Source organism: Pseudomonas sp. R25(2017) (genome assembly GCF_002112565.1).
GTDB lineage: Bacteria > Pseudomonadota > Gammaproteobacteria > Pseudomonadales > Pseudomonadaceae > Aquipseudomonas > Aquipseudomonas ekonensis.
Genome location: NZ_NEHZ01000002.1, coordinates 283,402 through 339,535 on the forward strand (window position 1 = coordinate 283,402; position 56,134 = coordinate 339,535).

Consider the following 56,134-nt stretch of genomic DNA (forward strand, 5'->3'; position numbering starts at 1 on the left):
CCAGCGGGTTCTTGAAGAAACTGCCGGCATTGCCGAGCACCGCCGGATCCGGCAGTTTCTCGCTGCGGATGCTGCAGATGGCGCGGCTCACGTCGCTGGGGGTCGGCTGCTCGATGCCCTGTTCGGTCAGGCGCTGACGCACCGGCCCGTATTCCAGATGCAGATGGGCCGCCCGGTTCAGGTTGAAGCGCACCCGCAGGATCAGCCAGCGACCAGGGTGCTGCTTGAACACGCTGTCGCGGTAGGCGAACCCGCACTCCGCCAGCGTGAAATCGCGCAACGCTCCGGTCTGGCGATCCAGCGCCGTCAGGCCGGCGAACACGTCCTTGATCTCGACGCCATAGGCGCCGATGTTCTGCATCGGCGCCGCCCCGACGGTGCCGGGGATCAGGCTGAGGTTCTCAAGGCCCGACAGGCCCAGCGCCAGCGTGTGCTGCACGAACGGATGCCACGGCTCCCCGGCCTCGGCTTCCAGCACCACACGGTCGCCGTCGTCGCCGACCACCCGGATCCCGCGGCTGACCATGCGCAGCACCAGCGCCGGCACATCCGCCGTCAGCAACAGGTTGCTGCCGCCGCCGATCACCAGCAGCGGCACGTCCTGCTGCGCCGCATAAGCCAGCGCGTCACGCACATCGGCATCGTTGCGGGCTTCGGCGAACAGCTGCGCCCGCACGTCCACGCCAAAGGTATTGAACGGCTTCAGGGAAACCTGCGGTTGCACCGACAGACTCATAGCCGCCCCTTCACTTCGATCAGCAGTTGGTCGCAGGCGCGCTCGATCAGGTCAAGCACCTGCTCGAAACCCTGATCGCCGTCGTAGTACGGATCCGGCACTTCATCGACCTCACCTTCGTAGCGGCGCAGGAACAGATCCAGTTCGGCCTTACCGGTAGACGGCTGCATCGCCTTGAGGTTGCGCAGGTTGCTGTTGTCCATGGCCAGGATCAGGTCGTAGCTGGCGAAGTCGGCCCGACTGACCTGCTGCGCCCGTTGGGCCGACAGGTCATAGCCGCGCAGCTTCGCCGCCGCCTGGCTGCGCTTGTCCGGCGGATTGCCGACGTGCCAGTCGCCGGTGCCGGCGGAGGCCACTTCGACCTGCCCCGCCAGCCCCGCTTCGCGCAGCTTGTGGCGCAGCACGCCTTCGGCGGTGGGCGAGCGGCAGATGTTGCCCAGACACACGAACAGAACGCGCATCAGGCCTCCAGCAGGCGACGGACGCGCTCGAGGTCTTCGGCGGTGTCGACCCCCGTCGGCGGTGCGATCAGCGCGTCGGCCACGTGGATGCGCACGCCGTGCCACAGGGCACGCAGCTGCTCCAGGGACTCGGTGTTCTCCAGCCAGCACGGGCCCCAGTTCACGAAGTCCTGGAGGAACCCGGCGCGGTAGGCATAGATGCCGATGTGGCGGCGGTACGGCACGCCCTCCGGCAATTGCTCGCGGCTCTTGGCGAACGCATCGCGGGCCCACGGCAAGGTCGAGCGGCTGAAGGTCAGCGCCAGGCCGTTGAGGTCGCTGACGACCTTGACCACGTTGGGGTTGAACAGCGTGTCCACGTCCTCGATCGGCTCGGCCAGGGTGGCCATGCGCGCCTCGGTGTGGGCCGCGAGGTTGGCGGCCACCTGGTCGATCACGCTCGGCGGGATCAACGGCTCGTCGCCCTGCACGTTGACCACGATGGCGTCCGGCGCCAGGCCCAGTTTCGCGGCCACTTCGGCCAGGCGGTCGGTGCCGGAATTGTGGTCTTCGCGGGTCAGCACCACTTCGGCGCCGAACCCCTTGCAGGCCTCGACGATGCGCGCATCATCGGTGGCCACCACCACGCGGTCGGCACCGCTCTTGCTCGCCTGTTCCCAGACGTGCTGGATCATCGGCTTGCCGGCGATCGGCAGCAGCGGCTTGCCCGGCAGGCGCGTGGAGGCGAAGCGCGACGGGATGACGACGGTGAACGCTGTGCTCATTTGTCCAGGCGCTCGTCGCTGGTCAGGGTGCGGGCTTCGCTTTCGAGCATCACCGGGATGCCGTCGCGGATCGGGTAGGCCAGGCCTGCGCCCTTGCTGATCAGTTCGGTCTTGTCGGCGCTGAGCTTGAGCGGGCCTTTGCAGACGGGGCACGCGAGGATGTCGAGCAGTTTGGTGTCCATGAACATTCCCTGGATGAAAACGGTTTAAGGCAAAAGCCGATCCGGCAGCAGGCGCATCAGTTGGGTGTCGAACCAGGCCACGAAGGCCGGCGACGGCACGGCATCGACCGCCAGGTACCACCAGTCGGCGGCGGCGAAAGCGCGGCACTTCACCGCGTCCTTCTCGGTCATCACCAACGGCAATGACGGCGTGAAATTCAAGGCCTGCACGCTGTACTCGGCGTGGTCGGCAAACGCATGCGGAACCGGTCGCCAGTCTAGCGCTTCGAGGGTATTGAAGAAACGTTGCGGATTGCCGATCCCGGCCACCGCGTGCAGGGCCTGGCCGGCAGGGAAATGATCCAGCGGCCGGCGTTCGCCGCTGCGCAGGTTGACCAACGCCGTGGGTTGCAGGCGGAAGGCGAAACCGTCGTCGCGGTCGGCGGCGGCGCCGTTGTACAGCACGCCGTCGACGCTCTGCAGGCGCTCGACCGGTTCGCGCAGCGGCCCTGCGGGCAGGCAGCGCCGGTTGCCCAGGCCGCGGGCGGCGTCGATCAGCACCAGCTCCAGGTCCCGGGCCAGCCGGTAATGCTGCATGCCGTCGTCGGACAGGATCAGATCCAGCGGCTCGCGCTCGAGCAAGGCTTTGACGGCAGCGCTGCGGTCGGGGTCGATCATCAGCGGCACGCCGGTGCGCCGCACGATCAGCAACGGCTCGTCGCCGGCGACGTCGGCGCCCTGATCGGCCTCGACCCGCCAAGGAAATTGCGGCGGCCGGGCGCCGTAACCGCGGCTGACCACGCCGACCCGCAGGCCGCTGCGCCGGCAGTGCTCGATCAGCCAGAGGATCATCGGCGTCTTGCCGGTGCCGCCGACCGTGATGTTGCCGACCACGACCACCGGCACCGGCGCCTGATAGATCGCGCCTTCGCCGTCCAGGAAGCGCCGGCGCTTGCCGTCGACGACGCGGCGGTACAGCCACTCCAGCGGCCGCAGCAGGCTCAGGGCCGGATGCCCCGCGTACCAGGCAGCGAGCAATCGATCGGACATGGCCATCAGGATTTGGGCGCCGCCTCGACCGTGGTCATGCGCAGATGGCTGAAACCGAGCTTGCCGGCCGCGTCCATGGCGGTGATCACCGATTGGTGCTGGGTCTTGCCGTCGGCGCTGATCGACAACGGCATGTTGGTGTCGCCGTTGGATTCCTTCTGCATGGCTTCCATCAGGGTCGCCAGATCGCTCTTCGGCAGGATCCGGTTGTTCACCGAGAACACGCCCTCGGCGTTGATGGCGACGTCCAACTGCTTGACCTGCTGGTCTTCGGCGGGCGAACCGCTGACCGCTTCCGGCAGGTCGACGCGCAGCTGGGTCTCACGGGTGAACGTGGTGGTCACGACGAAAAACAGCAGCAGGATGAACACCACGTCGATCAGCGACGCAAGGTTGATGTCGATGGTTTCCCGGGGCTTGCGACGGAACTTCACGCTTTGGCTCCGGCCAGGTCGACGTCACGGTCGCCCTGCACCACCTCGACCAGCTTGATCGCTTCCTGCTCCATGCCCACCACCAGCTCATCGATGCGCCGCTGCAGGAAACGGTGGAAGAACACCGACGGAATGCCGACCATCAGGCCCGCCGCCGTGGTGATCAACGCCTTCGAGATGCCGCCGGCCAGTACGGACGCGTTGGTGGTCATGCCGGAGCCGGTGAACGCACTGAAAATGTCGATCATGCCCAGCACCGTGCCCAAAAGGCCCAGCAGCGGAGCCATGGCGGCGATGGTGCCCAGGGCGTTGACGTAGCGCTCCAGCTCATGGATGACCCGGGCGGCCGCCTCCTCGATGCACTCCTTCATGATCTCGCGACCGTGCTTGGAGTTGGCCAGGCCCGCCGCGAGGATCTCGCCCAGCGGCGAATTGGCGCGCAGTTCCTTGAGTTTTTCCTTGTTGAGCTGCTTGTCCTTGATCCACACCCAGACCTGACCGAGCAGGTGCTCCGGGGTCACGCGGCTGGCCCGCAGGGTCCACAGGCGCTCGGCGACGATCGCCATGGCGGCGACGGAACTCAGAATGATCGGCAACATCATCCAGCCGCCGGATTTGACCAATTCCCACACAGTGACAGCCCCCTCGAAAAAGTGCGCCACTTTACCATACCGGTTCGCGATGACGACCCGTCGCTCCGACGACCGTGCCCTGCGGCGGCTCAACGGTGCGTCTCGGCCGGCGGCGGCGCGTCGCGCCAGAACCGTCGCTGCTGGCGCAGCGTACGGGGCGGCTGGAACCGGCCGAGCCGAAGGTGGATGGCGCCGTGCCGGGCGCTGTCGTAGACGTGGATGCCCTGATGGCGGTAACGCGCGGTCACGGTGGGGTGCGGATGGCCGAACGAATTGCCTTGCCCCCGGGAAATCAGCACGGACTCGGGACGCAAGCCCCTGAGCAACGCCATCGACGATGACGTGCGGCTGCCGTGGTGCGGCGCCTGCAGCCAGCGCACCGGCTGCGCCAACGGGCTGTCGAGCAGGGCGCGCTCGGCGGCGGCATCGATGTCGCCGGTCAGCAGCAGGCGCTCACCGGCGGCGTCGACCTGCAAGACACAAGAGCGTTGATTGCTGTCATGGGCCGCGTCCCATTGCCACAGCCGGAAACCGACGCCGTCCCACTGCCATTGCCGACCGCTGGCGCACGCCTCCGCCGTCAATCCGGCGGGAAGCCCTCCCGGATCGCCGCTCATCACCCGGCCGACCGGCAGCCCGCGCATCAGCGCCTGCGCTCCGCCGGCATGGTCGGCGTCGGCATGGCTGAGCAACAGCAGGTCCAGCCGCCCGACATCCAGTTTGCGCAGGGCCGGCAACACCACCCGCTCACCGGCATCGAAATCGCCCATGCGCGGACCGGCGTCAAACAGCAACGCGTGATGGCGAGTACGCACCAGCACCGCCAGGCCCTGCCCGACATCGAGCTGCCAGACGTCGGCCACGCCCTCGTCCAGCCGTTCCCGGGGCGGCGCCGCCAGCAGCAACAGCAACGGCCAGCCCAAGGGGCGCATCGGCACACCCCTGGGCAACAGCAGCAGAAAGGCCCCCAGCCCTCCCGCCGCCAAGACCCAGCCCGAGACCATGGCAGGCGTCCATGCCGGCCATTGCCCGGCGATCACGGCCAGACCGCGGAACAGCCCCTCGATCAGTCCGCCGGCCAGCCACAGCAGGGCTTCTCCCACCGGCGCAACCGGCAGCAGCAAGGTGCCGAGCAAGGCCGGCGGCAGCACCGCCAGACTGACCCAGGGCACCGCCAACAGGTTGACCAGCGGCCCGCTGAGGCTGACCGGCAAGCCCAGCGCCAACAGCACCGGGCACAGCCCGAGCGCAATCAGCCATTGCGCCCGCGTCCAGGTCTGCCACCATCGCCATGGCCCCAAACGTCCGCCGAAGGTGAAGATCAGCACCGCCACCGCCGCAAACGACAGCCAGAACCCCGGGCGCAGGCTGGCCAGCGGATCCATCAGCAAAACGGCGTCGAACGCCAGCAGCAGCGGCCACCAGAGGCCCAGATGGCGAAAGCGCAGGCGCCACAGCAGCACCAGCGCGACCATCACGCAGGCGCGCCGCACCGGCACGTCGAACCCGGCCAGCAGCCCGTATCCCAGGGCCGTCGCGAACGCCAGGCCGCAGGCCCACGGCAACCAAGGCCAACGCACCGGCCACAGGCCCCACCTCGCCAGGCCGGCGACCAGCCCATAGACGACCGCCGCCAAAAGGCCGATGTGCTGGCCCGAGATCACCAATAGGTGCACGGTGCCGGTGTCCTGAAGGATCTGCCAGTCTTCGCGCGCCAGCCCCGAGCCGTCGCCCAGCACCAGCGCCGCCAGCGCGGCATTGCGGCCCTGCGCGTCCACGGCGAGCAGGCGCTGGCGGACGCCGTCGCGCCAGGCCCCCTGCGCCGCCGACAACCGTTGGCCGTCCTTGACCGTGCCGGTCGCGCCGATGCGCTGCGCCAGCGACCAGGCCTCGGGGTCGAAGGCGTCGGGATTGAGCAGGCCGCCCGGGCGCTTGAGCTTCACCGCCAGCCGCCAGCGCTCGCCGCTGTTGACCGGCGGCCCGTCGTACCACGCCAGGCGCATCTTCGCCGGCAGCCGTTCATGGCGCGAACGGGCGTCGGCCAGCTCGAACCGCACCACGCCTGCGCCGTTCTGCGGCAGGCCGGTCACCCGCCCCTCGACCCAACGGGTCTCGCCCTCCAGCGCCGCCGGCAAGCGGTCGTCCAACGCCCAATGGGCGCCGAGGCCCGTCCACATGAAACCGAACAGCAGAAAAGCCAATGGGTAGCTGCGAAACGGCAGCAGCATCAGCACCGCCACCGGCATCGCCCACAAAAGCCCGACCGGCGGCAAGGCCGGCAAAAAAACCGGGGCCAGCAGACCGGCTGCCAGCGCCATCATCCCTGTGCGCATACGCCCGTCCTTGAGAGTCCCGCCTTCAGGCATAGCGGATCCGGGATCCTGGCGTCGTCAACAATTGTCACAAAGTCTGAATGGGCCGCTTCTAGAATCCAGACATACTTGCCGCCTTGACCGACCGAGAAGCCTTATGCCCCGGCGCCTATTCAAACGTTACATGCCCGATCCGACGAGCATCAAGGAACACAAGTCCTTACGCTTTCTCGGCACGTTGCTGCATGACCCCAACCTCTGGCACCTCAACCGCCACTCGGTGGCCCGCGCCATGGCGGTCGGCCTGTTCGCGGCGTTCCTGCCGATCCCGGCGCAGATGCTGGTGGCGGCCGTGCTGGCGATCATGGTGCGCGGCAACATGCCGATCGCCGTCAGCCTGGTCTGGCTGACCAACCCGATCACCATGCCGGCAGTGTTCTTCTGCACCTATCAGGCCGGCGCGTGGCTGATGGACGTTCCGGCCAGGACCCTGCCCGACGAACTGACCTGGGAATGGATCAGCGGCGAACTCTCCACCCTGTGGAAGCCGTTCCTGCTGGGGTCGGTGGTGACAGGGCTGGCGCTGGGCGCCCTCGCCTATTTCACGGTGATGATGTACTGGCGCTGGTGGGTGGCCCGGCAATGGGCGCGCCGCAAGAAGAACCGAATGCCATGAACGCAAACGGCCTCCATCACTGGAGGCCGTTTTCTTTGGGGTGCCTGGTGTGCAGCCATCGCCAGCGGGCTGGTTCCCACAGAGTCAGGTGCGCATCCCGCGCCCGCTCACCAGCAACCGTGCGCAACCGATGTACAGCACCACCGTGGCCACCAGCATGAACGTGATGGCGGTGCCGATGCTGATGTCCGACACGCCGAGGATCCCGTAGCGGAACGCGTTGACCATGTGCAGCACCGGGTTGGCCAGCGACACGGTCTGCCAGAACGGCGGCAGCAGGCTGATCGAATAGAACACGCCGCCCAGGTAGGTCAGCGGGGTCAGCACGAAGGTCGGGATGATCGAGATGTCGTCGAAGTTGCGCGCAAACACCGCGTTGATGAAGCCCAGCAGCGAGAAGATCGTCGCGGTCAGCATCACCACCAGCACGGTCACGCCCAGGTGATGCACCTGCAGGCGGGTGAAGAACAGCGACAGCAGGGTCACGATGATGCCCACCATCAGGCCGCGCAGCACGCCGCCCAGGGTGTAGCCGACCAGGATCGTGTGCGGCGACACCGGGGAGACCATCAGTTCTTCGATGGAACGCTGGAACTTGCTGCCGAAAAAGCTCGACACCACGTTGCCGTAGGAGTTGGTGATCACCGACATCATGATCAGCCCCGGCACGATGTACTCCATGTAGGTGAAGCCGCCCATGTCGCCGATCTGCCGACCGATCAGGTTGCCGAAGATCACGAAGTACAGGACCATGGTGATCGCCGGCGGCAGCAGGGTCTGCGGCCAGATCCGGGTGAAGCGTTTGACCTCGCGGTAGACGATGGTGTTCAGGGCGACGAGGTTGGGGCGCAGTTCGGAACTCATACCGCCACCTTCGACAGGTTCTTCTCGACCAAAGACACGAACAGCTCCTCGAGGCGATTGGTTTTGTTGCGCAGGCTCAACACTTCGATGTTCTGCAGGGCCAGTTGGCCGAACAGCGCGGTGATGCCCATGGATTTGTCGACCTGGACCTCCAGGGTGTGGCCGTCCACCAGCCGGCACGGATAGCCGGCCAGTTGCGGCGCGGCCTGCAGGCCGGTCTTGAGGTCGAGCAGGAAGGTCTCCACATGCAGTTGGCCGAGCAGTTGCCGCATGCTGGTGTTCTCGACGATGGTGCCGTGGTCGATGATGCCGATGTTGCGGCACAGCTGCTCGGCCTCCTCCAGGTAATGCGTGGTGAGGATGATCGTGATGCCCTTCTGGTTGAGCTCGGTGAGGAAGCTCCACATCGAGCGGCGCAGTTCGATGTCGACGCCTGCGGTCGGTTCGTCGAGGATCAACAGGCGCGGCTCGTGGATCAGCGCGCGGGCGATCATCAGGCGCCGCTTCATGCCGCCGGACAGCGAACGCGACGGCACGTCGCGCTTGTCCCACAGGCCGAGCTGGGTCAGGTACTGCTCGGCGCGCTCCTTGGCGATCCGCGCCGGGATGCCGTAGTAGCCGGCCTGGGTCACGACGATGTCGAAGGTCTTTTCGAACTGGTTGAAGTTGAACTCCTGGGGCACCACGCCGATCGAGCGCTTGAGCGCGGCGGGGTTCTTGTCCAGGTCGTTGCCGAAAATGTTGACCGTGCCGCTGGTCTTGTTCACCAGGGTCGACAGGATGCCGATGGTCGTGGACTTGCCGGCGCCGTTGGGGCCGAGCAAGGCGAAGAAATCACCTTCGGCGACGTCCAGATCGATACCGTTCAAGGCCTGGAACCCGTTGCCGTAGGTTTTGGTTAGCTGCCGGATGGACAGAGCGGAACTCATATCGGATTTACGCACCAAGAAGGAAATATGGAATGGGGAAAAGCCGGCGGCGAGGGAAACAACCGCGACGCATGGGCGCCATGGTGCTTGCCGTCGCCGCACAAGTACAGTCAAGTGTGTCGATAGTAGGTATTAAGTCAACGCGGTCATGACCGCCTTGCGGTAAGCCGGACGCTGCTTCAGTCGCTCGTACCAGGCCTGCAGGTGCGGCAGCGGCGCCCGCTCGATGGGCATTTCGAACCAGGCATAGATGAAACTGCCCAGCGGAATGTCGCCCATGCCGATTTCGTTTCCGGATAAGTACGGCTGCTGCTTCAGGGCTTCGTCGGCCATCGCCAGCAGCCCTTCGCATTCCTTGACGGCGGCGTGGATCGCCGGCCAGTCCTGCTGCTGGGCCGGCGTGCGCAGCACACCCCAGAACACGGTGCGAAAAGGCCCGGCGAAACTGGAGGTCGTCCAGTCCATCCACTTGTCGGCGACGGCGCGGGTGCGCGGATCGGCCGGATACCAGGCGGTGCCGGCCGCATGCGTGGCCAACAGGTAACGGACGATGGCGTTGGACTCCCACAGCACCAGACCGTCGTCCTCGATCACCGGCACCCGGCCGTTCGGGTTCATGGCCCGGTACTGCGGCGTATCGACCACGCCGAACGCGCCGCCGGCATCGATCGCCTCGTAGGCCAGCCCCAGCTCTTCGGCGGCCCACAGCGGTTTCCTGACATTCGACGAATTCTTGCGACCCCAGATCTTCAGCATGACCGCCTCCTTTCCATTGAACGGGCGGGCAGCATACGCCGGATCAGCCGCCCTTGGCATCACACGTCAGGTCGCCCTGCATTTCTCCCAGCAACGGCGGTTGCCCCTCGCCGAACAGGTGCGGGTAGCACTGCCTGATATGCCCGAAAAACAAGTCGTCCGGCACGTCGGCGAACTGGCCGTGATCCACCAGGTACTCCATCAGCAGTTCGCCGTCGCGGTTGTAGGGGTGGAACACGCTGTCATGAACCCCGTCGAACTCCAGCGGCGCGACGTTGAACAGCTCGCAGAGCCCTTGGTTGAACGCCGGCGTGGCCTTGACCCAGCGGCCGTCCAGGAATAGCTCGGTGTAACCGTGCATGGCGAACACATCGCTCCTGAGCAGCTCCAGCAGGCGCGGGGTCGACAGATGATTGCGCACGTCGGCCAGGCCGATGCGCGCGGCGATCCCGCAATGCCGTGCGCAACCGGCCAGCAGCGTGGCCTTGGGCACGCAATAGCTCTCGCCCGCGGCCAGGGCATAACTGCCGCGCAGGGTGTCCGGGTCGCGGCTGAAGGTATAGGGGTTGTAGCGCACCGCCTCGCGCACGGCGTAATAGAGACTGACCGCCTGCGCGCGCGGATCGCGGTCCGGGCCACGGTGCAGTTCTGCGAACTCCACCACCGCGGGGTGGTCGCTATCAATGAAGCGGCCGGGACTCAAATACTCGCGCATGACGGTTATCTCCTGGGTGAATCCCGAGTCTAGCGAGCGCCCGGGCGCAGAGATAACGACGTTTCGGCCAAACATGCACGCAAAGCTGCGGGATTGACGAACGATTTCCCACAGCTGTTGCCCACCGAACTTACGAAAGCCATCCGGGGCTTCCCACGCGTTCAGTCAGCCCGATCCGACCGTCCGTTTTCGCGGATGCCGTCTAAGCTCTGGGAGGTCGTTTTGCCCTGGTTCACGGAGGACTCAATATGCTGTTGTTGTGGATACTGGTTCTGATCGTCGGCGTGGCGTATCTCGCCCATCGCCGGACCGCACCGCTGCCGGCGCTGGGCATCGTCGCCGCCTACCTGCTGGCCATGGGCATTTTCGGGCGGGCTCCCGGCGGGCTCTTGCTGGTGTTATGGATCGTACTGGCGCTGGTCGCCGCCCCGCTGCTGCTGCCGGACCTGCGTCGCCGGCACTTCAGCGCACCGCTGTTCGCCTGGCTCCAGAAGACCCTGCCGCCGATGTCGCAGACCGAACGCGACGCCATCGACGCCGGCACGGTCTGGTGGGACGGCGAACTGTTCAGCGGGCGTCCCGACTGGGACAAGCTGCTGTCCTATCCCAAGGCCGAGCTGACCGAAGAGGAACAGGCGTTCATCGACGGCCCCACCGAAGAACTGTGCGCGATGGTCAGCGACTGGCAGATCGGCCAGGCGATGGATCTGCCGCCCGAAGCCTGGACGCACATCAAGGAACACGGCTTCTTTGCCCTGATCATTCCCAAGGAGTTCGGCGGCAAGGGCTTCTCGGCCTATGCCCACTCCCAGGTGGCGATGAAGCTGGCCACCCGCAGCGGCGACCTCGCCTCAACGGTCATGGTGCCCAACTCCCTGGGGCCGGCCGAGCTGCTGCTGCACTACGGCACCGACGAGCAGCGCAACCACTATCTGCCGCGCCTGGCCCGTGGCGACGACATCCCGTGCTTCGCCCTCACCGGGCCGCTCGCCGGCTCCGACGCCGGCGCCATGCCCGACACCGGCATCATCTGCAAAGGCCAGTGGGAAGGCGAGGAAACCCTCGGCCTGCGCCTGAACTGGGAAAAGCGCTACATCACCCTCGGCCCGGTCGCCACCCTGCTCGGCCTCGCCTTCAAGGCCTATGACCCCGATCACCTGCTGGGCGACCAAGAGGACCTGGGCATCAGCCTGGCTCTGATCCCCACCGACACCCCCGGCGTGAACATCGGCCGTCGCCACCTGCCGCTGGGCGCGGCGTTCATGAACGGACCGAACTCGGGAACGGACGTGTTCATCCCCCTGGACTTCCTCATCGGCGGTCGGGACATGCTCGGCAAGGGCTGGATGATGCTGATGAACTGCCTGTCGGTGGGGCGTTCGATCTCGTTGCCGGCGGTCGGCACCGGCGCGGCCAAGTTCACCAGCCTGGTGACCGGGCAGTACGCGCAGGTTCGCGAGCAGTTCAACGTGCCGCTGTCCGCCTTCGAAGGCATCCAGGAAGCCATGGCGCGCATCGGCGGCAACGCCTGGATGATGGACGCCGCGCGGATGCTGACCGCCAATGCGGTGGACCTGGGCGAGAAGCCTTCGGTGCTGTCGGCGATCCTCAAGTACCACCTCACCGAACGCGGCCGCGAATGCATCAGCCACGCCATGGACGTGCACGGCGGCAAGGCGATCATCATGGGCCCGAACAACTACCTGGGGCGCAGCTGGAACGGCGCGCCGATCTTCATCACCGTCGAAGGCGCGAACATCCTGTCGCGCAACCTGATGATCTTCGGCCAGGGCGCGATCCGCTGCCATCCGTTCGTGCTCAAGGAAATGGCCCTGGCCGGCCGCGAAGACAAGGAACAGGCACTGAAGGAGTTCGACGGCCTGTTGCTCAGGCACATCGGCTTCGCCGTGGGCAACGCCGCCAGCACCCTGGTGCTGAACCTGGGCCTGGGCCACTTCGAAAAGGCGCCGGGAAACCGGCTCAGCCAAGGGTATTTCCGCGCGCTCAACCGCCAGGCGGCGGCCTTCGCCCTGCTGGCCGACCTGAGCATGATGCTGCTGGGCGGCGAACTGAAGCGCCGCGAACGGCTGTCGGCGCGGCTGGGCGATGTGCTGAGCAACCTGTACCTGGCCTCGGCGGCGCTCAAGCGCTACCACGACCTGGACTCACCGGAGCACATGGAGCCGCTGTTCACCTGGGCGATGGAGGAAAGCCTCGGCCAATCGGAGAAGGCGCTGGACGAGTTGCTGACCAACTTCCCGAACCGGGTGTTCGGCTGCCTGCTGCGGCTTGTCGTGTTTCCGTTCGGCCGACGCCACAAGGGCCCGTCGGACAGGCTCGGCGCCGAAGTGGCGGCCGTCATCGGCCGCGCCAAGGGAGATCCGGCCTTGGAGGAACTGTTGGGCGGCTGCTATCGACCGCAGTCGGCCGAGGATCCGGTGGGCGCCCTGCAGCACGCCAGCGACCTGCTGTCGGCTGCGCAGCCGCTGCACAAAAAGCTGCACACGGCGCTCAAGAGTGGTCAGGTCAGACCGTCCGCAGGGGAACATGCCATCGAAGCGGCGCTGGAGGCCGGCGTGCTGCAGCCGATGGAGGCCCAGACCCTGCGCAACGCCGAGGCGGCGCGACGCAAGGTGATCGATGTCGATGACTTCGACAAGGCGCAACTGGCGCTGGCCGAAGGCAAGGTGCGCTGAGCCTTCGGGCCCTGCGGCGCTTTGACCGTGAAAAAGGGGCGCGGTGGCTTTATACTCCGCGCCCGTTTTGCTCTTGAGGACTTATCCCGTGTCCAACATCGTTGCCGATCATCTGGTTTTGCTCGACCACCTGCGCACCATCCTGGTCGCCGTGGGCGAGGCTGATCAAGTGCCTGAAGAGAGCCATGCCCTGTTCCTGGAGCGCTTCGACGAGCTCCGCGCACAACTGCCGGTCGACCCGATCGAGAGCCAGTACCTGGGCCAGGACATCCTGTGCCAGATCATCAGCCGCTACCCGCAGATCGCCCACCTGATCCCGCGGGATCTGCTGTGGTACTTCGGCGGCGACTGCCTGCACTACCTGGCCGACGAAGAGATCGACCTTTACCAGGCGCTGGAAGAGCGTCGCTACGAAGCCGAACAGAACGACGAACCGTTCGACTGGAACCAGGAAAAGCAGTTGCTGGCGATGCCGGACCAAGACATCAAGCACTGAGTCTCCCGGTGATACGAAAAGGCCCGCATGGTTGTCCATGCGGGCCTTTTCATTGCGCTTGCCTACAGCAGGCCGTCGCTTTCCGGCAGTTCGTAGGCGGCCATGACCTTGTTCGCGCCACCCGGCTTGCCGGGCTTGCTCAGGGTCGGTTCCTTTTCCAGGCACGCCACCAGATAGTCGATGAACACCCGCAGCTTGGGCGGCAAATACCGCGTCGGCGAATGCAGCAACCACAACCCGCCGTGGTAGGACGCCAGGAACGTCCAGTCCGGCAGCACCTGCACGACCAGGCCCTGCTCCAGGGCATAACGGGCGGTGAAGTACGGCAGGCTGCCGATCCCGATGTGCTGCAGCACCGCCCCCAAGCGCACGCCGGTGTGGTTGGCGGCATACCGGCCGCGTACGCCGACGGTCACTGACTTGCTGCCTTTCTTGAACTTCCAGCGCGCATCGCTCGGGGTTTCGCCCAGATAGATGCAACTGTGGTTGAGCAAATCGTGGGGGTGGGTCGGCGTGCCGTGTTCGGCCAGATACTGCGGCGTGGCGCACAACAGATGGTCGATGGTCAGCAACTGACGCCCGACCAGCCCGGCCGGAGGGCGGTCGGTGATGCGGATCGCCAGGTCGACATGATCGTCGATCAGATCCACCTGACGGTCCTCCAGCAACAATTCCACATCGACCTTGGGATAGCGGCGCAAGAACTCCGGCATGTGCGGATGGATCACGAACCGCCCCACCGCTTTCGGCACGCTGACCCGCACCAGCCCTTCGGCCTCATGGGTGTACTGGCCACTGATTTCCATCACCGACCTGGCGGCGCTGACCATTTCCCGGCAACGCTTGAACACCTCTTCCCCGCCGTCGCTCAGGCGCAGCTTGCGTGTGGTGCGCTGCAGCAGCCGCGTGGCCAGAGCCTTCTCCAGACGGGAAATGCTGCGGCTGACCGCCGATGGCGAAGAGCCCAGTTGGCGGGCCGCCTCGGAGAAGCTGCCGGTCTCCACGACCTTGACGAAGATCGCCATTTCACCCAGCAGCGGCAGCGGTAGATTTATGCTCACAGCGCAACAGTCCTTTGATCTTTGAACGGATTATCACGTTATTGCACGATTCATATAATTAAAAAAGAAACTTTAATAAGGGCATGGAATATGACGCTCCGCCTCTTTTTCCATAGTGATGACCTCAAGGCCAATGTGGAAGTCCTCGACTGCACGCCCCACGAAAGCGGATTCGCCGTGGTGCTGCGCGCGACCCTGTTCCACCCGCAAGGCGGCGGCCAGCCCTGCGACACCGGATGGATCGGCGAAAGCCAGGTGCTGCGCGTGGTGCAAGAGCCGGAGCGGATCGTCCACTACGTCGACCGGCCGGTTGCGCCGGGCATGGTGCAGATCCGCGTCGACGAACAACGCCGCCGCTTCAACACCCGCATGCATTCGGCCGGCCACCTGATCGGCCATTTCGTGCAGGCCCTGGGCTGGACGCCCGTAAAGGCCCATCACTGGCCGGACGAAGGCCGGGTACAGTTCAAGCCGGGGGACGCAGCGCAGGAAGTCGACGCGCAGACCGTTCAGTACGGCATCGGGCAATGGATCGAACACGACCTGCCCCGCTTGACCTCCCTGCGCGAAGGCGCACGGGAAATCGGTTTCGGTGCGCTGCCGGCCTACGGCTGCGGCGGCACCCATGTACGTAGCCTGAAGGATTTGGGCACAGTCACGATCGCGTCCCTTTCGCAGAAAAAGGGCACGTTATCCGTCCACTACAGCGTGGATTGAGCATTTCGGACGCTGACTTGCGCAGCGTCCGACGCCGGGGAACCGCCTTCGCCGGTTCCGTTGACTATTCGATAGATGGACCTGACAACATGATGCTTGACGTCGAGCGTCTCGATGAGACGTGCATAAAAAAACTGGCCAACGAAGAAGTCCTCGCCATCCGCGTCAAAGGCTTTTTGCCCCAGGCGCTGGCGATCCAGATTGGCGACAAGATCCTGGCCCCCGGCTTCGAGGGCTACATCAACGCCCCCAGCATCGGCCGCATCGGCATGGCCTTCTACGAGGCGGAAAACCAGCCGCTGCTGATCGAGGACTACTTCGAGCGCGCCACCAGCAACATCGCTGAGTTGCGCAACCGCTGCGCGCCCTACTCTTCGCCGGTCGACACCTTGCGCTGCATGCTCGACGAATCCTGGCCCGCCGGGGCCCATCTGGAAAACCTCTACGGCCGCAAGATGTACGTCGGCCTCTCCCGGGTGGTGAAGCCGGGCGTGTGCTTCCTGGCCCACCACGACATTTTCGCCAAGGATGCGCCGGAAAGTTTCCAGGCCAAGAGCCTGGCGGCGCAGTTCGCCTGCAACGTGTACCTGAACATGCCGACCGAAGGCGGTGCGCTGCAGATGTGGAACGACGACATCTCCCCCGACCGGTTCGACGAAATGCGCGGCGACAGCTACGGCATCGACCCGCAGCTACTCGGCCCGCCAGCGCTGGAAGTGCGGCCGCAGCCGGGGGATTTCATCATGTTCAACTCGCGGCGCATGCATTCGGTGACGCCCGGCGTGGCCGATCCGCGCCTGAGCCTGTCCTTCTTCGTGGGCTACCGCGGCAACGCTTCCCCCCTGACTTTCTGGAGCTGAAATGCAATCGAACTATCTGGGCGAGTTTCTCGCGCTGGCCACTATCCACTTTCTGGCCGTGGTCGCTCCCGGGCCGGACTTCGCCGTCACCATCCGCCAAAGCGTGCGTTTCGGCCGGCTGGTCGGCATCTGCACGGCGCTGGGCATCGGCGCAGGCATTTCCGTGCACGTGCTGTACACCCTGCTGGGCGTCGGCGCCTTGATGCACGCCACGCCCTGGCTGCTGACGGTGGCCAAGGTGGTGGGCGGCGCCTACATCTTCTACCTCGGCATCAGCCTGATCCGCAGCCAGCCCAAGTCGGCCCTGGAAGGAGACAAGCCCACGACCGAAACGCCTGAGGGACAGTCGCTGTTCAAGGCCTTCACCACCGGGTTCCTGACCAACGCCACCAACCCCAAGGCCACGCTGTTTTTCCTGGCGATCTTCACCACCGTCATCAGCGCCACCACGCCCCTTGAAATACAGGCGCTGTACGGCGTCTGGATGTGCAGCGTGAACGCCTTGTGGTTCGTGATCGTCGCGCTGTTCTTCTCCAGCAGCCGGGTGCGCCTGCTGTTCATGCGCCTGGGACACTGGTTCGAGCGCAGCATGGGGGTGATCCTGATTCTGTTTGCCGGGCGTCTGGTGTTGTCGATGTAGCACAGTCGGATCAGTGAAAGGCTCGACCCGCCAGTCAGGGTCGGGCCTTTTTCGTTTCTGCGCCGAATTTGCGGTTCTGTGCGACAGATCCCGTTTCCGGGGCTCCCCTATCGTGGGATGGCGGTGTTAGTTTGGAAAAGTATCTGTCTGATCGTTCAGACATTTCCCACTCACCGCCTGCAAAGGAATGCCCACAGCAATGAACGTCCCCTTCAAGCGCCTAGCCGCTTCGACCCTGATCCTGGCCGGCCTGTCCGCGCTCGCCCTGCCTGCCGCCGCCAACGTCACGCCGCAGCAGAGCGCGGCCATCATCAAAACCTTCAGCGAGACGCCGGCCACCGATTTCCGGCAGTTTCTGGGCAACCTGGCCAAGAGCGACCTGGGCAACACCGCAGACGTCGGCCCGGCCATCAAGGCATTCCTCGACAACAAGGACCTGACCGCCGAACAACGCAACGAGATCCATCGCCTGCTCGGCCTCTATACCCGGGTCAAGTACGGCAATGCGGCCAAGGAGACCCTGCGCGAACTGGTGGAGATCCCGACCTTCCGCAAGGACGGCGTCGCCCAGCACGAGAACCCTGAATTCATCAAGATCGCCGACAAGATCAAAAGCCTCGCCCAGGCGTTCAACCTGAACTATCGCAACATCGACAACCGCGTCTACGAGATCTCCCTGGAAGGCAGCGGCAAGGAAGTCGTGGGCATCCACGCCCACGCCGACGTGGTGCCGGTGACGCCGGAGAACTGGGTTCTGCAGGACGGCACCCGCCTCGACCCGTTCAAGGTCACCGTGATCGGCGACCGCATGTACGGACGCGGCACCGAAGACGACAAGAACGGCATTGTGGTGACGCTGTACGCGATGAAGGTCATCAAGGAAGAGAAGCTGCCGCTGGCGCGCAACTTCAAGCTGCTGGTGGACACCACCGAAGAGACCACCGGCGATGCGATCCCTTACTACTTCGAACGCAACCCGACGCCGGAGTACAACCTCGCGCTGGACGGCGGCTACCCGGTGGTGATCGCCGAAAAGGGCTACGGCACCGTGATGGCCCATTTCCCTCTGCGCAAGGCCGAGGGCAAGGGCGCCGAGATCGTTTCGATGACCGGCGGCCTGGCGACCAACCAGATTCCTTCGGTTTCGGTCGTCACCCTGGTGACCGACAAGCCCGCCGAACTGGCGGCCGGCCTGCAGAAGGCCGGCGATGAGTACGCCAAGCGCAACGGCGGGGACTTCCAGGTCAGCGCCAAGGTCGACGGCAAGGACGTCAAACTCTCGGTCACCGGTGTTTCCGCCCACTCCTCCGAACCCGAATCCGGGGTGAACCCGGTGGCGCGGATGCTCGATTTCATTCACGGCCTCGACGGCAAAGTCGCGCTCAAGCGCAACGCCTACACCGATGCGGCCCGCTACGCCGCCGACAACTGGGGCCTGGACTACAAGGGCAACAAGCTGGGCGTGGGCTTCTCGGATGCGTTCATGGGGCCGCTGACCACCTCCTTGACCTATGTCGGGAAAGACGAGAAAGACTTCAAGCTGGCGGTGAACCTGCGCGTGCCGAAGGGCAAGACGCCGGAGGTGCTCAAGACGGAAATCGCCGACAAGCTGGCGGCCTGGAGCAAGAAGAACAAGGTCGCGGTCAACTTCGACTACTCGGTGGCCGAACCGATGTACCGCAACCCCGAAGGCGAGTGGGTCAAGGCCTTGCTGGCCGTGGCCAGCGAAAACCTGGGCATGAAGCATGAGTTCGGCACGTCGGCCGGCGCCACGTCGGTGCACGAATTGCCCAACGGCGTGCAGTTCGGCTTGGCCCGGCCTGAAGAGAAGTACACCGGCCACACCGACGGCGAGTTCAAGACCAACGAGCAGTTTTTGCTGGATCTGCAGATCGTGACGGAAATGATGGGACGCATCGGGCAATTGCCGACGCTTTGAGGAGATGACAGGGCCTGCCCGAGCGGCGGGCCCGACCCTTCAGCGCTGCATTGGCTGACGCACCGTCAGCGCGGGCAGGCTCGCGCCCACAGGCCACACAAACTCTGGACAAACAAAAACGCCGCTCATCTCTGAGCGGCGTTTCTGTGAAATTGGAGCGGGAAACGAGACTCGAACTCGCGACCCCGACCTTGGCAAGGTCGTGCTCTACCAACTGAGCTATTCCCGCAAATGGCGTCCCCTAGGGGACTCGAACCCCTGTTACCGCCGTGAAAGGGCGGTGTCCTAGGCCACTAGACGAAGGGGACACGCTACCCGGAACACATGGTGTGTGTTTCGGTGTCCAGATCCGCATCCGAAGACTTGGTTCTGGTTTCACTCGACCCTGCCCGAAAGCAGTGCCGTTTAAAATTGGAGCGGGAAACGAGACTCGAACTCGCGACCCCGACCTTGGCAAGGTCGTGCTCTACCAACTGAGCTATTCCCGCATTGGCGTCCCCTAGGGGACTCGAACCCCTGTTACCGCCGTGAAAGGGCGGTGTCCTAGGCCACTAGACGAAGGGGACACGCTACAACATTCACTCCCTGCTTCGTTTCGCTGTGTGCTTTACGCTGCAAGTGGCGCGCATTCTATGGATGGTTTGAGAGGTCGTCAACCCCCTGATATAAATTTATTTAAATCAATGACTTCGACCTGCTTTCAGAGGCCGTCCGGGCTTTTCTGCCGTCCGGCGTTTGACGCCTATATTCCGACACCCGCCAAGGCGCTATAGTCCACGGCATAGGTGATGGCAATCTGAACCCCACGCGCCAGCATTCATATAAGCAGGCGCCTGGCCGATACAGGTTCAGCCACGCCGATCCAACTCGTCGAGCGGCCCTAGGCGCTTAAATGCCTAGCCACTACACTCGATCGTGAACCCTATAAAGAGGTCTTACCGGTGACACCACTCATGATCACCCTGCTAGTCGTAGCCGGGATCGCCCTACTGATCGCCATTGGCTACATGAACCATGTGGTGGAAAACAACAAACTGGAGAAGGCCCGCACCAAGGTCGAGCTCAACGACCGCCTGCGCCGCTGCGGCGAACTGACCGAAACCTTCCCCGGCCAGTTCATGACCCCGGCCCTCAAGCTGCTGCTGACCCGTCTGGAGCTGAACGTCTGCCAGCGCCTGCTGAACCTGGAAAAGACCAGCGCCACCACCAAGGCACGCATCACCGAACTGAGCGCGCTGGTGGCCCAGGGCGAATCGATCCCGGTCAACAACCCGCCGTCGCCGATCCAGACCGAAGCCAAGGCCAAGGACGTGCGCTTCCTGCTCGAAGCCCTGCACGGCCAGATCACCCGCGCCGCCCAGGACGGCTTCCTGCCGCCGAACGAAGCCAAGCACTGGGTCCGCGAGGTGCGCCATATCCTGGTGCTGCTGCACATCGAGTTCTTCAACAACCTCGGCCAACACTTCCTGCAGCAGAACCAGCCGGGCCAGGCCCGCCTGGCCTTCGAGCGCGGCGTCCAGTACCTGCGCAAGCAGCAGGACCCACGGATCTACGCCGAACAGCTGGAGTACCTGGAAAAGCTCCTGGCCCGGGCCAACGCGCAGGTCATGGACAAGATCGCGCCGGTGGAAGGCGAAGAGAACCAGTTGACCGCCGGCCTGAAGGAAGTCGAAGCCGATGCGGACTGGAAGAAACGTGTGATCTACGACTGATCGGATCCGCAATGAGAAAAGCCACCGCAAGGTGGCTTTTTTGTGGCTGGCATAAACCGGGGCGCGTCGCGCGTGGGGTTCAGAGCCTGAAGTGCCCCACCATCCCCTTCAGTTCATGCCCCAGCTGCGCCAGTTCCACGCTGGACGCCGCATTGCCCTGCATCGCAATCGAGGACTGGTCCGCGCTCGCCCGGATGCTGGTCACGCTGCGGTTGATCTCCTCGGCCACGGAACTCTGTTCCTCGGCCGCCGCCGCGATCTGCTGATTCATCTGCTGGATCAACGACACCGCCGCCGCGATGCTGCCTAGCGCGCTTTCCGTCTGCAGGGCATCGCTGACCGCCAGCTTCACCAGTTCGCCGCTGCTCTGGATCTGCTGCACCGACGCATGCGCCGCCGCCCGGAGCGCGCTCACCAGCCGCTCGATCTCTTCCGTCGACTGCTGGGTACGCCGCGCCAGCGCGCGTACCTCGTCGGCCACCACCGCGAAGCCCCTGCCCTGCTCGCCGGCCCGGGCCGCCTCGATGGCCGCGTTGAGCGCCAGCAGGTTGGTCTGCTCGGCGACACTCTTGATCACACCGAGCACCGTGCCGATGTTCTGGATTTCCGCGCTGAGGCTTTCGATGCTGGAACTAGCGGTCGTCGCCGACTCCGCCAACTGCTCGATGCGCGCCATGCTCTGGCGCACTACCTGCTGGCCGCTCTCGACCTTGCCGTCGGCCGTCTGCGCCGCCAGCGCCGCCTCTTCAGCGTTGCGCGCCACGTCATGGACGGTGGCGGTCATCTGGTTCATGGCCGTGGCGACCTGTTCGGTCTCTTCCTTCTGGCTGCTGACCTCAAGGTTGGTCTGCTCGGTGACCGCCGACAGCGACTGCGCCGAACCGGCCAATTGCTCGATGCCCGCCTGCAATCCGCTGACGATGGCACTGAGCCCGTCGCCCATCTGCTGCATGGCGGCCATCAGTTGGCCGATCTCATCGCGGCGGGTCACTTCCACCTTCGAACTCAGGTCGCCGGCGGCGATCTGCTGCGCGACACGGATCACGCTGCGCAGCGGCGCGACGATCAGGCGGGTGATCACCCAGGCCGCGACCAGGCCCACCAGCAACGCCAACGCCGAAGACCCGACGATCAGCACCGAGTTTTTCTTCAGTTCCGCCTGCATCGCGCCGTCTTCGTCGGCATAGGCCTGATCGACCCGCGCCACCACCTCGGCGGCGCGCTGATGCAGTTGTTCGTACACGGTCTTTTCCTGAGCCAGCAGGCCGGTGTACTCGGCCAGCTTGTCGTTGAAACCGGCGATGTGCCCGGACACCTCGTTGAGCACCGTCAGATAGCCCTCGTCCTTGACCGTCGTCTTCAACTGCTCGGCCTGGGACAAGGCCTGGGCCGCCTGCTCGATGTTGCCTTTGCCGGCGCTGTCGGCATCGCCCTTGCGGCTCTGGTCCAGGCGCACCCGCGCCTCGTTCATCGCCTGCAGCATCAGGCGCGACACCTGGCTGACCTGGCTGGCCTGCTCAATGAACTGCGCACCGTCCTTGCCCTCGGAATCCTTGAGGGTGTACGCGCCGTCATCGGCCAGACCGGCCTGCAGCACGTCCAGGTTGTTGGCCACGCTGGACACCGACCAGCTGGCCATCTCCAGCGCCAGATCCTTGGCCTGGGTCAGGGACACGAACTCGTCGAACGCCTTGCGGTAGGCGCCCAGCGACTGTTCGACGTCGCTCATCACCGAAGCGTTGACCGCCGATTGCGCCTTGAGCTGTGCGGCCAGGGCCAACAGGCCGTCGACGCCCTCGTGCAAGGCGTCGACGGTTTTCGGATTGGCGTGCAGCGCGTAGTCCTGCTCCAGCAGACGCACCTTGAGCAGGCCGCTGTTGAGCGATGACATCTGCTTGAGGCCGTCGAAGCGCTGACTGATCGTTTGCAGGGACCAGACGCCGATGGCTGCCACCAGGGCGGTCAACAGCAGCACCAGAACAAACCCGACACCCAGTTTTTTCGCCATACCGAGGTTGGCAAAACGTCCTTGCACGGCCGAAATCATTGCGCGTAGTCCCCTGCCATTGTCTGTAGCCGAAGATTCGCAACGGCCATGGAACAGCACAAGTCTCTGGCGTCGGAATAATGGCAAAAAGCTAGACACCCGTCGTTTTCAGAACATTCGAGGTCGATCTGCCGCCACTCCCCGGAAGAACCGCCGGGCCCGGGGATCGCATGCGTAGGCCACGTTGATGCGCTGCCAGTCGCTGCATTCGCCGCTGGGGCTGAACGCATCGGCCGATGCCAGCATCACGCCGCAACCGCGCGCCCGCTCGCGCACCCGCGCCTGGTCGTCCCGGGTCGGGCGGGCCCAGATGAACAGCCCCCCTGCCGGTTTGCCGAACACCTCCCAATCGGCCTCCTCCAACATCTCCAGCGCGGCCGTGCGGTCGGTGCTCAGACGCTGCCGCTGACGCTGCACCAGTTTGCGGTAGGCACCGCTGGCCAGCAGGCTCGCCATCACCGCTTCGCAGAAGCCCGACCCGCCCAGGCTGCTGACCGTCTTGACGCGGGCCAACTGCGCGATGGTGTCGGCATCGGACGCCACGAAGCCGACCCGCAGCGAACTGCTGAGGGTCTTGGAGAAACTGCCGACGTAGATCACGCCCTGCCCGTCGCCCTGGGCCGCCAGCCGTACGCCTCGGCCATGATGCAGGTCCGCGTAGACGTCGTCTTCGATCAGACGCACGCCGTGGGTCGTGCACAGTTGCAGGACCCGCCTGGCCACCGCCGGCGCCAGGCTGCTGCCCGTGGGGTTCTGGTGATGGCTGTTGATGAACAGTGCCTTGGGCCGCAGGCTTCGGATCAGCGCCTCGAGCGCCTCGGTGTCCGGACCGTCGGGCAGCCGCCGCACCTCGAGCATGCGCACGCCCTGCAACCGCAGGAGATCGAACAGCGGCGCGTAGCCGGGGGACTCGACGAGCACGCTATCGCCCGCCTTGAACAGCGCCCGTACGATCAGGTCGAGGCCCTGGCTGGCCCCGGCCGTGGTCAGCACCTGTTCGTCGCCGACCTGGATGTCCAGGCCCTTGAGGCGTTTGACGATCTGCGCGCGCAGGGCCGGCAGACCCAGCGGCGTGCCGTAGTTGAACAGGCCGGCCATGTCCGTGCGGGCCACCTGACGGATCGCATAACTGAGGTCATCGGGTTCGCGCCAGCTCTCGGGCAGCACGCCGCAGCCCAGCATCAACGCCTCGGCCTGGCCTGGCGCCCCCACGGCATAGGCGGCGCCGCTACATCTCACCGAGCCTCCCGGGGCCACCATGAAGCCCGAACCCGGCCTCGCCGCCAAAAGGCCTTGGGCCACCAGACGCTCGCAGGCTTCGGCCACGCACGACTGGCTGAGCAGGTTGCAGCGCGCGATCTGCCGTACGGACGGCAATCGCGTGGACGGGGCCACGTCGCCCTGCAGGATCCATTCGGTCAGTCCGTCAACGATCTGCTGGACGACGGGCACCAGTGCCTGTCGATCAATTCTCAATTCCATGAGCAAGCCAACTCCTGTCCGTTTTGCTGACGGCAGTAAAGCACAGCGGCGCCGGGCACGTTGTGCGACAACGCCGCCAAAAGGGGCTCCCCTAACTATTTGAAATACAATGTTTAAATGGCTCACCGAGCCAGTTGAAAACTAAAAACCCGCACGAAGGCGGGTTTCCCGAGGCGTTGTCCCGCCTGCATTCAGAACGCCGTGACGCCGCCGTCCACCGCCAGGGAATGGCCGGTGGTGAACGCCGCGCCGTCGCTGCACAGGTACAGCACCGCGCTGGCGATCTCCTCGACCTTGCCGATGCGGCCGACCGGATGCATCGCGTTGGCGAACTCGCCTTTCTTCGGATCGGCCTCGTAGGCCCGGCGGAACATGTCGGTGTCGATCACCGCCGGACACACAGCGTTGACCCGGATCTTTTTCTTGGCGTACTCGATGGCCGCCGACTTGGTCAGGCCGATCACCGCATGCTTGGAGGCGGCATAGATGCTCATCTTCGGCGCGGCGCCGAGCCCGGCCACCGACGCGGTGTTGACGATCGCCCCGCCACCCTGGGCCAGCAACAGCGGCAACTGGTACTTCATGCACAGCCAGACGCCCTTGACGTTGACGCCCATGATCGCGTCGAACTCGTCCATCGAGCCTTCGGCCAGCTTGCCCTTCTCGATCTCGATGCCGGCGTTGTTGAAGGCATAGTCGAGACGGCCGTAGGCGTTGATCACTTCGTCCATCAGATTTTTCACTTCGCTTTCGACGGTGACGTTGCAGCGCACAAAGGTCGCTTCACCGCCGGCGGCGCGGATCAGCGCCACCGTGCCTTCCCCTCCGGCCGCATCCAGGTCCGCCACCACCACCTTCAGGCCTTCGGCGGCGAACGCCAGGGCGGTGGCGCGGCCGATGCCGTTGGCCGCGCCCGTCACTACGGCAACCTGGCCGGAAAACGTCATGCTCATTGTTGTGTCCTCGAAGGATTGTCAGCACAGGGAAACATCGGCGTCGAGGATAGCCACAACGCCCGGCGGCGCGTCAGCACTATCAAGAGCCCCGTTGGCGGCCCATGGATCCCAGTGATGGATACCCCTGCAGCACTATCACCGAATCGGATAAACCTGCATTCGCCCTGTCAGCCGACCTTGCGGCATCGGCGATGACGGTCTATCAACAAGGCTTCACACCGTCCGAGTGCCTGCCATGACTACCCAGAACAACCGCCAGTTCCTGCTCGCCAACCGCCCCGTGGGCGCCGCGACCCGCGAAACCTTCACCTATCAGACCGTACCGGTCGGCGAACCGGCGGCCGGGCAGATCCTGGTCAAGAACGAATACCTGTCCCTGGATCCGGCCATGCGCGGCTGGATGAACGAAGGCAAGTCCTACATTCCGCCAGTGAACATCGGCGAGGTCATGCGCGCCTTGGGCGTGGGCCGGGTCACCGCCTCGAACCACCCCGGTTTCGCGGTCGGCGACTACGTCAACGGCGCCTTGGGCGTGCAGGACTACTACCTCGGCGAGCCGAAGGGCTTCTACAAGGTCGATCCGAAACTGGCGCCGCTGCCGGTCTATCTGTCGGCGCTGGGCATGACCGGCATGACCGCCTACTTCGCGCTGCTGGACGTCGGCGCACCGAAGGCCGGCGACACGGTGGTGCTGTCCGGCGCGGCCGGGGCCGTGGGCAGCATCGCCGGGCAGATCGCGAAAATCAAAGGCTGCCGGGTGGTCGGCATCGCCGGCGGCGCCGACAAGTGCAAGTACCTGGTCGATGAACTGGGCTTCGACGGGGTCATCGACTACAAGAGCGAAAACGTGCTGGCCGGCCTCAAGCGCGAATGCCCGAAAGGCGTGGACGTGTACTTCGACAACGTCGGCGGCGACATCCTCGACGCGGTGCTCAGCCAACTGAATTTCAAGGCGCGGGTGGTGATCTGCGGCGCCATCAGCCAGTACAACAACAAAGAGGCGGTCAAAGGCCCGGCCAACTACCTGTCGTTGCTGGTCAACCGCGCACGGATGGAAGGGTTCGTGGTGCTGGACTACGCCGCGCAGTACGCCGACGCCGCCAAGGAAATGGCCGGCTGGCTGGCCAAGGGACAGCTCAAGAGCCGGGAAGACATCGTCGAAGGGCTGGAGACCTTCCCCGAGACGCTGGCGAAGCTGTTCAGCGGCGAGAACTTCGGCAAGTTGGTGCTGAAGGTCTGAAGCCCCCGGAAACCACTGCGGGAGCGACGGTGCAAGGTTGCACCGCCGCTCCCGCAGATGTTCGGCTATGTCCGGGTCAGGCCAGCTCGGCCACGACCGCCGCCAGGGCCTTGGCCGGATCCGCCGCCTGGCTGATCGGGCGACCGATCACCAGGTAGTCGGAGCCTGCGTCCAGCGCCTGGCGCGGGGTCAGGATACGGCGCTGGTCGTCCTGGGCGCTGCCCGCCGGACGGATCCCCGGGGTCACCAGTTGCAGCGCCGGATGCGCCGCCTTCAAGGCCTGGGCTTCCTGGGCCGAGCACACCAGGCCGTCCATCCCGGCCTTTTCGGCCAAGGCGGCCAGGCGCAGCACCTGCTCCTGAGGCTCGATGTCCAGGCCGATGCCGGCCAGATCCTCGCGCTCCATGCTGGTCAGCACGGTCACGCCGATCAGCAGCGGCTGCGGGCCGCTGCGCTTGGCCAGCTCTTCGCGGCAGGCCGCCATCATGCGCAGGCCGCCGGAGCAGTGCACGTTGACCATCCACACACCCATCTCGGCGGCGGCCTTGACCGCCATCGCGGTGGTGTTGGGGATGTCATGGAATTTCAGGTCCAGGAACACCTCGAACCCCTTGTCGCGCAGGGTGCCGACGATTTCCGAGGCGCAGCTGGTGAACAGTTCCTTGCCCACCTTGACCCGGCACAGCTTCGGGTCCAACTGGTCGGCCAGCTTCAGGGCGGCGTCACGGGTGGGGAAATCCAGGGCGACGATGATGGGCGTCTGGCAGGCGGACATGGGCGGGCTCTCAGGCAAGTCGAAATCGGCGCGCATTGTAGCGGAACCGGCGCCCGCGCGGCACCCGATGATCGGCAAATCGTGGCGAAGGCCGTGTCCGGGGCGGCGTTCGGCGCTATTGTGTCGATCCCGATACACAACCGACACGCCGGCAACATGCGTGCGCGCTAGCCTCGCCCGCCGCAACACGTCCCTACAGCAGCCCTTCCCGCCCCACGGCCGGACGCCTATGCTGAAACCACAACCTCGCAGCCTATCTTTGTGGTTGGCGGCCCACTGGCAGATGAACAGCCCCATGCACAACACCCAAGCCCCCGTGAACGAAGAGCACAAAGACGACAAGCGCTGGAGCATCCGCGCGCTGATCGTCGACGATGACGTGCCGATCCGCGAGCTGATGATCGACTACCTGGCCCGCTTCAACATCCACGCCAGCGGTGTCAGCGACGGCGCCGCCATGCGCCAGGCCCTGCTGGCCGAACATTTCGACGTGGTGGTGCTCGACCTGATGCTGCCCGGCGAGGACGGTCTGTCGCTGTGCCGCTGGCTGCGCGCCGAGTCGGACATCCCGATCCTGATGCTCACCGCCCGCTGCGAACCCACCGACCGCATCATCGGCCTGGAACTGGGCGCCGACGACTACATGGCCAAGCCGTTCGAGCCCCGGGAGCTGGTGGCGCGGATCCAGACGATCCTGCGTCGTGTGCGCGACGACCGCACCGAGCAGCGCGCCAACATCCGCTTCGACAACTGGCGCCTGAACAGCGTCCTGCGCCAGCTGATCGCCGACGACGGCCTGGTCGTGCCGCTGTCCAACGCCGAGTTCCGCCTGCTGTGGGTCTTCATCGAACGCCCGCGCCGGGTGCTCAGCCGCGAACAGCTGCTCGACGCCGCCCGGGGCCGCTCGATCGAGGCGTTCGACCGCAGCATCGACCTGCTGGTGTCGCGCCTGCGGCAAAAGCTGGGCGACGACCCGAAAGCGCCGCAGCTGATCAAGACCGTGCGCGGCGAGGGCTACCTGTTCGACGCGCGGGACATCGGCTGATGCGGGCGCGCTTCGACACGCTGTTCGGCCGCCTGTTCGGCGTGCTCTTTCTGGCGATCGTCCTGGCGCACCTGTTGGCCTTCGCCTGGTTCAGGCTGTACGGCCCTCCGCCGCCGCCCCCGATGCCTGCGCAGTTCTCCGGGCAGTTCGACCCCAAGCGGCCGCCGGACCCGCGCTTTGCCCAACGCCCTCCCCGGCCCTGGTTCGGCGGCCCGCTGGTGCCGCTGACCTTCCAGTTCGTCTCGCTGATGATTGCCGCCTGGTACGGCGCCAAGCTGCTGAGCCGGCCGATCCAGCGCCTGAGCGACGCCGCCGAACGCCTGAGCGAGGATCTCGACAGCCCGCCGCTGGACGAATCCGGCCCGCGGGAGGCGCGGCAGGCGGCGCACACCTTCAACCTGATGCAGCGACGCATCCGCGAGCAGGTGCAGCAGCGCGCCCGGATGCTCGGCGCGGTGTCCCATGACCTGCGCACGCCGCTGTCGCGCCTGAAGCTGCGCCTGGAGAACATCAGCGACGACCGCCTGCAAGGCCAGATGCGCCAGGACCTGGACGACATGATCGGCATGCTCGACGCCACCCTGACCTACCTGCACGAACAGCGCACCAGCGAAGCGTTGCAGTGGATGGACGTGCAGGCGCTGGTCGAGTCGTTGTGCGAGAACGCCCAGGATCAGGGCGCCGACGTCCAGGTCAGCGGCCACTGCGCGCCGTTGCAGGTGCAGCCGATGGCGCTGCGTTCGTGCATCAACAACCTGATGGACAACGCCCTGCGCTACGCCGGCCAGGCGCACATCGAACTGCACGACCAACGCGAGCACTTGCTGATCCGGGTGGTCGATCACGGCCCCGGCATCGCGGCGGACAAACGCGAAGCGGTGTTCGAGCCGTTCTACCGGCTGGAAGGCTCGCGCAACCGCAACTCCGGCGGCGTCGGCCTGGGCATGACCATCGCCCGGGAGGCGGCGCAGCGCCTCGGCGGGCAACTGACCCTGGAAGAGACCCCGGGCGGCGGTCTCACCGCCGTCATCCTCCTGCCCCGCGCCTGAGATCCGGCCGAGCCCCCCCTGTGGGGACGAGCCTGCTCGCGATAGGGCCCTCCCCCCCACCAGAGAGACTGGCTGACAGAACGCCTTCGCCAGCAGCCTCGCCCTCACGCGTGTGTACTACCCGGTACAAAACCCACATACCCACGACAACTCGCCCCCCGAGGCTGCACAAGCCGGTGCGCCCACCGGTTTCCAGCCAAGGAGTGAGCCCGATGATCGGCAGCGTCAGCAACTACACGAGCTACACAAGCACCAGCGGCACCGCCACGCAAAACGCCCGCAGCCAGCAACTGCAGAAGGAGCTGTTCGCCAAGCTCGACAGCAACGGCGACGGTTCGGTGGATCAGGACGAATTGGGCAGCGCCCTGTCGCAGAAGTCCGACGATGGCCTGCTGGTCAGCCTGAGCCAGCAGTTCGGCGATCTGGACAGCGACGCCAGCGGCAGCCTCAGCGCCGAAGAAATGACCGCCATGGCCCCTCCGCCGCCACCGCCCCACGACCAGGCACCGAACACCGAACTGGCCGATGCCCTGATCAGCGCCCTGGACACCGACGGCGACGGCGCCATCAGCGGCGACGAGCTGAGCACCGGCCTGACCAGCGCCGGCAGCACTGCCGACAGCAGCGAAATCTTCTCGGTTTTGGACAAGAACCAGGACGGCGTCGTCAGCCAGGACGAGCTCGCCGCCAGCCTCGCTCCTCCATCGCCGCCGCAGCAGCCGATGTCCGGCGATGAACTGTTCAGCCAGCTCGATGCCGACAGCGACGGCAGCGTCACCGCCACCGAACTGAGCAGCGCCGTGCAGACCGGCGCCAACGCCTCGTCCTCCGACACCGACAACGCCGCCGCGCTGCTCAAGGTGCTGGACAGCGACGGCAGCGGCGGTGTCAGCAGCGACGAGTTGAAGGCTGCGCTGCAGGCCGGCCGCGAACGCCCGAACGACGAAGCGACGGCCGACACCCGACAGTCCACGGCCCAGGCGCTGAACCGCATGATCGCCAACCTGAGCAAGCAGTACTCGCTCGACAACGCGGCGCCGGTGGGCAAGTACCTGAATGTGTCGACTTGAGCCGAAGGCATGACGGGCAGGCCCGCTCTTGCAGGTTCCTGTGGGCGCAACTGCCTTGATCCGGCCTTGCGGCGCCTCGACTGACGCCATCGCCAGCAGGCTGGCTCCTACAGGGGATCTCTGCTGAACGCGAGATTGTCGTTCAACGCAAAACCCTGTGGGAGCCAGCCTGCTGGCGATGGGGGCGCAGCCGATGGCCGGGCAACGCCTCAGCGCCGGTCTTCGACCCGCGCCTGGCTCTTGCTCCAGTCGGTCAGCAGGCTGTAGGCCACCGCCAACAGGGTCGGCCCGATGAACAGGCCGATGAAGCCGAACGCGATCAAGCCGCCGAACACTCCGAGCAGCACGATCACCAGCGGCAGGTTGCCGCCGCGGCTGATCAGGTACGGCTTGAGCACGTTGTCCACGCCGCTGATGATGAACGTGCCCCAGATCCCGAGAAATACCGCCATCCCGTAGTCGCCCTTCCAGGCCAGCCACGCCGTGGCCGGGATCCACACCAACGGCGGCCCCATCGGGATCAGGCTGAGCAGGAAGGTGACGATCCCCAGCACCAGCGCCCCCGGCACCCCGGCGATCAGGAAGCCGATCAGCGCCAGCAGCCCCTGGGCCGCCGCCGTGCCGATCACCCCGTTGACCACCCGCTGCACCGTGCCGGCCACCAGTTCGATGTAGTAACCGGCGCGGTCGCCGATCAGCCGCTCGAGCAGGCTGTGGACGAACGCCGCCAGCCGCGGGCCGTCACGGTAGAAGAAGAACACGAAGACGATGCTCAGGGTCAGTTCGAGCATGCCGCTGCCGATCTGCGCGCTGCGCGCCAGCAGCCAGTTGCCGACCTGCCCGAGGTAAGGCTTGACCGCCACGATCACCGCGGCGCCCTGCTGATCGATGCTGTTCCAGACCCGCACCAGCCGCTCGCCCACCAGCGGCACGGCGCCCAGCCAGTCCGGCGCCTCCGGCAGGCCGTCGACCTGCACGTCCTTGATGAACGACGTGGCGTCACGCACATGGTCGGCCAAGTTGAACCCCAGCCATACCAGCGGCGCCGCCACCAGCAGCATCCAGCCGAGGGTCAGCACCAGCGCCGCCAGGGACTCGCGGCCATTGAGCCAACGGGTCAGCAGGCGCATCAGCGGCCAGCTGGCGAACGCCAGCACCGCGCCCCAGAACAGCGCCGACCAGAACGGCGCCATCACCCACAGGCTGGCGCCGAACAGCACCAGCAGGAGGATCTGCACCAACAGCCGATCGTTATTGAGCATGTGAGGTCCCGAAACAATGATTCAGCCAAAGAGTAGGCGAACACGCCGCCCGTGTCCGCCCGATGTGCCTAGCGCAACAGGTCGATGCGCAGGCCGGAACCATCCCCGCTGCCGGTTTCCATTCGGGCCGCACGCACGCCGGAGCCGATCAGCGCCTGGCGCCAGGCCTCGGCCTTCGGTCCTGCGACCGTCACCCGCAGCGTAGTGTCGAGGTTCAGCCCACGGGACAGCAGGCGCAGCCAGGTGTCGTCCGGCTCGCCGGAGAGTTTCGGGAAATCCAGCTCGCCGGTGCTCTTGAGCTGGCGCAGCAGGGTCGCGGAGGTCGGCAGCAGGTCACCGAGCGGCGCGCCGGACTCGAACTGCTCGACGTGCAGGTAGGCCTTGCGGTTGCCCCGCGTGATGCCGTAGAGCGCCACCAGCGTGTTGTCCCGTGGCGCCGCCAGCCTCAGCAGCAGATAGGCCTGCTGCTCGTCGGCGCCGTACAGCTTGGCGTTGCCGAACACTTCGTTGGCCCACAGGCTGCTTTCGCCGCAATCCCGGGCCTGACACCAGAACAGCAGTTCGGCGTCCTGCTTCTGCAGGGCCTCGCGGGCGACGGTGAAGGCTTCGGTGGAGGAATGCTCCGGCGGCAGCTCATAGGTGACGGAGGTGGTCTGGCCGCGGGCACCGACCTGGCCGTCGAAGCGCAACTGGCCGCTGATCTTGCGGATGGCGCCCAACGGGTAGATGCGTTCCATCTCGACGGGCGCGCGGTAATCGACGATCTGGGCGTCGGCCAGGCGCGGCACGATCGGCAGATCCTGGCTGCCGGGCAGGTCGGCGGCCGACGCCGCGGCGCTGAAGCAGCCCAGCGCCAGCAGGCTGATGAATCGAATGCGCAGGCTCATCGGATCGGCATGGCCTGGGCGCCCTGGAGGCGGTGCGGGGTTGCGGTGCGGAAATCCATCTTGGTCGTCTCCCATTTCAACCCGCCCAGCCTCGACAGTTGCCCGGCGCAAGTCAAGGAATGGCGAAGAACCGATTGAAACAGTCTGCGACAAGCCCCGCGCCGGACCTGTCGTTCAGGTGCAGGTGGTGCCCGCCGGGCAGCTGTTCACGACTGAAGGGTAGACGCTCCAGCAGCTCCGGATGCTTGGCCAGCATGCCGTCGGCCGCCACCACCAATTGCGCGGGGCAGGTGATGCGCTGGACGAACGCCAGCGCCTGCTCCTGGGTCAGGCGCAGCGGCGACGGCAAGGTCAGGCGATTGTCGGTGCGCCAGGTGTAGCCGCCCGGCACCGGCATCAGCCCGCGTTGCGCCAGCAGTTCGGCGGCCTCGCGGCTGACCGCCACCAGGCCTTTCATGCGCGCTTCGACGGCGCGGTCGAGGGTGGCGTAGACCGGTTTGCGCTTGTCCCGCAGATCCAGTTGCGCCTGGAGGGCCATGCCCATGCGTTCGGCGGCGTTTTCGCCCTTGTCGGTGGGCGGGATCACCCCGTCGATCAGCGCCAGGTGGCTGATGCGCTCCGGCATCGAGCCGGCCAGCACCAGCGAAACGATGGCCCCCAGCGAATGCCCGAGCAGGCCGAAGCGCGTCCAGCCCAATTGCTCGGCGACTTGCAGCACATCGTGGGCGTAGTCCCACAGCGCATAGCCGGCGCCGTTCGGGCGGTGCCCGGAATGCCCGTGGCCGGCCATGTCCAGGGCGACGATGCGCAGGCCTTTGAGCATCGGCGCCAGGCGGGCGAAGCTGTTGGCGTTGTCCAGCCAGCCATGCAGGGCGATCACCGGCAGGCCGTCTTCGGGGCCGAACAGGTGCGCCGCCAGTTCGATGTGCGGCAGGCTCAGGCGCACCTCTTCGACGGCAGGGCTCATGCGCAGTCCTTGCTTTGGCGGCTGTCCCAGCGTTCGAACAGCCCTTTGAGCAGCCGCGCCGTGTCCTGCGGGCGTTCGAGGGGAAACATGTGGCCGCCGGGCATGCTCAGCGCCTCGCCCTGGGGCAGGCGCCCGACGTGACGGGTGTGGTGGTTCATCACCACACGGCTCTTGTGCCCGCGCACCACCGCCAGCGGCACTTTCAGCTGACGGGTGCGGCCGGGGCTGGTGTGCGGCACGCTGCGGTAGATGCTGATTTCGGTGGCCGGGTCGAAGCGCAGGCGCAGCTTGTCGCCGACCTTGTGCAGGCCGTGCTGCAGGTAGGCATCGAAGCATTCCGGGTCGAAGCCCCGGAACAGGGTCTTGCCGGCGAAGTAGCTGCGGGCGCTGGCGAGGTCGGCGAACTCTTCGCGCCGGCCCAGGGTGCGCCCTGCCGGGGTCAGCCGGTCGATGAAGCCGAAACGCTTGGCGGCGCGGATCACCCACTGATCGGTGCGGGTCAGCACCGGCGAGTCGAGCATCACCACCCCGCGGTACAGCTCCGGGCACCGCAGGGCGGCATGCAGGTGCAGCATGCCGCCGAAGGAGTGGCCGACGCCCCACACCGGTTCGTCTTGCTGGCGCAGGTGATGAACCAGCTCGTCCACGAGGTTGTGCCAGTTGTCGTCCGCCGGGAAACGCGGGTCATGGGCGTGCTGCTCCAGATGCGCGACCCGGTATTCCGGCGCCAGCGCCGCGAACAGTTTGCCGTAGGTGCCCGAAGGGAACCCGTTGGCGTGGGCGAAGAAAATCGGTTGCGGCATACCGGCAGATCCATGAGCGGAAAACATGCGGCGATTGTCCGCAAGAGCGCGCCGCGCAGCAATGACCGTAACTGCCAGGAATGATGACAGTCCGGTCATGGCTATGGCGCAATCGTCACTCAGCGCGCCGGCGGTCGCTCGCCCAGCGGCACCACCGCCATGGTCAGCCGCGACACGCAACTGGCCTTGCCTTCGTCGCTGGTCAGGCGGATGTCCCAGACATGGGTGGTGCGCCCTAAGTGAATGGCCTTGGCCACCGCCGTCACCCGCCCGCTGCGCAGGCCGCGCAAGTGGTTGGCGTTGATCTCCAGGCCCACGCAATAGAATTTGCTGGCGTCGATGCACAGGTAGCTGGCCATCGAGCCGACGGTCTCGGCCAGCACCACCGAGGCGCCGCCGTGCAGCAAGCCATAGGGCTGGTGCGTGCGGTGGTCGATCACCATGCTGGCGGTCAGGGACTCGTCGTCGAAGGCTTCGAAGCGGATGTCCAGCACTTCGCCGATGGTGTTTTTCTGGGTCGCGTTCAACTGCTCGATGTTCGGGGTGGTGCGCCACAGGCTCATCGCAGGGTTCCCTTTATTGTTTTGTTCGTCGCTCAATCCTGCCACAGCACCGCCTCGCCGCGCTCGCTCCATTGCGCAAAGCTTGCCCCGTAGGCGTCCTCGATGACGTTGCGCTTGATCTTCAGGGTCGGCGTCAGGAAGCCGTTCTCCACCGCCCACGTGTCCTTGACCACCACCAGCCGATGCAGGCGCTCGTGCTTGTCGAGTGCGGCGTTGACGTCCTCCAGCAGCCTTTCCAGGCTCGAATGCAGCCCGGCGCGGCCCTCGTCCCGGCCGGCGAGCGACAGCACGCACAGCCCCAGCGGCGCGATCAGGCCGTCCCCGACCACGCACACCTGCTCGATCCGCGAATGCACCGCCAGGCGGTTCTCGATGGGCGCCGGCGCCACGTACTTGCCTTTGCTGGTCTTGAAGATTTCCTTCAGCCGCCCGGTCAGGCGCAGGCGCCCCTCGGCATCCTGCTCGCCCTTGTCGCCGGTGCGCAGGAAGCCGTCGTCGGTCAGGGTCTCGGCGGTCTTCTGCGGATCCTTGTAGTAGCCGAGCATGTTCGCCCGGCTGCGCACCAGCACTTCGCCGGACGCGTCGATGCGCACCTCGACGTCCGGGCACGGCTTGCCGATCCAGCCCTGCCGGTACTCGCCGGGCAGGCAGATGTGCGAATAGCCGCAGCTTTCGGTCATGCCGTAGACCTCCAGCACCTCAAGGCCAAGCTTCTGATACCAGTCGAGCAAGGCCTGCGGCACCGGCGCCGCGCCGGACAGCGCCACGCGCAGGGCGTCCAGCCCCAGCCCGGCCAGCACCTTGTGGCCGACCCGCTTGCCGATGAAGGGCAGCCCCAGCAGAAAATCGAGACGCTTGGCCGGGATCTTGCCGTACACGCCCATCTGGAACTTGGTCCAGATCCGCGGTACGCCGAACATCGCCGTCGGCCGCGCCCGTCGCAGGTCGGTTAGGAAGGTGTCGAGGCTTTCGGCGAAGAACACCGTCTGGCCGGTGTAGACCGCCGCCAGTTCGACGAACATGCGCTCGGCGACGTGGCACAGCGGCAGATAGGACAGCAACCGGTCGTGCTCGCCCAGGCCGAATAGCTGCGTGCCGCGGGTGGTGGCGAAACCGAGGTTGCCGAAGCTGTGCATCACGCCCTTGGGCAGGCCGGTGGTGCCGGAGGTGTAGATGATGGTCGCCAGTTGATCGGCGTCGGGACGCGGATCGTCCTGGATCGGCGAGCTGCGCTGCAGGTCTTCCCAGCTGAAGTCGAAGCTGCCCCCAGGATGCAGCGGCAGGCTGACGGTCGGCAGGCCCTCCGGCACGCCGGCCGACATCGCCGGCCAGTCGTCCAGCTTGCCGATGAACGCCAGCACGCTGTCCGAATGGCGCAGCACCTGGCCGGCCGACTCGGCGGTGAGGTTCGGATAGAGCGGCACCGACACGTGCCCGGCCATCCAGATCGCCAGATCGGCGATGATCCAGTGCGCGCAGTTCTTCGAGATCAGGGCGATGTGGCTGCCCTGGGGCAGTTCGCGGGCGCGCAGCCAGTGCGCCGCGCAACGGGCCTGATGGCCGACGTCGGCCCAGGTCAGGGTTTCGACCTGCCCGCCGCCGAGGGGCTGCACCAGGAAGCGTTGTCGGGGGTGACGGGCCTCGCGTTCGTAGAACACGTCCAGCGGCAATCGGAAAGGGGCAGGCATGGGACTCGCTCCTGGTTTTGGGTCAGGAGCAAGCGTAGTCAACCAAGCAAGTGCTTGGTTGGAAATTTCGCACAAATCATTTCAAGGCAATCCCGTGCTGCGGTGCGCCGTCTGACGCCATCGCCAGCAGGCTGGCTCCCACAGGGTTCCGGGGTGAAGGCAGAATTTGCGAGCGCCGCAAAGAATGTGGGAGCCAGCCTGCTGGCGATGGCGTTGTGTCATTTAACATCTTGGGCAACTGACACGGCACCATCGCGGGCAAGCCCGCTCCCACAGGGATCCGGGGTGCATGCAGAATCTGCGGCCGCCGAAAAACAAAGTGGGAGCAGGCGCCTGCGCCTCAAGGATGCTTGAGGCTGTTGAGCGTCATCGAGCCGATCAGCAGTTCGCTGTGCTCAAGTTCGGCCAGCCCGGCGGTGCTGACCTTCTCCGGCGGATAGCCGGCGCCGTGCTGCAGGTAGCTCAACAGGTGCCCCACCAGCGGGTTGTGGCTGACCAGCAAGACATTGCTGACCGACACCAGTTGCTCGGCGACCTTGTCCGGGTCGGTTTCCGGCATGAGCCAATCCACCGTGCGGATCTCCGGCTCGAAGCCGAGCGCCTCGCGCACCAGTTGCGCCGTCTGCTGCGCCCGCAGATAGGGGCTGGCGTAGATCGCCGTCAGCGGCTGGCCCATCAGCCTGGCCGCGCTGCTCAGCACTTCCTTGCGGCCATGGGCGGTCAGTTCCCGCTCGGAGTCGGCGCGCGAGCCGTAGGGCTCGGCCTCGCCGTGACGCAATACCCAGAGTTTCATAGCTTGGGTTCCTCATCTCGAACCGGGTGCGCAGCCGGCGCAACGGTGTGCGGCGCTTCGCCTTCCGGGGTGCGCGGCGTCGGCCAGTCGGCGAACGGCCAGGGTTTCTGGTCGCTGTGGAAACTGCCGAAACGGCCGATCTGGGCCAGGAACTGGCTCAGGCTGTCGCCGAAGTTCATCAGGCCGGCGTTCGGGGCGCCGTAGATCAAACGATAGATCAACTGCACCAGCACCACGGCCCCGAGGATGAACTGCGCCACCTGCCAGACCAGCGCGTACACGATCATCCACAGTACCCGCAGGAGAATGGATTCGTAGCCCGCTTCGTTTTTCGGATCGCTCATGTCTCGTCCCCTGCTGACTCAGTTGAAACCACTGGTGGAAATGAAATCGACATCGGTCTTCGGCTCGCCGCGCATCAACAGGCCGATGACCTGCTCCAGCGTGCGCCCTTCGAACAGAATCGCATGCAGCCCGGCGACCAGCGGCATGTACACGCCGACCTCCTGCGCCTTGGCCTTGAGCACCTTGAGCGTGTTGACCCCTTCGGCCACCTCGCCCAGGCGCGACACCGCCTCGTCCAGGCTCAGCCCTTGGCCCAGGGCGAAGCCGACCTGGTAGTTGCGGCTCTTGGGCGACGAACAGGTGACGATCAGATCGCCCACCCCGGCCAGCCCCAGGAACGTCATCGGGTTGGCGCCCTGGTTCACCGCGAACCGGGTCATCTCGGCCAGGGCTCGGGTGATCAGCATGCTCTTGGTGTTTTCGCCCATGTCCAGCGCCACCGCCATGCCGGCGATGATCGCGTAGACGTTCTTCAGCGCCCCGCCCAACTCCACGCCGAAGCGGTCGGCGCTGGCGTAGACGCGGAAGGTGCGCCCGTGCAGCGCGGCCTGCACCTGGCGGCACAGGTCTTCGTCCTCGCTGGCGACCACCGTGGCGGTCAACGCATGCTCGGCGATCTCCCGCGCCAGGTTCGGCCCGGACAGCACGCCGATGCGCGCCTCTGGGGCGATCTCTTCGAGGATCTGGCTCATCAGCTTGAAGGTGTGGGCTTCGATGCCCTTGGTCAGGCTGACCAGCATCTTGCCCCGCAGCCGTTCGGCATGGCTGGCCAGCACGGTGCGCAGCGCGCTGGAAGGCAGCGCGACAAAGCACAGGTCGCAGGCGTCGAGGGTCTCTTGCAGGTCGGTGACGGGGGTCACCTGAGGCAGGATCTTGATGCCTTTGAGGTAACGCGGGTTCTCGCGGTTGACCCGGATGGCCTCGGCCTGCTCGGGGTCGCGCATCCACTGCCGGACTTGATGGCCGTTCTCGGCCAACAGATTGGCCACGGCGGTACCGAAACTTCCGCCTCCCAGGACCGCGATCGGGCGCTGTTCAGTCATATGTAATCCGTCAATCCATACCAGTGGCGATGGCGGCATTATACGGGGCGGCCCCCGCCGGGACAGCCCCGGCAACAATTACCGCCGCATGTAGGAAGAAGACCAAGAAAACCGAGGAAAATGCCTGCATCGTGAATGGAAAAGTCACTGCGCTCGGTTAACATGCGCGCCACTTATTCGCTATCAAGGCTGTCTCGTGTCTTTTGGTCCATCTTCCACACGTTCCTCCCTGCTGCTGGCGCTGCTGTTCAGCCCGGCCGTGCTGGCGGACGACCTCTTTCTGGACAGCGAGGCCCTGCCGCAGATCCTGACCGCCACCCGCCTGAAACAGTCGCCGGCCGAAGTGCCCGGCAGCATGACCGTGCTCGACAGCGAACTGATCAACGCCAGCGGCGCCCGGGACATCAGCGAACTGCTGCGCCTGGTGCCGGGCATGATGGTCGGCGACATCAGCGGCAACCAGGCCGCCGTCAACTACCACGGCACCAACGCCACCCAGGCGCGGCGCATGCAGGTGCTGATCGACGGCCGTTCGGTGTACCGCGCCGGCCTGGCCACGGTGGACTGGAGCGACATCCCGGTGGCCATGGAAGACGTGGAGCGCATCGAGGTGTTCCGCGGCCCCAACACCGTCAGCTACGGCGCCAATGCGCTGATGGCGGTGGTCAACATCATCACGCGCAACCCGGCGGACAGCCACGGCACGCGCATCAAGATCAGCCGCGGCCAGCGCGGCATCAACGACTACTACGCCAGCCAAGGCACCGGCTGGAACGGCGGCAACCTGCGCCTGTCGCTGTCCGGCCAGCAGGACGACGGCTTCGATGAAGACCGCACCGGCGCCGACTACCGCGACAGCCGACGCCTGGACCGCGTCAGCCTGGCGGTCAGCCACACGCTCAGCGACGATCAGAGCCTGGATTGGCAGATCAACGCGAAGGACGGCACCAACCAGCGCCCCTACACCTACCGGCCGGTGTTCTACGGCATCACCGCGGCCGGCAACAATTCCGACGTGATCGCCAAGGACTACGCCGGCTCGGTGCGCTGGAACCTCGACGTCAATCCCGACCACAGCCTGTATGTGCAGGGTTCTGCGCAGCACTGGGACCGGCAGCAGACCTGGCGCGCCTGCGACGCCGAAGTGTCGTTCAGTCCGCAACTGACCGAGCTGTGGAAACTCAACCCCAACTACACCGAACTGCTGGCGCGCAACATGAATCGCTTCACCGGCCCCGGCGCACCGCCCGGCACGCCGGCCGAGATGGCGCTGGCCAACCAGGTGCTGGACCAGTGGCGCAACGGCGCCAGCCGCACCGTGTGCGGCGACATCGACCAGAGCATCCGCGAGTCGCGCTATGACCTAGAACTGCAGGACACCCTCAGCCTGTCCGACAGCCTGCGCCTGGTCAGCGGCATGAACTACCGTTACGACCGGGCCGAGTCCGAAACCTATTTCAACGGCACGCTGGACGACACCACCTGGCGCACGTTCGGCCAGTTGGAGTGGCGCGCCAGCGAACATTGGCTGCTGCAGGGCGGTGCGATGTTCGAAGACACCCGGCTGGTGGGCAGTTCGCTGACGCCCAGGTTCGCGGTCAATTACCTGATCAATCCGCGCCACGGCCTGCGCGCGGTGTATTCGGAGGCGATCCGTTCGCCGGGCATGTTCGAGAACAACGTCAACTGGAGCTATCAGGTCTCGGGGCTGCGGCCCTACGCCTACGGTCAGTCCTCGGCCCGCTACTTCGTCAAGACCCGCGGCCCCGGCGACCTCGACCAGGAACGCATGCGTTCGCGGGAACTGGGCTACAACGGCTTTTTCGCCGACCTGGGCCTGGCCCTGGACGTGAAACTGTTCTACGACGAAATCACCGGCATGATCAGCGAGCCGCTGCGCAACAATCAGTTCATCGCCAGCAACGCCAACAGCGCCCGCTTCCGCGGCACCGAAACCCAGGCGGACTGGCGCCTGAGCGCCGCCGACCGGTTGCGCCTGACCTATGCCTTCGTCGACGCGCAGGCCAGCAACCCCCAGGACCAACAGTTCACCGCGCGCAACAGCGGTTCCGCCGGCTGGCTGCGCGACTGGGGCCGGGGCTGGAGCAGCGCCCTCTTCTACTACGGCGACAACGCGCTCAACGGTTACCGCTTCGAGCGGGTGGACACGCGCATCGCCAAACGCATCCCCCTGGGCAAGGCCCAGCTGCAATTGGCCGGCGTGGTGCAGCAGCGTCTGGACCATGAGCCGACCACGTTCGTCGACAACAACTACGACGACCGCCGCGTGATGTACCTCAGCGCGGAGCTGGAGTTTTAAGATGCGTCTGCCCCTGTCACGGAAGATGCCGGGCGTCGGCCACTGGCTGGCCGGGCTCTGCCTGTTCCTGACAGCGTGGCTGCACGGCGTGGCCGTGCAGGCGGCGGACATCCTGTTGACCGGCGCCGAGGAAAGCCCGGGGGTGCAGTCCTTCGTCCAGGCCCTGAGCGAGCTGCGCCCCACCGACCGCGTACGCTTCCAGCCGTTGGCCAGCCTGCCGGCCCCGGGCAAGCTGCCGGCCAGCCTGCGCCTGATCCTGCTGGATCTGCCGAGCCTGGACTGGCGCCTGCAAGAGACCCCGGGGCCGGCCACCCTGGTGCTGCGCATCAGCCGCCTGCAAGCGCAGCAGCGCTTCGGCAACGCCCAGCCGCCGTCGCACCTGAGCCTGCTGTGGAGCGACCCGATGCCCGGCCGCCAACTGCAGCTGATCCGCCGGCTCCTGCCCCAGGCCCGCCGGGTCGGCGTGCTGTTCGACCGGCACAGCGAGTTTCTTTTGCAGGAGCTGCACCTGGCGGCCCGGTCGCTGGATCTGGAAATCGTCGGCGAGCGCTGGGACAACACCCGCGACAGCCGCCCGTTGCAGGCCCTGCTGAAAAACAGCGACGTGCTGCTGGGGCTCGACGACCCTGACCTGTACAACCCCAAGACCGCGAAAAACCTGCTGCTCAGCAGTTATTCCCGACAACTGGCGCTGATCGGCCCCAACGTCGCGTTCGTGCGCGCCGGCAGCCTGGCCAGCAGCTACAGCGACCAGAGCGACTGGCTGGCCATTCTCGACGCCTTGCTCGACCGTCCGCCGGCCAACTGGCCGCGCACGCTCTACCCCGATCGTTTCAAGGTCTCAAGCAATGCCCAGGTGGCTCGTTCCTTAGGTATCGAACTGCCCGATGAAGTGTCTGTGGCCAAGGATTTGGCCGAAGGAGAGCGCCGCCCATGATTTTCCGCCGCCGCTGGGACATCAACACCCGCACCCAACTGATCAGCCTGGGCCCTGCGCTGTTGCTGACTTTGCTCCTGATCACCTTCTTCACCTTCGTGCGCATCCAGGATCTGCGCCAGGAGCTCGCCCGCACCGGCCAACTGATCGCCAACCAACTGGCGCCGGCCACCGAATACGGGGTGATCTCCGGCAACAACGAAGTGCTGGAGAGCCTGCTCAAAGCCACCCTGGCTACGCCCAACGTACGTTTCCTGGAGGTGCAGGACAGCGGCAACCGAGTGCTGGCCTACGTCGAGCAAGCGGCGAACGCCCACAACCGCCCGCATCAGGTCGAGGTGTTCCAGGCGCCGGTCAGGCTGCAGCGGATCGCCCTGCACAACGACTTTTTCCAGGACAGCCGTCCGGCCAGGAACGGCACCGGCGAGGATTACCTGGGCCGGGTGATCGTCGGCCTGTCCAGCGACGCCTTCAGCCAGCGCCAGCAGGAAATCCTGCTCAAGGCCGGCATCCTCGCGCTGTTCGCCCTGCTGTTCACCTTCGTCCTGGCACGGCGGCTGGCCGGCAGCCTGTCCCAGCCGATCCGCGACATCGGCCATGCGGTGCGGGCCATCCAGGACGGCGACTTCAAGACGCCGCTGCCGATCGTCGACGACACCGAACTGGGCGCCCTGTCGCAGCACATCAACAACCTGGCCCAGGCCCTGGAACAGGCCAGCCGCGAACAGCAGCAGGCCATGGCGCAACTGATCCAGACCCGCGAAGAGGCGGAAAAGGCCAACAACGCCAAATCGGACTTCCTGGCGATGATGAGCCATGAACTGCGCACGCCCATGAACGGCGTCCTCGGCATGCTGCAGTTGCTTGAGACCACCGAGATGACCGAAGAGCAGATCGAGTACGCCGCCCTGGCGTCCGAGTCCACCGAGCACTTGCTCAAGGTCATCAACGACATCCTGGACTTCTCGCGCATCGAGCGTTCGGAGCTGGAACTGGAGCACATCCCCTTCAACCTGGCCGACCTGATCGCCGCCTGCGCCCAGTCGTTCCAGCACAGCGCCCTGCAGCGCGGCTTGAGCCTGCAGTTGCGGATCCCGGACGACATGCGCGATCTGCAGGTGCAAGGCGATCCGACGCGGATCCGACAGATTCTGGTCAACCTGGTGGGCAACGCGCTGAAGTTCACCGAACAGGGCCAGGTCGGCATCGAAGCGCAATGGCAGTCGCTGGACCACGAACTGCTCTGGTTCACCTGCTCGGTGCGCGACAGCGGCATCGGCATCTCTGCGCAAAGCCTGGAACTGATGTTCAACGCGTTCCAGCAGGCCGACAGTTCGATCTCCCGACGCTACGGCGGGACGGGGCTGGGCCTGCCGATCGCCCGCACCCTCGCCGAACGGATGGGCGGCACCCTGCGGGCGCAGAGCGAAGAAGGCCGCGGTTCGGTGTTTACCCTGGAAATCCCCTTGGCTATATATAAGCAGGCGTTGCCGACACTGGCGGCGCCACGCCTCTTGGCCGGCGACGGCCACGGCGAAGGGCGCAAGGTGCTGCTGGTGGAGGACAACCCGGTCAACCAGACCGTGATCGAAGCGATGCTGCGCAGCCTGGGCTTTGCCGTCAGCATCGCCACCGACGGCGCGCAGGCGGTGCGCTGCGCCGACGGGCAGCGATTCGAAGCTATCCTGATGGACTGCCGGCTGCCGGTCATCGACGGCTACGAGGCGACGCGCCAGATCCGCCGCCTGCCCGCCTGCAACGATGTGCCGATCATCGCGCTGACCGCCAACGCCTTGCAGGGCGACCGGGAAAACTGCCTGTCGGCGGGGATGAACGACTATCTGGCCAAGCCGTTCAAACGCAACGATTTGCAGCAGATCATGCAGCGCTGGGTGCAGTAAAGGACAGCCTTTCAAGCATCTGCGACTGGCGTGGAAAGCGAAAGTGCGGCAGTCTTAGGCTCCCGAACGGGCCTCAAAAGGGGCTTGAATAAAAATTTCAGTGCACAAGTGTACATTCATGTCCTTGGTGCTGTGACTTTCACTACAACGCAATAGTCTATGAGTAGGCTGCCGGATCGAGGCATGAACGCTTCGGTCGGCCGGGAAGAACGCCCCACCTGCCGCATGGGACTATTGAGGAGCTCGCATGACCAAACAAAACGCCTTTACCCGGGAAGACCTGCTGCGCTGCAGTCGCGGTGAGCTGTTCGGCCCAGGTAACGCGCAACTGCCCGCCCCGAACATGCTGATGGTGGATCGCATCACCCACATCTGCGAAGAAGGCGGCAAGTACGGCAAAGGTGAATTGGTCGCCGAGCTGGACATCACCCCGGACCTGTGGTTCTTCGCCTGCCATTTCGAAGGCGATCCGGTGATGCCGGGCTGCCTGGGCCTGGACGCCATGTGGCAACTGGTCGGCTTCTTCCTGGGCTGGCAAGGCCTGCCGGGCCGCGGCCGTGCGCTGGGTTCGGGCGAAGTGAAGTTCTTCGGCCAGGTGCTGCCGACCGCCAGCAAAGTCACCTACAACATTCATATCAAGCGCGTCCTCAAGGGCAAGCTGAACATGGCCATCGCCGATGGTTCGGTCAGCGTCGACGGTCGCGAAATCTACACCGCCGAAGGCCTACGGGTCGGCGTGTTCACCTCCACTGACAACTTCTAAGGGTTATCCGCATGCGCCGCGTCGTTATCACTGGTCTGGGCATCGTTTCTTGCCTGGGCAATGACAAAGAGACCGTCTCCGCCAACCTGCGTGCAAGCCGCCCTGGCATCCGGTTCAACCCGGAATACGCCGAAATGGGTCTGCGTAGCCAGGTTTCCGGCTCCATCGACCTCAACCTCGAAGAACTGATCGACCGCAAGGTCTACCGTTTCGTCGGTCACGCAGCCGCCTACGCCTACCTGGCGATGGCTGACGCGATCAAGGACTCCGGCCTGACCGAAGAGCAGGTGTCCAACCCGCGCACCGGCCTGATCGCCGGCTCCGGCGGCGCCTCCACCCTGAACCAGATGGAAGCGCTGGACATCCTGCGCGAGAAAGGCGTCAAGCGCGTCGGCCCGTACCGCGTGACCCGCACCATGAGCAGCACCGTGTCGGCCTGCCTGGCCACACCGTTCAAGATCAAGGGCCTGAACTACTCCATCGCCTCCGCCTGCGCCACCAGCGCCCACTGCATCGGCACTGCGATGGAACAGATCCAGATGGGCAAGCAGGACATCGTCTTCGCCGGCGGCGGCGAAGAAGAGCACTGGAGCCAGTCGTTCCTGTTCGACGCCATGGGCGCCCTGTCCAGCAAGCGCAACGACACCCCGGAAAAGGCCTCCCGCGCCTACGACGCCGACCGTGACGGTTTCGTCATCGCCGGCGGCGGCGGCATGGTGGTGGTCGAGGAGCTGGAGCACGCTCTGGCCCGCGGCGCGAAGATCTACGCGGAAATCGTCGGCTACGGCGCGACCTCCGACGGCTACGACATGGTCGCCCCGAGCGGCGAAGGCGCGATCCGCTGCATGCAGCAGGCGCTGTCCACCGTCGACACCCCGATCGACTACCTGAACACCCACGGCACCTCGACCCCGGTCGGCGACGTCGCGGAAATGAAAGGCGTGCGCGAAGTCTTCGGTGACAAGGCGCCGGCCATCAGCTCCACCAAGAGCCTGTCGGGTCACTCCCTGGGCGCCGCCGGCGTTCACGAAGCGATCTACTGCATGCTGATGATGGAAGGCAACTTCATCGCCGGCTCCGCCAACATCGACGAGCTGGATCCGGAAGTGGCCGACCTGCCGGTGCTGACCCAGACCCGCGAGAACGCCAAGATCGACACCGTGATGAGCAACAGCTTCGGCTTCGGCGGCACCAACGCCACCCTGGTGCTGAAGCGCTGGACCGGCAAGTGATTTCACGCTGCTGAGCCGCACATGAAAAACGCCCCGACCGGTTCGGGGCGTTTTTTTTCGCCTGGAGAAACCTCGCCGCCGGACGCCCGCCAAGGCACAACGGCTTGCGCAAAGGGGTGCGCAACGCCCCGCCAACATGAAACATCTGTCATGCAACTTCCCGCCCTGCGACTGAATGTCGCGTATCACGCGGGCTCCAGCACTGTTGCGAAATCCGCAAGGATACATTGCAGAAACCGAACGTTTACTTAGCAAGCTAACAAACTCTATAAAAGAGTCCTGCACATGCCTTGCTGCAGATAACAGAGATTGGAGCTAGCAGATGACTGTAAAAGTGACTGAACGCGACGATTCACACATGTCCCATGAAGGCGTGGCCGCCGGCGTACGGATCTGGGACGTGCATCAACAGGACTTGCTGGTGGGGATGTTCCACAACGAGGCCGACGCCCACAGCTACAAGGCCGAGCTGGAGCTGCTGGAGCGCCAGCGCGAACAGGGCTGAGCGGCAAGCGACACAGCATCCATAACGACGAACCCCGCCATGAGCGGGGTTCGTCGTTTTGCGTGTCGGACGCTTACCACATCAGATCGTCAGGGATCTGATAGGCCGCGTACGGATCGTCCTCGTCCGTGACCTCTTCGGTCTTCTCGTTCATCTGCACGATGCGCTGCGGATCGCGCTCCTGGATCTTCAGGGCGGCCTCGCGCGGGATCACTTCGTAGCCGCCGGCGTGGTGCACGATCGCCAGCGAACCGCTGCTGAGCTTGTTGCGCATCAGCGTGTTGACCGAAAGGCGCTTGACCTTCTTGTCATCGACGAAGTTGTAGTAGTCCTCGGTGTTCAGCTTCGGCAGGCGCGACACCTCGATCAATTGCTTGATCTGCGCGGCGCGGGCCTTGGCCTCGGCCTTTTCCTGCTGCTGGCGGTTCAGCTCCTGGTCGCGCTTGACCTTCTCGGCCTGGGCCTCCTGGGCCGCGCGCTGCTGCGAGTCGTCCAGCTCGATTTGCCCCTTGTGGGCCAGGCGTTGCTGCTTTTGCTTGTCCTTGCTGACTTGCTTGACCTGCTTTTGGTTGACCAGCCCTGCCTTGAGCAACTGGTCGCGAAGGGAAATACTCATGGTGCTTACTCACTTGGGCAAATTGCTCAGCCGCAGCCGGGCGCATTCTTTTCCTGTCGTTTGGCTTCGCCCCACAAGGCGTCCAACTCTTCGAGGGTGCAATCTTCCATGGGACGACGGGTGTCGCGCAATGCCTGTTCGATAAAACGGAAACGCCGCTCGAACTTGCCGTTGGCGCCGCGCAGCGCGGTTTCCGGATCGACCTTCAGGTGCCGGGCCAGGTTGACCACCGAAAACAGCAGATCGCCGATCTCGTCGGCCACCGCCGCCGGGTCGTTTTCCGACATGGCCTCAAGCACCTCGTCGAGCTCCTCGCGCACCTTGTCCAACACCGGCAAAGCGTCCGGCCAGTCGAAACCGACCTGCGCGGCGCGCTTCTGCAGCTTGGCCGAGCGCGACAAGGCCGGCAGCGCGGCGGGCACGTCGTCGAGCAGCGACAGTTGCTGCGGCTCGGCGGATTTCTCGGCGCGCTCTTCGGCCTTGATCTCTTCCCAACGCTCCTTGACCTGCTCTTCGTTCAGCCGCGGCACGTCCAGCGGCGCATACAGGTCGCCGGTGGGAAACACGTGCGGGTGACGGCGCACCAGCTTGCGGGTGATGCTGTCCACCACGCCGGCGAACTCGAACCGACCCTCCTCCCGGGCCAACTGGCTGTAATACACCACCTGGAACAGCAGATCGCCCAACTCGCCCTGCAAGTGATCGAAATCGCCGCGCTCGATGGCGTCGGCGACCTCGTAGGCCTCTTCCAGGGTGTGCGGGACGATGGTGGAGTAGGTCTGCTTGATGTCCCACGGGCAGCCGTACTGCGGATCCCGCAGACGGTTCATCAGGTGCAGCAGGTCTTCCAGGCTGTACGTCATGTCTGTCTCACCACAAAACCCTGCGCAAGCGGGCAGGCCCGCTTGCGCCGTTGCTCCTCAAGGCGTGCGGTTGCGCCGCGTCTCGATGATGTTCGGCAACTGGGAAATCCGCCCCAGCAACCGCCCCAGCGCGTCCAGACCCGGGATCTCGATGGTCAGGGACATCAGCGCGGTGTTGTCCTCCTTGTTCGAGCGGGTGTTGACCGCCAGCACGTTGATGCGTTCGTTGAGCAGCACCTGCGAGACGTCACGCAGCAGCCCGGAACGGTCGTAGGCGCGGATGACGATGTCCACCGGGTAGGTGAGCACCGGCACCGGGCCCCAGCTGACCTGGATGATGCGCTCCGGCTCGCGGCCGGCCAGTTGCAGCACCGAGGCGCAGTCCTGGCGGTGGATGCTCACGCCGCGGCCCTGGGTGATGTAGCCGACGATCGCGTCGCCCGGCAACGGCTGGCAGCAGCCGGCCATCTGCGTCATCAGGTTGCCGACGCCCTGGATCTGGATGTCGCCGCGCTTGCCCGGCTTGTAGCCGGCGGCCTTGCGCGGGATCAGCTCCAGCTGCTCGTTGCCGCGCTCCGGCTCGACCAGCTGCTGCGCCAGGTTGACCAGCTGCGCCAGGCGCAGGTCGCCGGCACCGAGGGCGGCGAACAGGTCTTCGGCGGTCTTCATGTTGGCCTTGTCGGCCAGCTTGTCGAAGTCTACCGCCGGCAGGCCGAGGCGGTTGAGCTCGCGCTCGAGCAGGGTCTTGCCCGCCGCGACGTTCTGATCCCGGGCCTGCAGCTTGAACCAGTGGACGATCTTGGCCCGCGCCCGGGACGTGGTGACGTACCCCAGGTTCGGGTTCAGCCAGTCGCGGCTCGGGGTGCCGTGCTTGCTGGTGATGATCTCGACCTGCTCGCCGGTCTGCAGGCTGTAGTTGAGCGGCACGATCCGCCCGTTGATCTTGGCGCCGCGGCAGTTGTGGCCGATCTCGGTGTGCACGCGGTAGGCGAAGTCCAGCGGCGTCGCGCCCTTGGGCAGGTCGATGGCATGGCCGTCCGGGGTGAAGATGTAGACCCGGTCCGGCTCGATGTCGACCCGCAGCTGTTCGGCCAGTCCGCCGATGTCGCCCAGCTCTTCATGCCACTCGAGCACCTGACGCAGCCAGGAGATCTTCTCTTCGTAGTGGTTGGAGCCGGACTTGACGTCGGTGCCCTTGTAGCGCCAGTGCGCGCAGACGCCGAGTTCGGCCTCCTCGTGCATGGCGTGGGTACGGATCTGCACCTCCAGCACCTTGCCTTCCGGGCCGATCACGGCGGTGTGCAGCGAGCGGTAGCCGTTCTCCTTCGGGTTGGCGATGTAGTCGTCGAACTCTTTGGGGATGTGCCGCCACAGGGTGTGGACGATGCCGAGCGCGGTGTAGCAGTCGCGCATCTCCGGCACCAGCACGCGCACGGCGCGCACGTCGTAGATCTGGCTGAACTCCAGGCCCTTGCGCTGCATCTTTCGCCAGATCGAATAGATGTGCTTGGCCCGGCCGCTGATGTCGGCCTCGACGCCGGTGGCCTGCAGTTCGTTCTTGAGCTGGGTCATCACGTCGCTGATGAAGCGTTCGCGGTCGAGCCGCCGCTCGTGCAGCAGCTTGGCGATCTGCTTGTACTGGTCAGGCTCCAGGTAGCGGAAGGACAGGTCCTCCAGCTCCCACTTGATGTGGCCGATGCCGAGCCTGTGCGCCAGCGGCGCATAGATGTCGAACACCTCCCGGGCGACCCGGTTGCGCTTCTCGTCGTCGGCGGTCTTCACCGCCCGGATCGCGCAGGTGCGCTCGGCCAGCTTGATCAGCGCGACGCGCACGTCGTCGACCATGGCCACCAGCATCTTGCGCAGGTTCTCGACCTGGCCCTGGGTGCCCAGCACCATGGACTGACGGGGGCTGAGGCTGGCGCTGATCGCCGCCATGCGCTGCACGCCGTCGATCAGCTTGGCGACCACCGGGCCGAACCGCTGGCTGACCGCCGCGAGCTCGATCTGGCCTTCGCGCACGCCGCGGTACAGCACGGCGGCCACCAGGGAATCCTGGTCGAGCTTGAGGTCGGCCAGGATCTCGGCGATCTCAAGACCGGTGCTGAAGCTGCCGCTGCCCTCGGTCCACAGATTGTTCGCCGCTTTGGATTGCTGCTCGGCCTGACGGGCGTATTCGCAGGCCTCCTTCAAGGCTTCGCGATCCAGCGCCAGATCGACGCTGACCGCATGATCGAGCCAAGCCTCGAGATTGATACTGCCGTCGGTGTTGATCGGCTGGTGTGCTCTCACCTGTACCATCTTGCTTTACCTTCCCTACGACGCAGATTCAATGCGTCAAATCGCTGACCTTCATTGCCCGTTCGCGCTCGCGGGGCTGGGACGAGCGCTGTCCGGGCGGACCAGACGGATCAGACGGGCCATCCTAGCCCGCTTCAAATAACGCCATGGCCTCGACATGCGCCGTCTGAGGAAACATATCGAGAATCCCGGCACGTTTTAACCGGTAGCCCTGCTTGATCAATTCGACCGTGTCGCGCGCCAGAGTTGCAGGGTTGCACGACACGTACACCAGCCGTTGGGCACCCAGGGTCGCCAGCTTGCGCACCACCTCGAAAGCACCGTCACGGGGTGGGTCCAAGAGTACCGCAGAAAAGCCGTTTCCGATCCATTCGGCATCGGTCAAAGGCTGGGATAAATCGGCCTGAAAAAACTTTGTGTTATGCAAATTGTTGCTGGCGGCGTTCTCCGCCGCACGGTCGACCATCGTCTGCACGCCTTCGACCGCCACCACCTCACGCACGGCCTTGGCCAACGGCAAGGCGAAGTTGCCCAGGCCGCAGAACAGGTCGAGCACACGCTCATCGCCCGTGGGCTTGAGCCACTCCAACGCCTGGGCGACCATCGCCTCGTTGACGCCGGCGTTGACCTGGATGAAGTCGCCCGGACGCCAGGCCAGCTCCAGCCCCCACGTCTCCAGGCGGTAGCCCAGCGACTGCGTAGGGTCCGCCGGCTGCGGCTCGCCTTCGCCGTGCAGCCACAGCTGCGCCCCGTGGAACGCGCAGAAATCCTTGAGGATCGTCAGGTCCGCATCCGACAGCGGCGCCGTGTGCCGCAGCAGCACCGCCAGCGACGAGCCGCTGAACAGTTCCACATGCCCCAGCGCCTGAGGCTTGCCCAGGCGGCGGAGCATGTCCGGCAGCCGGCTCATGATCGGCTGCAAGGGCTGTACCAGCACCGGGCACTCGTCGATCGCGACAATGTCCTGGCTGCCGGCGGCGCGAAAGCCCACGTCCAGCCGCTTCGCCTTGGCGTCCCAGCGCACCGCCACCCGGGCGCGGCGCCGGTAGCCGAATTCGGGGCCGGTCAACGGCGCGGCCCATTCTTGCGGTTCGACGCCGGCGACCCGCGACAGCTGCTCGGCCAGCATGCGCTGTTTCAGGGCAAGCTGTTCAGCGTGGGGCAGGTGCTGCACGCTGCAGCCGCCGCAGCGGCCCGCGTGCGGGCAAAGGGCCGGACGGCGCAGTTCGCTGGCCTTGAGCACGCGCTCGGCGCGGGCCTCGACCACTTTACCGTGGGCGCCGAGCACCCGCGCCTCGACCTCCTCGCCTGCGAGGGCGCCGAGGACGAACCAGGTGCGGCCTTCGAAGAACGCGATGCCGCGACCGTCATTGGCCAGGCGCTCGATGCTCAGGCGCTGCTTCTTGCCGGTCGGGAGTTGCGGGGCCTTGCTGCCGCCGGTGGGCTGGAAGCGCAGGCCTCTTGCTTGCTTGGCCATCAGTTGGGCGCGTCGAACAGGCCGGTCGACAGGTAGCGGTCGCCGCGGTCGCAGATGATCGCGACGATCACCGCGTTCTCGACTTCCTTGGACAAGCGCAGCATCGCCGCCACCGCACCGCCCGAGGACACGCCGCAGAAGATGCCTTCTTCGCGGGCCAGGCGACGGGTGACGTCTTCGGCTTCGCTCTGCGCCATGTCGACGATGCGGTCGACGCGGTCGGCCTGGTAGATCTTCGGCAGGTATTCCTGCGGCCAGCGGCGGATGCCGGGAATGGCCGAGCCTTCCATCGGCTGCAGGCCGATGATCTGCACGTTGTCGTTCTGTTCCTTGAGGTAGCGCGACACGCCCATGATGGTGCCGGTGGTGCCCATGGAACTGACGAAATGGGTGATGGAGCCCTGGGTCTGGCGCCAGATCTCCGGGCCGGTGGTGGCGTAATGGGCTTCGGGGTTGTCGCCGTTGGCGAACTGGTCGAGCACCTTGCCGCGGCCTTCGGCCTCCATCCGCTGGGCCAGGTCGCGGGCGCCTTCCATGCCCTCTTCCTGGGTGACCAGGATCAGCTCGGCGCCGTAGGCGGTCATCGCCGCCTTGCGCTCGGCGGTGGAGTTGTCCGGCATGATCAGGATCATCTTGTAGCCCTTGATCGCAGCGGCCATCGCCAGGGCGATCCCGGTGTTGCCCGAGGTCGCCTCGATGAGCGTGTCGCCGGGGCGGATCTGCCCGCGCAGCTCGGCGCGGGTGATCATCGACAACGCCGGACGATCCTTGACCGAACCCGCCGGGTTGTTGCCTTCCAGCTTGAGCAAGAGGGTGTTGCTGGTGGCGCCGGGCAGGCGCTGCAAACGCACCAGCGGCGTGTTGCCGACGCAATCGGCGATGGTTGGGTACTGCAAGGTCATGGCGTTTTTCGCAATCCGGACAGCGGGGGCGCCTATCATACCGGCAAACCCGCGCCGGCCATATCACGCAAAGTATGGTGCTTATGGCTTATGGGAATAAGTGAAGAAACCGCGGGGCCGTCAGCTGATCTGCGGCTGCAGCCCGTCCGCCGCCGGCGCAGGCCGGCCCTGCACCGCCTCGCAGGCGGCGTCGTGCGCCTTCAACCGCAGGTTCAGCCGCAAGCCGTCTGCGCCGTTCTCGGCCCACAGCCTGCCGCCCTGACGCTGCACCGCATTGCGCGCAATGCTCAGGCCCAGGCCGAACCCGCCGTCGCCGGGCCGCGAGCCGTCGAGCCGGATGAACGGCGAGAAGATCCGCTCCTGATCCGCCTCGGCCACGCCGCCCCCCTGATCCTCCAGCCACAGGTGCCAGCAGTCGCCGTCGCGCTGCCCGCCGAGCCGCACCACGCCGCCCGGCGGCGAATGGCGGATGGCGTTGCGCAGAATGTTCTCCAGCGCCTGGGCCAGGGTGTTGAGGTGGCCGCGCACCCAGCAGGAGGCCTCCACCGTGCACTGCAGCTGCAGGCTCGGCCAGCCGCTTTCGTAGCAGGCGTTGTCGGTCAGCATTTCCCACAGGGCCTGGATCTGGATCGCCTCGTCGGGCAGCGGCGTGCGCTCGGTGTCGAGCCAGGCCAGCTGGAGGGTGTCTTCCACCAGCCGCTGCATGATGTCGACCTCGCGCCCGATCCGTTCGCGCAACGGCAACAGCGCCTGCTCGCCTTCGCTGGCCACCCGCAGGCGGCTCAATGGCGTGCGCAGTTCGTGGGACAGGTCGCGCAACAGTTGCTGCTGCAGCGCGACGGTCGATTGCAGGCGCTCGGCCATCGAGTCGAAGGCCCGGGCCAGTTCGCCGAGTTCGTCGGGACGCTCGGTGATGCCGCTCGACAACCGCACATTCAGTTGGTCGGCGCGCCATGCGTTGGCCTGTTCGCGCAGGTTGTTCAGCGGCATCACCAGCAGGCGGTACAGGCCGACGCACAGCAGCAGCGTGAACAGGCCGGGGATCACCCCGTTGGTGATGACCCGCCAGAACGTCTTGTAGCGCCCCGGCAGGAAGCGCTCGGGCAGCTCGATCACCAGGCTGCCGGCGGACGGGTTCTCGGGGAACGGCACCCGCAGCCACGGCAGGCCCTTTTTGTGGATCGGCCAGTCAGGCCCGCGCAGGAAGGTCAGGCGCAGGGTCTCGGCCTCGCTCAACGGCTGGCTGCCCAACGATTGCAGGTGGCCGCCGATCACCCCGACCCAACCCGCCTCGCGCCAGTGCATGGTCCGCAGCCAGGCGTCGACGCCCTCCTGCCGCCCTTGCCGCCAGGCCTGCTCGGCCTCGGCCGCGTAACGGGCCAGCGTGCCCCGGGCCTCGTCCGAGAGGAACTGATTGCGCTGCTCCATGTAGCGGCCCCAGGACCAGCTCAGCCAGATCATCAGCAGACAGAACGCCACCAGCAGGCAGGCCAGTTTCCAGAACAGCGAGTGTCGCCCCGGCAGCTCAGACGGTTTCATCGGGTGCGCTCAATACGTAACCCTTGCCCCACACCGTGCGCACTTCGCGCTCGCCGTAGCCGACGGCCTTGAGTTTGCGGCGGATCTGGCTGATGTGCATGTCGAGGCTGCGGTCGTGGGGCGCGTAGCCGCGCTGCAGCACGTGCTGATAGAGGAAGGCCTTGCTCAGCACCTCTTCGGGGTTGCGGTCGAGGGTCTCCAGCAGGCGATACTCGCTGCGGGTCAGGCCGGCGGGCCGGCCTTGGTAGGACACATCGCACTGTTCATCGTCGAAACGCAGCGCGCCCGCCGCCACGGGTTCGGCCAACGGCGCCGGACGCCGGTCGAGCGCGACGCGCCGCAGGATCGCCTCAATGCGCACATGCAGCTCGGCCATGCTGAACGGCTTGGGCAGGTAGTCGTCGGCGCCGAGGCGAAAGCCGCTGATGCGGTCGGCTTCGGCACCCAGGGCGGACATCAGCAGCACCGGCGTGGAGTGGCTCTGACGCAGTTGCGTGAGCACATCGAGCCCGTCCAGCCCCGGCAGCAGGATGTCCATCAGCACCACGTCGAACGGCTGGTGCCGGGCGACATCGAGGCCCTCCTGGCCGTTGCGGCACCAGGTCACCTGAAAGCCGCTGCGGCCCAGGTGCTCGTGGACATAGGCACCGAGCACAGGATCGTCTTCGATGGAAAGGATGCGGGGCTGGCCAACAGAGACAGGAGTCATGACTATCTGCAAATAATTCTCAGTTGGCGGATTATTCAAGATTGCCGGGCGCCGGGCAACCCGAGCCTGATCCGGCAGACGGACGTCGCGGCTTCGGCCGATGGACGGCGGCGGCATTTTTCCCAAGATTGCCCGCGAGCAAATCGCTACACTGCGCCAAAGCCGCGTGCCGGACGCACGCGAGAGTCAACGGATCAGCGGGATGCGGGAGATGGGCGTGCTCAAGAAACTGGGAATCAAAGGTCGCGTGCTGTTGCTGACCCTGTTGCCCACCAGCCTGATGGCGCTGGTGCTGGGCGGCTACTTCACCTGGACGCAGCAAGTCGACCTGCAGGCCCAACTGATGCAGCGCGGCGAAATGATCGCCGAGCAACTGGCGCCGCTGGTGGCGCCGGCCATGGGCCACGGCGACAGCGAACTGCTCGAACGCATCGCCACCCAGTCCCTGGAGCAGTCCGACGTGCGCGCCGTGACCTTCCTGGCGCCGGACCGCTCGCCCCTGGCCCACGCCGGCCCGACCATGCTCAACCAGGCCCCCAGCGGCGACAGCCTGCAACTGCTGCGGCGCAGCGGCAACGATGCGACCCGCTACCTGCTGCCGGTGTTCGGCAAGCACCGCAACCTGGCCGGCGAACTGATCCCCGAAGAGTCCGACCGCCTGCTCGGCTGGGTCGAACTGGAACTGTCGCACAACGGCATGCTGCTGCGCGGCTACCGCAGCCTGTTCGCCAGCCTGCTGCTGATCGGCGCAGGCCTGGCCGGCGCGGCGCTGTTGGCCGTGCGCATGGGGCGCACCATCAACCGGCCGCTGAGCCAGATCAAGCAAGCCGTCGCGCAGCTCAAGGACGGCCACCTGGAAACCCGCCTGCCGCCCCTCGGCAGCCAGGAACTCGACGAGCTGGCCTCCGGCATCAACCGCATGGCCGGCACCTTGCAGAACGCCCGGGAAGAACTGCAGCACAGCGTCGACCAGGCCACCGAAGACGTGCGCCAGAACCTCGAAACCATCGAGATCCAGAACATCGAACTGGACCTGGCGCGCAAGGAAGCCCTGGAGGCGAGCCGGATCAAATCCGAGTTCCTGGCCAACATGAGCCATGAGATCCGCACGCCGCTCAACGGCATCCTCGGCTTCACCCACCTGCTGCAGAAAAGCGAGCTCACCCCGCGCCAGCTCGACTACCTGGGGACCATCGAGAAGTCCGCCGACAGCCTGCTGGGGATCATCAACGAGATCCTCGACTTCTCCAAGATCGAGGCCGGCAAGCTGGTGCTCGACCACATTCCGTTCAACCTGCGCGACCTGCTGCAGGACACCCTGACCATACTGGCCCCGGCCGCCCACGCCAAACAGCTGGAGCTGGTCAGCCTGGTCTACCGCGACACGCCGCTGTCGCTGGTCGGCGATCCGCTGCGGCTCAAGCAGATCCTCACCAACCTGGT

General features: G+C 65.8%; 52 protein-coding genes, 4 tRNA genes and 1 pseudogene (2 of these 57 running past the window's edge). 19 read left to right on the forward strand and 38 right to left on the reverse strand.

Annotation, left to right across the window (positions count from 1 at the left end):
• From murB to CAG31_RS03820, 8 genes are all read right to left on the reverse strand, one after another.
• On the reverse strand, nt 1-736 hold the 5' portion of the coding sequence (gene murB / locus CAG31_RS03785; RefSeq protein WP_085578133.1) for a UDP-N-acetylmuramate dehydrogenase. The gene continues 284 nt to the left of window position 1, outside the view; only the first 736 of its 1,020 coding nucleotides appear in the window; its start codon is at nt 734-736; its stop codon lies off the left edge, out of view.
• Entirely contained in the window at nt 733-1,197 is a 465-nt protein-coding gene (locus tag CAG31_RS03790) for a low molecular weight protein-tyrosine-phosphatase (protein ID WP_085578134.1), read from the reverse strand. The genes murB and CAG31_RS03790 overlap by 4 nt, the downstream gene beginning before the upstream one ends.
• Nucleotides 1,197-1,961 (reverse strand): 3-deoxy-manno-octulosonate cytidylyltransferase, encoded by a 765-nt coding sequence (gene kdsB / locus CAG31_RS03795; RefSeq protein WP_085578135.1) that lies wholly within the window; start codon nt 1,959-1,961, stop codon nt 1,197-1,199. Before kdsB ends, CAG31_RS03790 begins: the two co-directional genes overlap by 1 nt.
• Nucleotides 1,958-2,143: a Trm112 family protein gene (locus CAG31_RS03800; protein WP_085578288.1), complete on the reverse strand. Its 186-nt coding sequence runs from the start codon at nt 2,141-2,143 to the stop codon at nt 1,958-1,960. Before CAG31_RS03800 ends, kdsB begins: the two co-directional genes overlap by 4 nt.
• A 24-nt stretch (nt 2,144-2,167) precedes the next feature.
• On the reverse strand, nt 2,168-3,178 hold the full coding sequence (gene lpxK, locus CAG31_RS03805; RefSeq protein ID WP_085578136.1) for a tetraacyldisaccharide 4'-kinase: 1,011 nt from the start codon (nt 3,176-3,178) through the stop codon (nt 2,168-2,170).
• Nucleotides 3,178-3,606, reverse strand: a complete 429-nt coding sequence (locus CAG31_RS03810) for a biopolymer transporter ExbD (RefSeq protein ID WP_085578137.1) — start codon at nt 3,604-3,606, stop codon at nt 3,178-3,180. The genes lpxK and CAG31_RS03810 overlap by 1 nt, the downstream gene beginning before the upstream one ends.
• On the reverse strand, nt 3,603-4,238 hold the full coding sequence (locus CAG31_RS03815) for a MotA/TolQ/ExbB proton channel family protein (RefSeq protein WP_170929931.1): 636 nt from the start codon (nt 4,236-4,238) through the stop codon (nt 3,603-3,605). Before CAG31_RS03815 ends, CAG31_RS03810 begins: the two co-directional genes overlap by 4 nt.
• A gap of 89 nt (nt 4,239-4,327) precedes the next feature.
• Nucleotides 4,328-6,571 (reverse strand): DNA internalization-related competence protein ComEC/Rec2, encoded by a 2,244-nt coding sequence (locus tag CAG31_RS03820; protein ID WP_085578139.1) that lies wholly within the window; start codon nt 6,569-6,571, stop codon nt 4,328-4,330.
• Nucleotides 6,572-6,707: 136 nt separating this feature from the next.
• Between CAG31_RS03820 and CAG31_RS03825 the strand changes: the two genes are divergently transcribed.
• Complete coding sequence (locus CAG31_RS03825) at nt 6,708-7,226, forward strand: DUF2062 domain-containing protein (RefSeq protein ID WP_085578140.1); 519 nt, start codon at nt 6,708-6,710, stop codon at nt 7,224-7,226.
• Between the two features lie 84 nt (nt 7,227-7,310).
• Here the strand turns inward: CAG31_RS03825 and CAG31_RS03830 are convergent, their stop codons facing one another.
• From CAG31_RS03830 to CAG31_RS03845, 4 genes are all read right to left on the reverse strand, one after another.
• Nucleotides 7,311-8,090: an ABC transporter permease gene (locus CAG31_RS03830; RefSeq protein ID WP_085578141.1), complete on the reverse strand. Its 780-nt coding sequence runs from the start codon at nt 8,088-8,090 to the stop codon at nt 7,311-7,313.
• Nucleotides 8,087-9,019 carry an ABC transporter ATP-binding protein gene (locus CAG31_RS03835; protein ID WP_085578142.1) on the reverse strand — a complete coding sequence of 311 codons (933 nt, stop codon included), beginning with the start codon at nt 9,017-9,019 and terminating at the stop codon, nt 8,087-8,089. The genes CAG31_RS03830 and CAG31_RS03835 overlap by 4 nt, the downstream gene beginning before the upstream one ends.
• Nucleotides 9,020-9,151: 132 nt before the next feature.
• Nucleotides 9,152-9,775 (reverse strand): glutathione S-transferase family protein, encoded by a 624-nt coding sequence (locus CAG31_RS03840; protein WP_085578143.1) that lies wholly within the window; start codon nt 9,773-9,775, stop codon nt 9,152-9,154.
• Nucleotides 9,776-9,818: 43 nt separating this feature from the next.
• Entirely contained in the window at nt 9,819-10,490 is a 672-nt protein-coding gene (locus CAG31_RS03845) for a transglutaminase family protein (RefSeq protein ID WP_085578144.1), read from the reverse strand.
• Nucleotides 10,491-10,738: 248 nt separating this feature from the next.
• Here CAG31_RS03845 and CAG31_RS03850 point away from each other — a divergent pair, with 248 nt between their 5' ends.
• Both CAG31_RS03850 and CAG31_RS03855 read left to right on the forward strand, forming a co-directional pair.
• Entirely contained in the window at nt 10,739-13,186 is a 2,448-nt protein-coding gene (locus tag CAG31_RS03850) for an acyl-CoA dehydrogenase (protein WP_085578145.1), read from the forward strand.
• 88 nt (nt 13,187-13,274) lie between these two features.
• A complete protein-coding gene (locus CAG31_RS03855; protein WP_085578146.1) occupies nt 13,275-13,682 on the forward strand; it encodes a PA2817 family protein in 408 nt (135 codons plus the stop codon).
• Nucleotides 13,683-13,744: 62 nt separating this feature from the next.
• Here the strand turns inward: CAG31_RS03855 and CAG31_RS03860 are convergent, their stop codons facing one another.
• Entirely contained in the window at nt 13,745-14,743 is a 999-nt protein-coding gene (locus CAG31_RS03860; RefSeq protein WP_085578147.1) for a LysR family transcriptional regulator, read from the reverse strand.
• Between the two features lie 90 nt (nt 14,744-14,833).
• Here CAG31_RS03860 and CAG31_RS03865 point away from each other — a divergent pair, with 90 nt between their 5' ends.
• The 4 genes from CAG31_RS03865 to CAG31_RS03880 all read left to right on the forward strand — a co-directional run bounded on the left by CAG31_RS03865 (nt 14,834) and on the right by CAG31_RS03880 (nt 18,899).
• On the forward strand, nt 14,834-15,460 hold the full coding sequence (locus CAG31_RS03865; protein ID WP_085578148.1) for a hypothetical protein: 627 nt from the start codon (nt 14,834-14,836) through the stop codon (nt 15,458-15,460).
• 89 nt (nt 15,461-15,549) lie between these two features.
• The gene (locus CAG31_RS03870) at nt 15,550-16,320 is read left to right on the forward strand and encodes a 2OG-Fe(II) oxygenase (RefSeq protein WP_085578149.1); all 771 of its coding nucleotides are present in this window, start codon (nt 15,550-15,552) and stop codon (nt 16,318-16,320) included.
• Between the two features lies 1 nt (nt 16,321).
• Nucleotides 16,322-16,960, forward strand: coding sequence for a LysE family translocator (locus tag CAG31_RS03875; protein WP_085578150.1), 639 nt, complete (start codon nt 16,322-16,324; stop codon nt 16,958-16,960).
• Nucleotides 16,961-17,159: 199 nt separating this feature from the next.
• The gene (locus tag CAG31_RS03880) at nt 17,160-18,899 is read left to right on the forward strand and encodes a dipeptidase (RefSeq protein ID WP_085578151.1); all 1,740 of its coding nucleotides are present in this window, start codon (nt 17,160-17,162) and stop codon (nt 18,897-18,899) included.
• Between the two features lie 153 nt (nt 18,900-19,052).
• On the opposite strand, the gene CAG31_RS03885 is transcribed toward CAG31_RS03880, so the two are convergent.
• From CAG31_RS03885 to CAG31_RS03900, 4 genes are all read right to left on the reverse strand, one after another.
• Nucleotides 19,053-19,128: transfer RNA gene (locus CAG31_RS03885), tRNA-Gly, on the reverse strand.
• 3 nt (nt 19,129-19,131) lie between these two features.
• A tRNA-Glu gene (locus tag CAG31_RS03890) sits at nt 19,132-19,207 on the reverse strand.
• Nucleotides 19,208-19,311: 104 nt separating this feature from the next.
• Nucleotides 19,312-19,387 (reverse strand) — tRNA-Gly (locus tag CAG31_RS03895).
• A 2-nt stretch (nt 19,388-19,389) separates the two neighbouring features.
• Nucleotides 19,390-19,465 (reverse strand) — tRNA-Glu (locus CAG31_RS03900).
• A 387-nt stretch (nt 19,466-19,852) separates the two neighbouring features.
• On the opposite strand from CAG31_RS03900, the gene CAG31_RS03905 reads away from it, so the two are divergent.
• Nucleotides 19,853-20,611: a hypothetical protein gene (locus tag CAG31_RS03905; protein WP_225927212.1), complete on the forward strand. Its 759-nt coding sequence runs from the start codon at nt 19,853-19,855 to the stop codon at nt 20,609-20,611.
• A gap of 79 nt (nt 20,612-20,690) precedes the next feature.
• Here the strand turns inward: CAG31_RS03905 and CAG31_RS28895 are convergent, their stop codons facing one another.
• The 4 genes and pseudogenes from CAG31_RS28895 to CAG31_RS03920 form a co-directional block, all read right to left on the reverse strand.
• Nucleotides 20,691-21,572, reverse strand: coding sequence for a methyl-accepting chemotaxis protein (locus CAG31_RS28895; protein ID WP_371856089.1), 882 nt, complete (start codon nt 21,570-21,572; stop codon nt 20,691-20,693).
• Nucleotides 21,549-22,658 (reverse strand): annotated as a pseudogene (locus tag CAG31_RS28900) (HAMP domain-containing protein); the annotation flags it as partial. The gene CAG31_RS28895 and the pseudogene CAG31_RS28900, both read right to left, overlap by 24 nt.
• A gap of 108 nt (nt 22,659-22,766) precedes the next feature.
• Nucleotides 22,767-24,140 carry a PLP-dependent aminotransferase family protein gene (locus tag CAG31_RS03915; protein ID WP_085578154.1) on the reverse strand — a complete coding sequence of 458 codons (1,374 nt, stop codon included), beginning with the start codon at nt 24,138-24,140 and terminating at the stop codon, nt 22,767-22,769.
• Between the two features lie 191 nt (nt 24,141-24,331).
• Nucleotides 24,332-25,093 (reverse strand): SDR family oxidoreductase, encoded by a 762-nt coding sequence (locus CAG31_RS03920; RefSeq protein ID WP_085578155.1) that lies wholly within the window; start codon nt 25,091-25,093, stop codon nt 24,332-24,334.
• Nucleotides 25,094-25,331: 238 nt separating this feature from the next.
• Between CAG31_RS03920 and CAG31_RS03925 the strand changes: the two genes are divergently transcribed.
• A complete protein-coding gene (locus CAG31_RS03925; RefSeq protein WP_085578156.1) occupies nt 25,332-26,336 on the forward strand; it encodes an NADP-dependent oxidoreductase in 1,005 nt (334 codons plus the stop codon).
• Nucleotides 26,337-26,412: 76 nt separating this feature from the next.
• Here CAG31_RS03925 and pyrF read toward each other — a convergent pair whose 3' ends face one another.
• Nucleotides 26,413-27,111: an orotidine-5'-phosphate decarboxylase gene (gene pyrF / locus CAG31_RS03930; RefSeq protein ID WP_170929932.1), complete on the reverse strand. Its 699-nt coding sequence runs from the start codon at nt 27,109-27,111 to the stop codon at nt 26,413-26,415.
• A gap of 295 nt (nt 27,112-27,406) precedes the next feature.
• Here pyrF and CAG31_RS03935 point away from each other — a divergent pair, with 295 nt between their 5' ends.
• From CAG31_RS03935 to xopAW, 3 genes are all read left to right on the forward strand, one after another.
• Entirely contained in the window at nt 27,407-28,156 is a 750-nt protein-coding gene (locus tag CAG31_RS03935; protein WP_085578158.1) for a response regulator, read from the forward strand.
• Nucleotides 28,156-29,205 carry a cell wall metabolism sensor histidine kinase WalK gene (locus tag CAG31_RS03940; protein WP_085578159.1) on the forward strand — a complete coding sequence of 350 codons (1,050 nt, stop codon included), beginning with the start codon at nt 28,156-28,158 and terminating at the stop codon, nt 29,203-29,205. Before CAG31_RS03935 ends, CAG31_RS03940 begins: the two co-directional genes overlap by 1 nt.
• 212 nt (nt 29,206-29,417) lie before the next feature.
• Nucleotides 29,418-30,275, forward strand: coding sequence for an EF-hand domain-containing protein (gene xopAW, locus CAG31_RS03945; RefSeq protein WP_085578160.1), 858 nt, complete (start codon nt 29,418-29,420; stop codon nt 30,273-30,275).
• A gap of 209 nt (nt 30,276-30,484) precedes the next feature.
• On the opposite strand, the gene CAG31_RS03950 is transcribed toward xopAW, so the two are convergent.
• The 9 genes from CAG31_RS03950 to CAG31_RS03990 form a co-directional block, all read right to left on the reverse strand.
• Nucleotides 30,485-31,537 carry an AI-2E family transporter gene (locus CAG31_RS03950; protein ID WP_085578161.1) on the reverse strand — a complete coding sequence of 351 codons (1,053 nt, stop codon included), beginning with the start codon at nt 31,535-31,537 and terminating at the stop codon, nt 30,485-30,487.
• Between the two features lie 68 nt (nt 31,538-31,605).
• Complete coding sequence (locus CAG31_RS03955; RefSeq protein WP_085578290.1) at nt 31,606-32,412, reverse strand: DUF4892 domain-containing protein; 807 nt, start codon at nt 32,410-32,412, stop codon at nt 31,606-31,608.
• 124 nt (nt 32,413-32,536) lie between these two features.
• Entirely contained in the window at nt 32,537-33,391 is an 855-nt protein-coding gene (locus CAG31_RS03960) for an alpha/beta hydrolase (protein WP_085578162.1), read from the reverse strand.
• The gene (locus CAG31_RS03965) at nt 33,388-34,194 is read right to left on the reverse strand and encodes an alpha/beta fold hydrolase (protein WP_085578163.1); all 807 of its coding nucleotides are present in this window, start codon (nt 34,192-34,194) and stop codon (nt 33,388-33,390) included. The genes CAG31_RS03960 and CAG31_RS03965 overlap by 4 nt, the downstream gene beginning before the upstream one ends.
• A 119-nt stretch (nt 34,195-34,313) precedes the next feature.
• Entirely contained in the window at nt 34,314-34,757 is a 444-nt protein-coding gene (locus CAG31_RS03970; protein ID WP_085578164.1) for a hotdog fold thioesterase, read from the reverse strand.
• Between the two features lie 32 nt (nt 34,758-34,789).
• On the reverse strand, nt 34,790-36,445 hold the full coding sequence (locus tag CAG31_RS03975; RefSeq protein ID WP_085578165.1) for an AMP-binding protein: 1,656 nt from the start codon (nt 36,443-36,445) through the stop codon (nt 34,790-34,792).
• 340 nt (nt 36,446-36,785) lie between these two features.
• Nucleotides 36,786-37,238 (reverse strand): phosphohistidine phosphatase SixA, encoded by a 453-nt coding sequence (sixA, locus tag CAG31_RS03980; protein ID WP_085578166.1) that lies wholly within the window; start codon nt 37,236-37,238, stop codon nt 36,786-36,788.
• Entirely contained in the window at nt 37,235-37,582 is a 348-nt protein-coding gene (locus CAG31_RS03985; RefSeq protein ID WP_085578167.1) for a DUF4389 domain-containing protein, read from the reverse strand. Before CAG31_RS03985 ends, sixA begins: the two co-directional genes overlap by 4 nt.
• A gap of 18 nt (nt 37,583-37,600) precedes the next feature.
• Nucleotides 37,601-38,626, reverse strand: coding sequence for an NAD(P)H-dependent glycerol-3-phosphate dehydrogenase (locus CAG31_RS03990; RefSeq protein ID WP_085578168.1), 1,026 nt, complete (start codon nt 38,624-38,626; stop codon nt 37,601-37,603).
• 196 nt (nt 38,627-38,822) lie between these two features.
• On the opposite strand from CAG31_RS03990, the gene CAG31_RS03995 reads away from it, so the two are divergent.
• From CAG31_RS03995 to CAG31_RS04020, 6 genes are all read left to right on the forward strand, one after another.
• Nucleotides 38,823-40,946: a TonB-dependent siderophore receptor gene (locus CAG31_RS03995; RefSeq protein WP_085578169.1), complete on the forward strand. Its 2,124-nt coding sequence runs from the start codon at nt 38,823-38,825 to the stop codon at nt 40,944-40,946.
• 1 nt (nt 40,947) lies between these two features.
• Nucleotides 40,948-41,883, forward strand: coding sequence for an ABC transporter substrate-binding protein (locus CAG31_RS04000; protein WP_085578170.1), 936 nt, complete (start codon nt 40,948-40,950; stop codon nt 41,881-41,883).
• Complete coding sequence (locus CAG31_RS04005) at nt 41,880-43,784, forward strand: ATP-binding protein (protein ID WP_085578171.1); 1,905 nt, start codon at nt 41,880-41,882, stop codon at nt 43,782-43,784. The genes CAG31_RS04000 and CAG31_RS04005 overlap by 4 nt, the downstream gene beginning before the upstream one ends.
• A 247-nt stretch (nt 43,785-44,031) precedes the next feature.
• Nucleotides 44,032-44,547, forward strand: coding sequence for a 3-hydroxyacyl-[acyl-carrier-protein] dehydratase FabA (fabA, locus tag CAG31_RS04010; RefSeq protein ID WP_085578172.1), 516 nt, complete (start codon nt 44,032-44,034; stop codon nt 44,545-44,547).
• Between the two features lie 11 nt (nt 44,548-44,558).
• Nucleotides 44,559-45,779 (forward strand): beta-ketoacyl-ACP synthase I, encoded by a 1,221-nt coding sequence (fabB, locus tag CAG31_RS04015; protein WP_085578173.1) that lies wholly within the window; start codon nt 44,559-44,561, stop codon nt 45,777-45,779.
• Nucleotides 45,780-46,101: 322 nt separating this feature from the next.
• Nucleotides 46,102-46,284, forward strand: a complete 183-nt coding sequence (locus CAG31_RS04020) for a hypothetical protein (protein ID WP_085578174.1) — start codon at nt 46,102-46,104, stop codon at nt 46,282-46,284.
• Nucleotides 46,285-46,357: 73 nt separating this feature from the next.
• On the opposite strand, the gene CAG31_RS04025 is transcribed toward CAG31_RS04020, so the two are convergent.
• The 7 genes from CAG31_RS04025 to CAG31_RS04055 form a co-directional block, all read right to left on the reverse strand.
• The gene (locus CAG31_RS04025) at nt 46,358-46,900 is read right to left on the reverse strand and encodes a DUF2058 domain-containing protein (RefSeq protein ID WP_085578175.1); all 543 of its coding nucleotides are present in this window, start codon (nt 46,898-46,900) and stop codon (nt 46,358-46,360) included.
• A gap of 26 nt (nt 46,901-46,926) precedes the next feature.
• Entirely contained in the window at nt 46,927-47,763 is an 837-nt protein-coding gene (gene mazG / locus CAG31_RS04030) for a nucleoside triphosphate pyrophosphohydrolase (RefSeq protein WP_085578176.1), read from the reverse strand.
• A gap of 57 nt (nt 47,764-47,820) precedes the next feature.
• Nucleotides 47,821-50,064, reverse strand: coding sequence for a GTP diphosphokinase (gene relA, locus CAG31_RS04035; RefSeq protein ID WP_085578177.1), 2,244 nt, complete (start codon nt 50,062-50,064; stop codon nt 47,821-47,823).
• Between the two features lie 124 nt (nt 50,065-50,188).
• Entirely contained in the window at nt 50,189-51,541 is a 1,353-nt protein-coding gene (rlmD, locus tag CAG31_RS04040; RefSeq protein ID WP_085578178.1) for a 23S rRNA (uracil(1939)-C(5))-methyltransferase RlmD, read from the reverse strand.
• Entirely contained in the window at nt 51,541-52,443 is a 903-nt protein-coding gene (gene cysM, locus CAG31_RS04045; RefSeq protein WP_170930365.1) for a cysteine synthase CysM, read from the reverse strand. Before cysM ends, rlmD begins: the two co-directional genes overlap by 1 nt.
• A gap of 120 nt (nt 52,444-52,563) precedes the next feature.
• On the reverse strand, nt 52,564-53,982 hold the full coding sequence (locus CAG31_RS04050) for a sensor histidine kinase (protein WP_085578180.1): 1,419 nt from the start codon (nt 53,980-53,982) through the stop codon (nt 52,564-52,566).
• Complete coding sequence (locus CAG31_RS04055) at nt 53,969-54,691, reverse strand: response regulator transcription factor (RefSeq protein ID WP_085578181.1); 723 nt, start codon at nt 54,689-54,691, stop codon at nt 53,969-53,971. Before CAG31_RS04055 ends, CAG31_RS04050 begins: the two co-directional genes overlap by 14 nt.
• Before the next feature lie 217 nt (nt 54,692-54,908).
• Here CAG31_RS04055 and CAG31_RS04060 point away from each other — a divergent pair, with 217 nt between their 5' ends.
• On the forward strand, nt 54,909-56,134 hold the start of the coding sequence (locus tag CAG31_RS04060) for a response regulator (RefSeq protein WP_085578292.1). Its footprint extends 1,528 nt past the window's final position; only the first 1,226 of its 2,754 coding nucleotides appear in the window; the start codon lies at nt 54,909-54,911; the stop codon falls past the right edge of the window.

What these genes read in the sequence shown, in the direction of transcription:
- CAG31_RS03790 (WP_085578134.1), bottom strand. Translation starts at nt 1,197, where the DNA reads ATGCGCGTTCTGTTCGTGTGTCTGGGCAACATCTGCCGCTCGCCCACC.
- kdsB (WP_085578135.1), bottom strand. Translation starts at nt 1,961, where the DNA reads ATGAGCACAGCGTTCACCGTCGTCATCCCGTCGCGCTTCGCCTCCACG.
- CAG31_RS03800 (WP_085578288.1), bottom strand. Translation starts at nt 2,143, where the DNA reads ATGGACACCAAACTGCTCGACATCCTCGCGTGCCCCGTCTGCAAAGGC.
- lpxK (WP_085578136.1), bottom strand. Translation starts at nt 3,178, where the DNA reads ATGGCCATGTCCGATCGATTGCTCGCTGCCTGGTACGCGGGGCATCCG.
- CAG31_RS03820 (WP_085578139.1), bottom strand. Translation starts at nt 6,571, where the DNA reads ATGCGCACAGGGATGATGGCGCTGGCAGCCGGTCTGCTGGCCCCGGTT.
- CAG31_RS03825 (WP_085578140.1), top strand. Translation starts at nt 6,708, where the DNA reads ATGCCCCGGCGCCTATTCAAACGTTACATGCCCGATCCGACGAGCATC.
- CAG31_RS03830 (WP_085578141.1), bottom strand. Translation starts at nt 8,090, where the DNA reads ATGAGTTCCGAACTGCGCCCCAACCTCGTCGCCCTGAACACCATCGTC.
- CAG31_RS03835 (WP_085578142.1), bottom strand. Translation starts at nt 9,019, where the DNA reads ATGAGTTCCGCTCTGTCCATCCGGCAGCTAACCAAAACCTACGGCAAC.
- CAG31_RS03840 (WP_085578143.1), bottom strand. Translation starts at nt 9,775, where the DNA reads ATGCTGAAGATCTGGGGTCGCAAGAATTCGTCGAATGTCAGGAAACCG.
- CAG31_RS03845 (WP_085578144.1), bottom strand. Translation starts at nt 10,490, where the DNA reads ATGCGCGAGTATTTGAGTCCCGGCCGCTTCATTGATAGCGACCACCCC.
- CAG31_RS03850 (WP_085578145.1), top strand. Translation starts at nt 10,739, where the DNA reads ATGCTGTTGTTGTGGATACTGGTTCTGATCGTCGGCGTGGCGTATCTC.
- CAG31_RS03865 (WP_085578148.1), top strand. Translation starts at nt 14,834, where the DNA reads ATGACGCTCCGCCTCTTTTTCCATAGTGATGACCTCAAGGCCAATGTG.
- CAG31_RS03870 (WP_085578149.1), top strand. Translation starts at nt 15,550, where the DNA reads ATGATGCTTGACGTCGAGCGTCTCGATGAGACGTGCATAAAAAAACTG.
- CAG31_RS03875 (WP_085578150.1), top strand. Translation starts at nt 16,322, where the DNA reads ATGCAATCGAACTATCTGGGCGAGTTTCTCGCGCTGGCCACTATCCAC.
- CAG31_RS03880 (WP_085578151.1), top strand. Translation starts at nt 17,160, where the DNA reads ATGAACGTCCCCTTCAAGCGCCTAGCCGCTTCGACCCTGATCCTGGCC.
- CAG31_RS03905 (WP_225927212.1), top strand. Translation starts at nt 19,853, where the DNA reads ATGATCACCCTGCTAGTCGTAGCCGGGATCGCCCTACTGATCGCCATT.
- CAG31_RS28895 (WP_371856089.1), bottom strand. Translation starts at nt 21,572, where the DNA reads ATGGCCGCCATGCAGCAGATGGGCGACGGGCTCAGTGCCATCGTCAGC.
- CAG31_RS03915 (WP_085578154.1), bottom strand. Translation starts at nt 24,140, where the DNA reads ATGGAATTGAGAATTGATCGACAGGCACTGGTGCCCGTCGTCCAGCAG.
- CAG31_RS03920 (WP_085578155.1), bottom strand. Translation starts at nt 25,093, where the DNA reads ATGAGCATGACGTTTTCCGGCCAGGTTGCCGTAGTGACGGGCGCGGCC.
- CAG31_RS03925 (WP_085578156.1), top strand. Translation starts at nt 25,332, where the DNA reads ATGACTACCCAGAACAACCGCCAGTTCCTGCTCGCCAACCGCCCCGTG.
- pyrF (WP_170929932.1), bottom strand. Translation starts at nt 27,111, where the DNA reads ATGTCCGCCTGCCAGACGCCCATCATCGTCGCCCTGGATTTCCCCACC.
- CAG31_RS03935 (WP_085578158.1), top strand. Translation starts at nt 27,407, where the DNA reads ATGCACAACACCCAAGCCCCCGTGAACGAAGAGCACAAAGACGACAAG.
- CAG31_RS03940 (WP_085578159.1), top strand. Translation starts at nt 28,156, where the DNA reads ATGCGGGCGCGCTTCGACACGCTGTTCGGCCGCCTGTTCGGCGTGCTC.
- xopAW (WP_085578160.1), top strand. Translation starts at nt 29,418, where the DNA reads ATGATCGGCAGCGTCAGCAACTACACGAGCTACACAAGCACCAGCGGC.
- CAG31_RS03950 (WP_085578161.1), bottom strand. Translation starts at nt 31,537, where the DNA reads ATGCTCAATAACGATCGGCTGTTGGTGCAGATCCTCCTGCTGGTGCTG.
- CAG31_RS03960 (WP_085578162.1), bottom strand. Translation starts at nt 33,391, where the DNA reads ATGAGCCCTGCCGTCGAAGAGGTGCGCCTGAGCCTGCCGCACATCGAA.
- CAG31_RS03965 (WP_085578163.1), bottom strand. Translation starts at nt 34,194, where the DNA reads ATGCCGCAACCGATTTTCTTCGCCCACGCCAACGGGTTCCCTTCGGGC.
- CAG31_RS03970 (WP_085578164.1), bottom strand. Translation starts at nt 34,757, where the DNA reads ATGAGCCTGTGGCGCACCACCCCGAACATCGAGCAGTTGAACGCGACC.
- CAG31_RS03975 (WP_085578165.1), bottom strand. Translation starts at nt 36,445, where the DNA reads ATGCCTGCCCCTTTCCGATTGCCGCTGGACGTGTTCTACGAACGCGAG.
- sixA (WP_085578166.1), bottom strand. Translation starts at nt 37,238, where the DNA reads ATGAAACTCTGGGTATTGCGTCACGGCGAGGCCGAGCCCTACGGCTCG.
- CAG31_RS03985 (WP_085578167.1), bottom strand. Translation starts at nt 37,582, where the DNA reads ATGAGCGATCCGAAAAACGAAGCGGGCTACGAATCCATTCTCCTGCGG.
- CAG31_RS03990 (WP_085578168.1), bottom strand. Translation starts at nt 38,626, where the DNA reads ATGACTGAACAGCGCCCGATCGCGGTCCTGGGAGGCGGAAGTTTCGGT.
- CAG31_RS04000 (WP_085578170.1), top strand. Translation starts at nt 40,948, where the DNA reads ATGCGTCTGCCCCTGTCACGGAAGATGCCGGGCGTCGGCCACTGGCTG.
- CAG31_RS04005 (WP_085578171.1), top strand. Translation starts at nt 41,880, where the DNA reads ATGATTTTCCGCCGCCGCTGGGACATCAACACCCGCACCCAACTGATC.
- fabA (WP_085578172.1), top strand. Translation starts at nt 44,032, where the DNA reads ATGACCAAACAAAACGCCTTTACCCGGGAAGACCTGCTGCGCTGCAGT.
- fabB (WP_085578173.1), top strand. Translation starts at nt 44,559, where the DNA reads ATGCGCCGCGTCGTTATCACTGGTCTGGGCATCGTTTCTTGCCTGGGC.
- CAG31_RS04020 (WP_085578174.1), top strand. Translation starts at nt 46,102, where the DNA reads ATGACTGTAAAAGTGACTGAACGCGACGATTCACACATGTCCCATGAA.
- CAG31_RS04025 (WP_085578175.1), bottom strand. Translation starts at nt 46,900, where the DNA reads ATGAGTATTTCCCTTCGCGACCAGTTGCTCAAGGCAGGGCTGGTCAAC.
- mazG (WP_085578176.1), bottom strand. Translation starts at nt 47,763, where the DNA reads ATGACGTACAGCCTGGAAGACCTGCTGCACCTGATGAACCGTCTGCGG.
- relA (WP_085578177.1), bottom strand. Translation starts at nt 50,064, where the DNA reads ATGGTACAGGTGAGAGCACACCAGCCGATCAACACCGACGGCAGTATC.
- rlmD (WP_085578178.1), bottom strand. Translation starts at nt 51,541, where the DNA reads ATGGCCAAGCAAGCAAGAGGCCTGCGCTTCCAGCCCACCGGCGGCAGC.
- cysM (WP_170930365.1), bottom strand. Translation starts at nt 52,443, where the DNA reads ATGACCTTGCAGTACCCAACCATCGCCGATTGCGTCGGCAACACGCCG.
- CAG31_RS04050 (WP_085578180.1), bottom strand. Translation starts at nt 53,982, where the DNA reads ATGAAACCGTCTGAGCTGCCGGGGCGACACTCGCTGTTCTGGAAACTG.
- CAG31_RS04055 (WP_085578181.1), bottom strand. Translation starts at nt 54,691, where the DNA reads ATGACTCCTGTCTCTGTTGGCCAGCCCCGCATCCTTTCCATCGAAGAC.